The 57671-nt window shown below is 52.5% G+C and carries 46 protein-coding genes (2 of these 46 running past the window's edge); 28 read left to right on the top strand and 18 right to left on the bottom strand.

What is annotated here, in order from left to right; translation table 11 throughout:
• Positions 1-609: the 3' end of a hypothetical protein gene (locus ACZ5TN_RS09090; RefSeq protein WP_464916564.1), read on the top strand. 840 nt of this gene lie to the left of the window's left edge; 609 of the gene's 1449 nt are visible here — the last part of the coding sequence; the start codon falls outside the window, past its left edge; its stop codon occupies positions 607-609.
• A gap of 43 nt (positions 610-652) precedes the next feature.
• Complete coding sequence (locus tag ACZ5TN_RS09085; protein WP_464916563.1) at positions 653-2020, top strand: ArnT family glycosyltransferase; 1368 nt, start codon at positions 653-655, stop codon at positions 2018-2020.
• On the opposite strand, the gene ACZ5TN_RS09080 is transcribed toward ACZ5TN_RS09085, so the two are convergent.
• The 3 genes from ACZ5TN_RS09080 to ACZ5TN_RS09070 are packed head-to-tail and all read right to left on the bottom strand — an operon-like array spanning position 2010 to position 5288.
• On the bottom strand, positions 2010-3071 hold the full coding sequence (locus tag ACZ5TN_RS09080; protein WP_011250682.1) for a glycosyltransferase family 4 protein: 1062 nt from the start codon (positions 3069-3071) through the stop codon (positions 2010-2012). The two genes, ACZ5TN_RS09085 and ACZ5TN_RS09080, sit on opposite strands and share 11 nt — an antisense overlap.
• Positions 3068-4189 carry a glycosyltransferase family 2 protein gene (locus ACZ5TN_RS09075; RefSeq protein ID WP_011250683.1) on the bottom strand — a complete coding sequence of 374 codons (1122 nt, stop codon included), beginning with the start codon at positions 4187-4189 and terminating at the stop codon, positions 3068-3070. Before ACZ5TN_RS09075 ends, ACZ5TN_RS09080 begins: the two co-directional genes overlap by 4 nt.
• Complete coding sequence (locus tag ACZ5TN_RS09070; RefSeq protein ID WP_011250684.1) at positions 4179-5288, bottom strand: glycosyltransferase family 4 protein; 1110 nt, start codon at positions 5286-5288, stop codon at positions 4179-4181. Before ACZ5TN_RS09070 ends, ACZ5TN_RS09075 begins: the two co-directional genes overlap by 11 nt.
• 144 nt (positions 5289-5432) lie before the next feature.
• Here ACZ5TN_RS09070 and ACZ5TN_RS09065 point away from each other — a divergent pair, with 144 nt between their 5' ends.
• The 9 genes from ACZ5TN_RS09065 (at position 5433) to cca (ending at position 17656) form a co-directional block, all read left to right on the top strand.
• On the top strand, positions 5433-6239 hold the full coding sequence (locus tag ACZ5TN_RS09065; protein ID WP_464916562.1) for an HAD-IIA family hydrolase: 807 nt from the start codon (positions 5433-5435) through the stop codon (positions 6237-6239).
• Entirely contained in the window at positions 6240-6677 is a 438-nt protein-coding gene (locus ACZ5TN_RS09060) for a ferritin family protein (protein WP_464916561.1), read from the top strand.
• A 190-nt stretch (positions 6678-6867) separates the two neighbouring features.
• Complete coding sequence (locus tag ACZ5TN_RS09055; RefSeq protein WP_464916560.1) at positions 6868-12108, top strand: vitamin B12-dependent ribonucleotide reductase; 5241 nt, start codon at positions 6868-6870, stop codon at positions 12106-12108.
• Between the two features lie 142 nt (positions 12109-12250).
• Positions 12251-12715, top strand: a complete 465-nt coding sequence (locus ACZ5TN_RS09050; RefSeq protein WP_011250688.1) for a phosphoribosyltransferase — start codon at positions 12251-12253, stop codon at positions 12713-12715.
• Positions 12716-12754: 39 nt separating this feature from the next.
• Complete coding sequence (thpR, locus tag ACZ5TN_RS09045; RefSeq protein WP_464916559.1) at positions 12755-13309, top strand: RNA 2',3'-cyclic phosphodiesterase; 555 nt, start codon at positions 12755-12757, stop codon at positions 13307-13309.
• 276 nt (positions 13310-13585) lie between these two features.
• Positions 13586-14512: a hypothetical protein gene (locus ACZ5TN_RS09040; RefSeq protein WP_464916558.1), complete on the top strand. Its 927-nt coding sequence runs from the start codon at positions 13586-13588 to the stop codon at positions 14510-14512.
• Positions 14475-14978, top strand: a complete 504-nt coding sequence (locus ACZ5TN_RS09035) for a hypothetical protein (protein WP_464916557.1) — start codon at positions 14475-14477, stop codon at positions 14976-14978. Before ACZ5TN_RS09040 ends, ACZ5TN_RS09035 begins: the two co-directional genes overlap by 38 nt.
• A 141-nt stretch (positions 14979-15119) precedes the next feature.
• Positions 15120-16211 (top strand): hypothetical protein, encoded by a 1092-nt coding sequence (locus ACZ5TN_RS09030; RefSeq protein WP_464916556.1) that lies wholly within the window; start codon positions 15120-15122, stop codon positions 16209-16211.
• Between the two features lie 74 nt (positions 16212-16285).
• On the top strand, positions 16286-17656 hold the full coding sequence (gene cca / locus ACZ5TN_RS09025; protein WP_464916555.1) for a CCA tRNA nucleotidyltransferase: 1371 nt from the start codon (positions 16286-16288) through the stop codon (positions 17654-17656).
• A gap of 198 nt (positions 17657-17854) precedes the next feature.
• On the opposite strand, the gene ACZ5TN_RS09020 is transcribed toward cca, so the two are convergent.
• Positions 17855-19591, bottom strand: coding sequence for a glycoside hydrolase (locus tag ACZ5TN_RS09020; RefSeq protein WP_464916554.1), 1737 nt, complete (start codon positions 19589-19591; stop codon positions 17855-17857).
• 116 nt (positions 19592-19707) lie between these two features.
• On the opposite strand from ACZ5TN_RS09020, the gene ACZ5TN_RS09015 reads away from it, so the two are divergent.
• Genes ACZ5TN_RS09015 through ACZ5TN_RS09005 form a run of 3 tightly spaced genes read left to right on the top strand, consistent with a single transcriptional unit; the run spans position 19708 to position 21301 of the window.
• On the top strand, positions 19708-20016 hold the full coding sequence (locus tag ACZ5TN_RS09015; protein WP_054840333.1) for a hypothetical protein: 309 nt from the start codon (positions 19708-19710) through the stop codon (positions 20014-20016).
• Positions 20017-20046: 30 nt separating this feature from the next.
• Positions 20047-20874, top strand: coding sequence for a DMT family transporter (locus ACZ5TN_RS09010; protein ID WP_464916553.1), 828 nt, complete (start codon positions 20047-20049; stop codon positions 20872-20874).
• A gap of 49 nt (positions 20875-20923) precedes the next feature.
• A complete protein-coding gene (locus tag ACZ5TN_RS09005) occupies positions 20924-21301 on the top strand; it encodes a hypothetical protein (RefSeq protein ID WP_011250697.1) in 378 nt (125 codons plus the stop codon).
• Positions 21302-21385: 84 nt separating this feature from the next.
• Here ACZ5TN_RS09005 and yjjX read toward each other — a convergent pair whose 3' ends face one another.
• Positions 21386-21922 carry an inosine/xanthosine triphosphatase gene (yjjX, locus tag ACZ5TN_RS09000; protein ID WP_011250698.1) on the bottom strand — a complete coding sequence of 179 codons (537 nt, stop codon included), beginning with the start codon at positions 21920-21922 and terminating at the stop codon, positions 21386-21388.
• 194 nt (positions 21923-22116) lie between these two features.
• Here yjjX and ileS point away from each other — a divergent pair, with 194 nt between their 5' ends.
• Complete coding sequence (gene ileS / locus ACZ5TN_RS08995) at positions 22117-25314, top strand: isoleucine--tRNA ligase (protein ID WP_464916552.1); 3198 nt, start codon at positions 22117-22119, stop codon at positions 25312-25314.
• Positions 25315-25322: 8 nt separating this feature from the next.
• Here the strand turns inward: ileS and ACZ5TN_RS08990 are convergent, their stop codons facing one another.
• Positions 25323-25694, bottom strand: coding sequence for a type II toxin-antitoxin system VapC family toxin (locus ACZ5TN_RS08990; RefSeq protein ID WP_011250702.1), 372 nt, complete (start codon positions 25692-25694; stop codon positions 25323-25325).
• Positions 25661-25894, bottom strand: coding sequence for an antitoxin VapB family protein (locus ACZ5TN_RS08985; RefSeq protein ID WP_011250703.1), 234 nt, complete (start codon positions 25892-25894; stop codon positions 25661-25663). The genes ACZ5TN_RS08990 and ACZ5TN_RS08985 overlap by 34 nt, the downstream gene beginning before the upstream one ends.
• A gap of 121 nt (positions 25895-26015) precedes the next feature.
• Between ACZ5TN_RS08985 and ACZ5TN_RS08980 the strand changes: the two genes are divergently transcribed.
• The gene (locus tag ACZ5TN_RS08980; RefSeq protein WP_464916551.1) at positions 26016-26765 is read left to right on the top strand and encodes a DUF835 domain-containing protein; all 750 of its coding nucleotides are present in this window, start codon (positions 26016-26018) and stop codon (positions 26763-26765) included.
• Between the two features lie 27 nt (positions 26766-26792).
• On the opposite strand, the gene glmA is transcribed toward ACZ5TN_RS08980, so the two are convergent.
• Genes glmA through ACZ5TN_RS08945 form a run of 7 tightly spaced genes read right to left on the bottom strand, consistent with a single transcriptional unit; the run spans position 26793 to position 35948 of the window.
• On the bottom strand, positions 26793-29153 hold the full coding sequence (gene glmA, locus ACZ5TN_RS08975; RefSeq protein WP_464917598.1) for an exo-beta-D-glucosaminidase: 2361 nt from the start codon (positions 29151-29153) through the stop codon (positions 26793-26795).
• A gap of 5 nt (positions 29154-29158) precedes the next feature.
• On the bottom strand, positions 29159-30139 hold the full coding sequence (glmD, locus tag ACZ5TN_RS08970) for a glucosamine-6-phosphate deaminase (protein ID WP_464916550.1): 981 nt from the start codon (positions 30137-30139) through the stop codon (positions 29159-29161).
• The gene (locus ACZ5TN_RS08965; RefSeq protein ID WP_464916549.1) at positions 30140-31108 is read right to left on the bottom strand and encodes an ABC transporter ATP-binding protein; all 969 of its coding nucleotides are present in this window, start codon (positions 31106-31108) and stop codon (positions 30140-30142) included.
• Positions 31101-32078, bottom strand: a complete 978-nt coding sequence (locus ACZ5TN_RS08960; protein ID WP_464916548.1) for an ABC transporter ATP-binding protein — start codon at positions 32076-32078, stop codon at positions 31101-31103. The genes ACZ5TN_RS08965 and ACZ5TN_RS08960 overlap by 8 nt, the downstream gene beginning before the upstream one ends.
• The gene (locus tag ACZ5TN_RS08955; RefSeq protein WP_464916547.1) at positions 32075-33019 is read right to left on the bottom strand and encodes an ABC transporter permease; all 945 of its coding nucleotides are present in this window, start codon (positions 33017-33019) and stop codon (positions 32075-32077) included. Before ACZ5TN_RS08955 ends, ACZ5TN_RS08960 begins: the two co-directional genes overlap by 4 nt.
• A gap of 2 nt (positions 33020-33021) precedes the next feature.
• The gene (locus ACZ5TN_RS08950; RefSeq protein ID WP_464916546.1) at positions 33022-34020 is read right to left on the bottom strand and encodes an ABC transporter permease; all 999 of its coding nucleotides are present in this window, start codon (positions 34018-34020) and stop codon (positions 33022-33024) included.
• 47 nt (positions 34021-34067) lie between these two features.
• Positions 34068-35948, bottom strand: coding sequence for an ABC transporter substrate-binding protein (locus tag ACZ5TN_RS08945; RefSeq protein WP_464917597.1), 1881 nt, complete (start codon positions 35946-35948; stop codon positions 34068-34070).
• A 234-nt stretch (positions 35949-36182) separates the two neighbouring features.
• Between ACZ5TN_RS08945 and bgaS the strand changes: the two genes are divergently transcribed.
• From bgaS to ACZ5TN_RS08930, 3 genes are read left to right on the top strand one after another with little or no spacing between them, the layout of a single operon-like run.
• Positions 36183-37637, top strand: coding sequence for a beta-galactosidase BgaS (gene bgaS, locus ACZ5TN_RS08940; protein WP_464916545.1), 1455 nt, complete (start codon positions 36183-36185; stop codon positions 37635-37637).
• Positions 37634-37843, top strand: a complete 210-nt coding sequence (locus ACZ5TN_RS08935; protein WP_011250713.1) for a hypothetical protein — start codon at positions 37634-37636, stop codon at positions 37841-37843. Before bgaS ends, ACZ5TN_RS08935 begins: the two co-directional genes overlap by 4 nt.
• On the top strand, positions 37840-38289 hold the full coding sequence (locus tag ACZ5TN_RS08930) for a type II toxin-antitoxin system VapC family toxin (protein WP_011250714.1): 450 nt from the start codon (positions 37840-37842) through the stop codon (positions 38287-38289). The genes ACZ5TN_RS08935 and ACZ5TN_RS08930 overlap by 4 nt, the downstream gene beginning before the upstream one ends.
• A 21-nt stretch (positions 38290-38310) precedes the next feature.
• Here ACZ5TN_RS08930 and ACZ5TN_RS08925 read toward each other — a convergent pair whose 3' ends face one another.
• A complete protein-coding gene (locus tag ACZ5TN_RS08925; protein WP_464917596.1) occupies positions 38311-39114 on the bottom strand; it encodes a PIG-L deacetylase family protein in 804 nt (267 codons plus the stop codon).
• A 242-nt stretch (positions 39115-39356) separates the two neighbouring features.
• On the opposite strand from ACZ5TN_RS08925, the gene ACZ5TN_RS08920 reads away from it, so the two are divergent.
• Positions 39357-43100 carry a glycosyl hydrolase family 18 protein gene (locus ACZ5TN_RS08920; protein WP_464916544.1) on the top strand — a complete coding sequence of 1248 codons (3744 nt, stop codon included), beginning with the start codon at positions 39357-39359 and terminating at the stop codon, positions 43098-43100.
• Positions 43101-43145: 45 nt separating this feature from the next.
• On the opposite strand, the gene ACZ5TN_RS08915 is transcribed toward ACZ5TN_RS08920, so the two are convergent.
• Positions 43146-44231 carry a radical SAM protein gene (locus ACZ5TN_RS08915; protein WP_464917595.1) on the bottom strand — a complete coding sequence of 362 codons (1086 nt, stop codon included), beginning with the start codon at positions 44229-44231 and terminating at the stop codon, positions 43146-43148.
• A 73-nt stretch (positions 44232-44304) separates the two neighbouring features.
• Between ACZ5TN_RS08915 and ACZ5TN_RS08910 the strand changes: the two genes are divergently transcribed.
• Positions 44305-44667, top strand: coding sequence for a ribonuclease P protein component 2 (locus ACZ5TN_RS08910; protein ID WP_464916543.1), 363 nt, complete (start codon positions 44305-44307; stop codon positions 44665-44667).
• On the opposite strand, the gene ACZ5TN_RS08905 is transcribed toward ACZ5TN_RS08910, so the two are convergent.
• Complete coding sequence (locus ACZ5TN_RS08905; RefSeq protein WP_464916542.1) at positions 44664-46010, bottom strand: glycogen/starch synthase; 1347 nt, start codon at positions 46008-46010, stop codon at positions 44664-44666. The two genes, ACZ5TN_RS08910 and ACZ5TN_RS08905, sit on opposite strands and share 4 nt — an antisense overlap.
• A gap of 48 nt (positions 46011-46058) precedes the next feature.
• Positions 46059-47084, bottom strand: coding sequence for an HTH-type sugar sensing transcriptional regulator TrmBL1 (gene trmBL1, locus ACZ5TN_RS08900; RefSeq protein ID WP_011250720.1), 1026 nt, complete (start codon positions 47082-47084; stop codon positions 46059-46061).
• 72 nt (positions 47085-47156) lie between these two features.
• On the opposite strand from trmBL1, the gene ACZ5TN_RS08895 reads away from it, so the two are divergent.
• From ACZ5TN_RS08895 to ACZ5TN_RS08865, 7 genes are all read left to right on the top strand, one after another.
• Positions 47157-49127 carry an alpha amylase N-terminal ig-like domain-containing protein gene (locus ACZ5TN_RS08895; RefSeq protein WP_464916541.1) on the top strand — a complete coding sequence of 657 codons (1971 nt, stop codon included), beginning with the start codon at positions 47157-47159 and terminating at the stop codon, positions 49125-49127.
• 72 nt (positions 49128-49199) lie between these two features.
• Positions 49200-50546 (top strand): extracellular solute-binding protein, encoded by a 1347-nt coding sequence (locus tag ACZ5TN_RS08890; protein WP_464916540.1) that lies wholly within the window; start codon positions 49200-49202, stop codon positions 50544-50546.
• Between the two features lie 38 nt (positions 50547-50584).
• Complete coding sequence (locus tag ACZ5TN_RS08885) at positions 50585-51487, top strand: carbohydrate ABC transporter permease (RefSeq protein WP_464916539.1); 903 nt, start codon at positions 50585-50587, stop codon at positions 51485-51487.
• Positions 51484-52731 (top strand): ABC transporter permease subunit, encoded by a 1248-nt coding sequence (locus tag ACZ5TN_RS08880; RefSeq protein WP_464916538.1) that lies wholly within the window; start codon positions 51484-51486, stop codon positions 52729-52731. The genes ACZ5TN_RS08885 and ACZ5TN_RS08880 overlap by 4 nt, the downstream gene beginning before the upstream one ends.
• A 9-nt stretch (positions 52732-52740) precedes the next feature.
• Positions 52741-56121, top strand: a complete 3381-nt coding sequence (locus ACZ5TN_RS08875) for a glucodextranase DOMON-like domain-containing protein (protein WP_464916537.1) — start codon at positions 52741-52743, stop codon at positions 56119-56121.
• Between the two features lie 31 nt (positions 56122-56152).
• The gene (locus tag ACZ5TN_RS08870) at positions 56153-57271 is read left to right on the top strand and encodes an ABC transporter ATP-binding protein (protein ID WP_011250726.1); all 1119 of its coding nucleotides are present in this window, start codon (positions 56153-56155) and stop codon (positions 57269-57271) included.
• 32 nt (positions 57272-57303) lie between these two features.
• On the top strand, positions 57304-57671 hold the 5' portion of the coding sequence (locus ACZ5TN_RS08865) for a UPF0146 family protein (protein ID WP_464916536.1). The gene runs 34 nt beyond the window's last position; the window shows 368 of its 402 coding nt (coding positions 1-368); its start codon is at positions 57304-57306; its stop codon lies off the right edge, out of view.

Raw genomic sequence — 57671 nt, 5'->3', positions numbered from 1 at the left:
GGCAGGGAGACGAAAGAGCTGAATGGAAAAATAACGGTAAAGCCAAACCTCGAATGGATTTTGCTAGTTGTGTTCTCAGCGTTTTCACTCCTCGGGATTATCCTCCTGATCAGAAGATACTGGAGGTTGCTGGTTAAAACATACAGGGAGTTTTCAATCGGACAGAGATTCGTGTTCTTCGCAGTGGTGGGACTGATAATAGCGGCGGTCATACTAGCGCTTGGGGCCGAGAACTACGCCAACGATGTTGCAATCGTGGTGTATTATCTCCTCCTCGTCGGTGTTCTAAACGAGTGGGTCGAGTACCTGGAGCCCAAGTGGGACAGGGAAAGTATAAGAGAGGTCTCCAGCGTCTACCTGCTCGCATTGTTGATGTACCTATCAAAGGACACGTTCACCGTTTATCCGGCGATAGCAATTTTTGCCCTAGGGACCGTTGTCGGCTTGCTGAGGTTACACTCAAAGAACGGTGAAACTTCACCTGGGGCTAAAGCAACAGTCCCCAAGGGTAAAGTGAGCATCGAAGAGATTGAGATAGTTGGGGAAACCGAGGAAGGATTCATAATCTACGAAATAAAGAGTAAAAGCAAAAAAGAAAAGAGCGGGTAGGAGCATCAAGCCTTAAAAACAAAAATAATGAGGGAATCAACAGATGGAAGAGAGAACTAAACTAGTCCTAATCTGGGTTGTGATGATCTTTATCCCCTTATTCACGCTGAGGCTTTTCCAGGATGAGATGTTATACTTGAACATCTCAATGAAAGTACTCCACTTCGAATTTCTGCCCAGATCTTCGCTCGTTTTCATTCTAACGTCGCCCCTGATGGCATTTGATAGTGTCGACCTCAGGGTGTTTCTACCCAGGGCCGCAACAGCCTTCGCAACGCTAATAGACACAATCCTGATCTATGAAATTGCCAAAAGATATCATGGAAAAAAAGCCGGATTCCTGAGTTCTCTAATGTTCCTTTTTTCGTTTGTAGCTTTAAGATACGGGGCAAGATACACCCTGGAGCCATGGGGGACGCTCTTCATACTCTTGGCGATCTATTATTTCGAGGAAAAGCCCCTTACAGCATCTCTTTCAATGGGCTTGGCCTTTTGTGCGAGGGAAACTTGGCTCACAACGTATCCTTTCTTTTTGGTGTACGCGTGGAGAAAAAGGAGAAAAGAGTTCTTGAAAATTCTGATGATCTCGGCATTTCCCATAGTATTGAATCTCCTGTTTATAGCATCGATCAGTGTATACCAAAGTCCCATAGGCTACAATGCGCGAGATACATTAAAATGGGGAGCCCGCTACATTGTGCTGAGACTAGCGCGGAGCTGGCTTGAATTTTCAGTTGCTTATGTCCTGATAGTTGTTGGGTTTATATACGGGACAAAACACGACAAAACACATAGGGACATCCTGTTAATGATACTGCCATCAGTGATAACGCTGAACGGAGTTAATGGATTCATCCTTAACGGCCCGTTCGAGCGCTACACCTTTGGACCATTGGCGTTAATGAGCATCTTCTCTGGGTATGGCATAATCGAGCTCTACAACAACTTTAAATCGAAAATTAAGCCCCTGAATATTCTAACTGTCGAGAAATGGATAGCGCTGTTTCTGATTGTACAGCTCATTCTCCTCAACGCCGCCGTCCTAAAGCTCAGCGACATAGGGGCAAAGGGAATTCAAGACTACGGCTACTGGTACGATAGGAAGGTGTTCAACATCCTAAAAGAGAGGGCAGCCCCGGAAGAGTTTTTCGTTGGAACCCCCCATCCCGCACTCATTGGTTTTAAAAATTGGACCTGGGCAGACAGGAACATAAAGAAGGCCGTAGAGCTCGATCCAGACTGGTTGATAACGTTCAAGAGCTGGGTTAATTTTAGGGAGAATCCCCAAGAAATCCGTGAGCTTGAAATCTATTCCGTGGGCCCATACCTGCTAATTCATGCTGAGGAGAAAGGTGCTATAAAGAAATACGTCGTTTCAAGTGATTTAAAGCTCTGGAAATTCAGGAAATAAAGCGTTTAATCGCTTTTCTCCCCGTTACTGCCATTTTTCTCCTCATCTTCTCATCCTCAAGCAAAAAAAGGATCTTTTCTGCTATATCCCGCTCATCCAGTCTAGCCAGGAGCCCGCTCTTTTTATCATCAACGATTACCGGAAATTCCCCAACTCTGCTGACTATGGCGGGAGTCCCCAAAGCGAGGGCCTCCACGACAACCATCCCAAAGGCCTCGCTCTTGGATGACGGCAAAACCAGGAGTTTAGCCGATTTATAACTGCTGATAAGCCTCTCCCTGCTCACCCGTCCAAGAAATTCAACGTTGCCTTCCAGGCCCAAATCCTCGGCTAATTTCGTGTAATAGCCTATTAGGTCTCCTCCGCCGATCACAACAAGCTTAACATCGGGGATTTCCCGCTTGACCAAAACCAAAGCCCTTAACAATAAATCGAGGTTTTTCCATCTATGGAACCTGCCAAGTTGGCCAACAAAGAGAACAGTATTCCCATCACCTCTGAAATCGGGTCTTTCAAGAATGAACGCCTCATCAATCTTCGGGTATTCCACTTTTGAATGAAACCCCTTCCTCCCCAAAATCCTCTGGACATATCGGGAAACTGATATGATTTTAGTATTCCGCAAAGTCATCTTTTCAACCGTTCTCTCATAAAACCCTGCCAGGACATCAGTCCAGGAACCCTTCTTCAGCTCGCCGGTGTGATAAACAATTGTTATAGGCTTTCCCATAAGCTTCGCAGCAAAAGAGGCAACATCCGCAAAAAACGGTACCGGTGTGTGGGCAATTATAACGTCAAAATTCTGTCTCTTAATCATCCGTATAAGCTCGAACGGCAGGAGAACCCTAACAGGTGTGTTCGAGATAATGAGGTTGGGTTTTTTTCGTATCACTTTAATATTGCCAATTTTTTCAGTTCTTTCATATAGTTTTGTTGCGCATACGACAACCACCTCATTTTCCTCGCTCAGCTCCTTTGCCATCTTATAGGCGTATCTCTCCAGCCCGCCGCCTTCTGGATAAAAATAGGGAGCAACGAGCAGAACCCTCATTCAAACTCCTCCTTCAACATTAGGGAGCTAACGAAAAACGAGAAGAATATCAGCTGGATGCTCATGGCTATCAAGGTCAGCACTATTATGGCTGACCTAATTTCAAACAGTTCCCCATAACCTAAGGCCCTCCACTTCAAGAATATTCTAATTCCCAATGTTAAACCGGCGATGAACAATATTCCCCCAAACATAAGGCCTTCTTCCAATATCGAATATCTCATGAAAAATTTCGTGATTTTATCTGGTTTATCGAGTCCTTCCCTAACGGCGTAGACCTTTCCAGAGATTCCAAAGTTTATCACCTGGAACCCAACTATGGTCAAAAGGCTTCCCAGAATCATAGTATGTACCCTGAGCGGGTCCGTATTGGAAGCGTAGGCCAGGAGAACTATCCCAGTAATCATCAAAAACAACCCCGGAAGAAGGAACAAGTGGGATGGCGAATAAAGTAGCATCAGCCTCAGATGCCTCCACCCATCCCTAAACGAACTCAGTTTGGATTCCCCAATCCTTGGGCGATAAGTTATGGGCACCTCCCTAATCTTTAAACCTGCTTTTGCCGCCTCTATGACCATCTCGCTTGCGAATTCCATTCCACGGCATTTCAGAGGAAGCCTCTGCAATGCCTCTTTTTTTATCGCCCTGAAGCCGCAGTGGGCATCGGAGACTCCAGCTTTAAAAAACAGATTGAGGACCTTGGTCAGAAGAGGATTTCCTATGTACCGATGAAGCCACGGCATTGCACCGGGTTCGATCATTCCCTTAAGTCTGGTCCCAATGACAAAATCTGCCTCATCCTTCAGTAGAGGTTCCAGCAACTTCGGAATCTCGCGGGGATCATAGCTCCCATCCGGATCCAGCATCACGATGTACTTTCCCCGAGCAACTTTGAACCCCTCAATGTATGCGTCTCCATAGCCTCTTCTTTTCTGACGGATTACCCTCGCACCCAATTCAGCCGCGATTTTGGGTGTTGCATCCGTACTTTTATCCACCACAATTATCTCATAGGAAACGCCCAACCTTTCCAGAGTCTCCTTTATTTGAGGGATTATTATTTTCACTGCATCTTCCTCGTTCATTGTGGGCAAAATCACGGAGACTTCAACTGTCATCTGCGACCCTCTCGTAGAAGTTTTCGATCAACCTCGTTATGTTATCCCAATCGTAGTTCCTGGCATACCTAACGCAATTTCTTTTAAGCTTTTTACCGTGATCCAGCGCCACTAGAATACTCTCCGCGAGAGAACCAGGATTTGGAAACGCCAGAAATCCATTGTATTCATGAACTATCAACTCAGCAGCGGCATTCAAGGGATGAACAACAGTAACAACAGGAATGCCGGATGCATTGGCCTCCAGCGCCGTTATCCCGAAACCCTCACGGATAGAAGGTAGCACAAAGACTCTTGAGGCCTTCATGTGGGAAATAACCGCTTCATATTCATCTAGAAATCCCTTAAAATCAACGTTTTCAACCAAATTGAGCTCCTCTGAAAGTCGCTCCAAACGCCTCCTCTCGGGACCATCCCCAATTATTAGCACCTTTATGTCTGGTATCTCAGTTTTGAGAATCTGGACAGCACGTACAAGCAGCTCTACATTTTTTTCACGTATCAAACGTCCAACAAAGAGTACATCATAGTCAACTCCCTCTAAACGGGGGACAGACCTTATTTTTTCAAAGTCGATCCCATTTGGTATAACCCTACTAGGAACACCAAACCTCAACAGCCGTTTTTGAGTAAATCTTGAAACCGCAATATTATGGGGGGTTAATCTAGTGGTCAGTCTCTCAACTCTCCTTCCAATACCCCCCAGTTTTCCCAGGTACTCATACCAATGCCCATCCCAGACTTCATGCCACGTGAGTACCAGGGGAGTTCTCTTTAGTATGCTGTGGAGTTTAGTCGAAAAACACGAGAAATACGGGAACTCCTGACAGTCAACTATGTCGTACTCTCCCCCAAATTTTAGAAGGAGCTTTTGGGCAAAGTACAGAGCCTCTCCAATGGATCTCCGATCTCCATGATAAAAACGCTTCCAGTTGCCAACTCTGTGTACCAATATGTCGTCCAGCTCCCCATCCCAATTCAGAGAAAACCAGTGAACTTCATGTTTTCTTGCCAGCCTTCTACCTATCTCATATACTCTTTTTTCAACTCCACCCTTTACAAAGGGATAAACCGCATCGTACACATAAGCGATTTTCATGACATTGATTGGTCACGTGCAGGCATTTAAAAAGCTGACTTTTCCCTTTAAAACAAGCCTCGTCCTTTAGGGCGGGGAGGAGGTCAGTAGCAACAACTGGTCATAAACAGTGAACTTTTAAACTCCCTCTTCCTCTTTTCCCTCATGACGAGAAAAATCGGCATTATCTTCGACATGGACGGCGTCATCTACAGAGGCAGCGAGCCGATAAATGGTGCAAAAGAGGTCATCGAGTTCCTGAAAGAAAGGAAAATACCCTTCCTGTTCCTCACGAACAACTCCACGAGAGACCCCGCAATGTACAGGGAAAAGCTCCTCTCGATGGGCATAGACGTGCCGGAAGATGTTATAGTCACCTCGGGCCTGGCCACGAGGCTCTATATGGAGAGACACTTCGAACCGGGGGAGGTCTTCGTTATCGGTGGAAAGGGGCTTCTCAGAGAGATGGAGCGCCTCGGCTGGGGAGTTGTTAGCCTTGAAGATGCTAGGAAAGGCGCCTGGAAGAGGATCAAGCACGTCGTTGTGGGCCTTGACCCCGAGTTAACCTACGAGAAGCTCAAGTACGGAACGCTCGCTATAAGGAACGGGGCAAGCTTCATAGGGACGAACCCGGACACGACATATCCAGCGGAGGAAGGGCTCTACCCCGGTGCTGGGGCAATAATAGCCGCCCTCAGGGCATCAACGGACAGAGAGCCAGTGATCATAGGCAAGCCAAACGAACCGGCCTATGAAGTCGTTAAGGACAAACTTGGAGACGTTGAAGAGCTCTGGATGGTCGGCGACAGGCTCGATACCGATATAGCGTTCGCAAAGCGCTTCGGCATGAAGGCCATAATGGTGCTCACGGGTGTAAGCACGCTCAAGGACGTTGCCGAAAGCGGGATAAAGCCGAACCTCGTTCTCCCCGATGTGGGGGAGCTGAAAAGGTATCTGGAGGCTGCCCTTTAGATGGACGCAGGAGAGCTTATAAAGAGGGTCATCTGGCAGGAAAACGAGCTCTACAACCTATACAAGCTCGGTGAGACCTTTGCACTCTTTGAGAGGCCCGACCTGAGGGACGACTTCGCCCAGCTCGCCGAGGAAGAACTCAGACACAGAAAGACCCTCGAGAACCTTCTTTCGGAGGGTACAATCGAAGGGCTCCTCCTCGATTACATGGACGAGCTTGAACTGGAGCCGATGGTGCACGACGAAAGGGCACACCCCGATAGCCTCGAGGAGCTGATAGTGGAGGCATTGATAAGGGAGAAACATGCGTACGAACTCTACACAAAGCTCTCGCACATCCTGGAGGGAAGTCTGTCGCAGATATTCCGAATGATGGCAGGAGAAGAGCTGAAACACGCCTACAGACTGAGGCTTATATACGAAAAGATCGATGGATAATTCGTCCAGCATTGTGATGCCCCCTTTTTTAACATGGCTGCACCGTTATGCAAACATCACAGACATTTTTTGTCAACATGCCAAGCTGAAGCAGGGTAAGGTATATGTACCTTTTCCCCCATAGCCCTACCCGCTGTCCATAATACCAATAGACACGTATGTGTTTATCAATTATGACAGGGGTGTTTATATGCCTGTTGAAAAAGTGATGAAACGAGACGGTAGAATTGTGCCCTTTGATAAGGAGCGTATAAGGTGGGCTATACAGAGGGCAATGCTTGAAGTCGGCGTCAGGGATGAGAAGCTTCTCAACAGGGTTGTCAGGCGCGTTGTGAGAAGGGTAAACGAGCTCTATGGCGGCCAGATTCCGAACATAGAGAACATACAGGACATAGTCGAGCTTGAGCTCATGCGCGCTGGTCTTTTTGATGTAGCAAAGGCATACATCCTCTACCGCAAGAAGAAGGCCGAAATCCGTGAAGAAAAGAAGAAGATACTCAACAAGGACAAGCTGGATGAGATTGACAAGCGCTTTTCCCTCAACGCACTCCGCGTTCTCGCTTCCCGCTACCTGATAAAGAACGAGAAGGGAGAGATAATCGAGAGCCCGAGGGAGCTTTTCGAGAGGGTTGCAATCCTTGCAGTCATCCCAGACATCCTCTACGACGAGAGGGTCTTTGACAAAAACGGCGGACACGAACAAGACGTTAGTGCCATTGAAAGATACCGCGAAAACCTCGATGAGTACGACGGAAAGTTCTCGATAGGCAGGTTCAGGCTCAACAAGTGGCACTTTGAGCGGCTCCTCAACCTCTACCGCGAGCTGGCCGAGAAGGGCCAGATGAAGCTCCCCATAGACAAAGTCCTGAAGATGCTCGAGAACGGCGCCTTTGACAATTACGAGGACGAGATAGAGGAGTACTTCAGGCTGATGACGGGGCAGTACTTCATGCCCAACACCCCGGCGCTCATCAACTCAGGAAGGCCCCTTGGAATGCTCTCGGCCTGCTTCGTCGTCCCGATTGAAGACGATATGGAGAGCATCATGAAAGCGGCCCACGACGTGGCGATGATACAGAAGGCCGGAGGGGGATGTATAGACGGAAACGCCAAAATAATCTTTGAAAACGACGGCGAAGAACACATCATGACGATGGCCGAGATGTACGAGAGGTACAAAGACCTCGGTGAGTTCTATGACCCGGAGTACAACCGCTGGGGGATAAACGTCGAAGAAGTTCCAGTATACGTGAAATCCTTTGACCCATCGACAAAGGAGATCACCAAAGGAAAGGTGAAAGTCATTTGGAAGTACGAGCTCGGCGAGGATGTTCCTAAGTACGAGATAAAAACTAACAAGGGCACAAGAGTTCTAACGTCGCCATGGCATCCGTTCTTTGTTCTCACACAGGACCTCAAGATTGTTGAGAAGAGGGCCGATGAGCTCAGAGAAGGGGATATGCTAGTTGGCGGAATGCCAAGTGATGATGACTATGAGTTCCTTTTGGATTACTGGCTCGCGGGATTCATAGCAGGGGACGGGAGCATAGACAAATACCGCTCTCACGTCAAAGGCCACGAGTACGTTTATGACAGGCTAAGGATATACGACTACACAACAGAAACACTCGGGATAATCAATGATCATCTTGAAAAAACCTTTGGAAAGAGGTACAGCCTTCAGAGGGACAGAAACATCCATTACATTGACATAAAAGCAAAGGGGATAACATCCCACTATATAGAGCTTCTGAGAGGTATTACAAATGGGATTCCACAACCGATACTCAAAGAAGGCAGAAATGCAGTATTATCGTTCATAACCGGCCTCTTTGACGCCGAAGGACACGTTAACAGCAAACCTGGTGTTGAACTTGGAATGGTGAACAGGAAGCTGATAGAGGACATCACATACTACCTCAATTCCCTTGGGATAAAAGCCAGGATGCGGGAGAAGCCAAGAAAGGACGGCGTTGATTACGTCATGCATGTTGAGGAGTACTCCTCACTCCTCAGGTTCTACGAACTCATAGGAAAGAACCTTCAGAACTCTGAGAAGAGAATAAAGCTTGAGGAACTTCTCAGCAAACATAATGGTGGATCATTTGGTCTTACACTCAGCTTTGAAGATTTTAAGGCATGGAGCTCAAAGTACGGCGTTGAGTTCAAGACAAACGGCAGTCAGACATTGGCTATAATAAAGAACGAAAAGGTATCTCTTGGTCAGTGGCACAGGAGAGGACGCGTTTCCAAGGCCGTTCTAGTGAAGATGCTGAGGAAACTCTACGACACTACAAAGAGCGAGGACGTCAAAAGGATGCTCCACCTCATTGAAGGCCTCGAAGTCGTTAAGGAGATCAACGTCACGAACGAGCCAAAGACCTTCTACGACCTTACGGTTGAGAGGTACCAGAATTATCTCGCTGGAGAAAACGGGATGGTCTTTGTCCACAATACCGGCCTCAACTTCTCGAAGCTCCGTCCCGAGGGAGACCTTGTCGGGACCACCACTGGAGCGGCGAGCGGTCCAGTCTCGTTCATGCACCTCATTGATGCCGTCAGCGACGTCATAAAGCAGGGTGGAGTGAGAAGAGGGGCCAACATGGGCATCCTCGAGGTCTGGCACCCTGACATAGAGAAGTTCATCCACGCAAAGGAGAAGAACACTGGAACCAACGTCCTCAGCAACTTCAACATAAGCGTCGGCCTCTGGGAGGACTTCTGGGAGGCCCTCAAAGAGGGCAAGCGCTACCCGCTCATCAACCCGCGCACCGGTGAAAAGGTCAAGGAGATCGACCCCAAGAGCCTGTTTGAAGAGCTGGCCTATATGGCCTGGGCCAAGGCCGACCCGGGTGTTGTCTTCTTCGACGTCATCAACAGGAGGAACGTCCTGGAGCCTGCAAAGGGTGAAAAAATCCGCGCCACCAACCCGTGTGTCGTCGGGGACACGAGGGTTCTCACGCCTGAAGGATACATCAAGGCAGAGGAACTGTTCAGCCTCGCGAAGGAGAGGGGTAAGAAGGAGGCCGTTGCAGTAGAGGGAATAGCGGAGGAGGGAGAGCCCTACGCCTACTCAGTGGAGGTTCTCCTGCCCGGTGAGGAGGAAGTCAAGTACGAGACCGTCCATGGAAAGGCCCTCGCAATAGCAGACCCCGTGGCCGTCCCGGCCTACGTCTGGAAGGTCGGAAAGAAGAAGGTCGCAAGGGTCAGAACAAAGCAGGGCTACGAGATAACGGCGACACTCGACCACAGGCTTATGACTTCCGAGGGCTGGAAAGAAGTTGGGGAGCTGAAGCCGGGAGACGAGATCCTCCTTCCACGCTTTGAAATAGAGGAGGACTTCGGAAGCGAGAGCATAGGAGAAGACCTCGCCTTCGTCCTCGGATGGTTCATAGGGGACGGCTACCTCAACGTTAATGACAAGAGGGCTTGGTTCTACTTCAACGCAGAGAAAGAGGAAGATATCGCGTGGAAAATCAGGGAGATATTAGCGAAGCACTTCGGCATTAAAGCCGAGCCCCACCGCTACGGCAACCAGATAAAGCTCGGCGTGAGGGGAGAAGCCTACAGGTGGCTTGAGAGCATCGTGGGAAGCAATGAGAAGAGAGTACCAGAGATAATCTACAGGCTCAAGCCGAGGGAAATAGCGGCGTTCCTCAGGGGACTCTTCAGTGCCGACGGCTACGTTGACAACGACAATGCGGTAAGGCTTACATCGAAGGACAGGGAGCTCCTCAGAGACGTCCAGGATCTTCTCCTGCTCTTTGGAATACTCTCCAAGATATACGAGAGACCTTATTCAAGCGAGTTCAAGTACACGACCAAGGATGGAGAGGAGAGAACCTACAGGGCGGAGGGCTACTACGAGCTCGTCATAGCTAACTACAGCAGGAAGCTCTTCGCCGAGAAGATAGGCTTCGAGGGCTACAAGATGGAGAAGCTGAGCCTCCAGAAGACGAAGATCGACGAGCCTGTGGCCACCGTCGAGAGTGTTGAAGTCCTTGGCGAGGAAATCGTCTACGACTTCACAGTTCCAGAGCATCACAGCTACATAAGCAACGGCTTCATGAGCCACAACTGCGGGGAAGAGCCGCTCTACGAGTACGAATCCTGTAATCTGGCCTCCATAAATCTCGCAAAGTTCGTGAAGTACGACGACGAAGGCAAGCCGTACTTCGACTGGGACGAGTACGCCTACGTCATCCAGAAGGTCGCAAAGTACCTCGACAACGCCATCGATGTCAACAAGTTCCCGCTCCCGGAGATAGACAGGAACACCAAGCTCACGAGGAGGATAGGCGTTGGCATGATGGGCCTTGCCGATGCCCTCTTCAAGCTCGGCATTCCCTACAACAGCAAAGAGGGCTTCGACTTCATGAGGAAGGCCACCGAGTACCTGACCTTCTACGCCTACAAGAGGAGCGTTGAAGCGGCAAAAGAACGCGGTCCGTTCCCGCTCTACGAGAAGACCAGGTATAAGGACGGAGAACTGCCCGTCGAGGGCTTCTACCATAGGGAAATATGGAACCTGCCCTGGGACGAACTCGTTGAGGAGATTAAAAAGTACGGCGTGAGGAACGGAATGGTGACCACCTGCCCGCCGACCGGAAGCGTCAGCATGATAGCCGACACCTCCAGCGGAATCGAGCCTATATTCGCCCTCGTCTACAAGAAGAGCGTCACCGTTGGAGAGTTCTACTACGTTGACCCCGTGTTTGAAGCAGAGCTCAAGAAGCGCGGGCTCTGGAGTGATGAGATACTCAAGAAGATAAGCGACAACTACGGTTCAGTTCAAGGCCTTGAGGAAATTCCAGAGGACATGCAGAGGGTCTTTGTAACGGCCATGGACATCCACTGGCTCGACCACATTCTAGCTCAAGCCAACATCCAGCTCTGGCTGACTGATTCCGCCAGCAAGACGATAAACATGCCGAACGATGCCACCGTCGAGGACGTGAAAGCTGCCTACCTGCTCGCCTATAAGCTCGGCTGTAAGGGAGTGACGGTTTACCGCGACGGCTCGCTGTCGGTTCAGGTCTACAGCGTCGAGGGTGAAAAGAAGAAGAGGGTTCCCGCGAAGCCGAGCGACTACGCCGTCGAGAAGCTGAAGACGATAGTAGAGGCCGAGCCGTGGCTATCGCGCTTCATCAACGTCGAGGCCATCCTTAACGGGACGAACGGAAAGGAGAAGAGCGCCCAGGCTGGAGGGCTGACATTCTCGGTTTCCCACGTCTCCGCCGTAAAACCCGCCCACGAGCACTCGCACCACGCCAAGAGGCCGGATATCCCAGAGGAGAAGATAAGGGAGCTCCTCGGAGTTGCCTACTGCCCGGTCTGCTACGAGAAGGACGGCGAGCTCGTTGAGCTCAGGATGGAGAGCGGCTGCGCAACCTGCCCGCGCTGCGGCTGGAGCAAGTGCGTCATAAGCTGAACTCTCTCCTTTTCTCCAATTTCGGCATTTTTACAAATTCCTGTCAAAGTATCATTTTTAAGGGGGAAGTTTTAACTTCTGCCACTCATTGGGAAAGTTTAAGTTTGAGAAGACGAACCGGACTTATTAAGGGGTGATGCTCATGGACAAGGTTTACCTCACCTGGTGGCAGGTTGACAGGGCCATATTCGCCCTGGCGGACGAGCTGAGGAAGAACTTCATGCCGGATGTGATCGTTGGAGTCGCGAGGGGCGGGCTTATCCCAGCTGTGAGGCTCAGCCACATCCTCGGCGACCTTGAAGTGAAGGTCATAGACGTCAAGTTCTACAAGGACATAGATGAGAGAATGGAGAAGCCGGTCATAAACATCCCGCTCCACGGCTCGCTTGAAAGAAAGAAGGTCGTTATTGTGGACGACGTAAGCGACACCGGAAAGACCCTCGAAGTTGTCATCGAGGAGGTAAAGAAAGCTGGAGCCGAGGAGGTTAAGGTCGCCTGCCTCAGCATGAAGCCCTGGACGAAGGTCGTCCCGGACTTCTACGTCTTCAGGACGGACAAGTGGATAGTCTTCCCGTGGGAGGAGTTTCCGGTAGTTGTTAGGGAGTGAGGTTTTTATTCTTCCGCTCCCACTCTTCTCGGTGATAGCATGAGGGCGTTCATAGCGATAGACGTCAGCGACGAAGTTAGGGACAACCTTCTCAAGGCCCAGGAAAGGATAGGGAACAAGGCGGCCAAGATAAAGTTCGTCGAGAGGGAGAACTTTCACGTGACTCTTAAGTTCCTCGGAGAGATAGACGAGACGACCGCCGAGGAAGTCAAGAGGGCACTTGCGGAGATAGCAAAGAAACACAAGAAACACCGCGTCAGGGTGAAGGGGATAGGCGTCTTCCCGAACCCGAACTACGTGAGGGTCATCTGGGCGAGGATAGAGAACGACGAGGGGATAAAGGCGATAGCTGAAGATGTGGAGAAGGCCATGAGGAAGCTCGGCTTCAAGAAGGAAAAGGACTTCGTCGCCCACATCACTATTGGCAGGGTGAAGTTCGTCAGGGACAAGCTTGAGCTTGCCATGGCCCTTAAAGACCTCGCCAACGAGGACTTTGGGGAGTTCGAGGTCGAGGCGATAGAGCTGAAGAAGAGCACGCTAACGCCAAAGGGCCCGATATACGAGACGGTTGCCAGGTTTGAGCTGGCCGATTGAAGCTGTAAGGGGCCTGTGGACATTTCTGGAGAACTTCGGTATCCTTATTGACTGATACAAATCTTTTTCTTTCGATTGCATGCCTATGCCCCCCATTATTCAGATTTTTTCTTTTGAGATATCATAAAAGTAGACCACATCCAAGAACAATTTTTTTCATTTCAAGTTAACATAAAAAATTTAGAGAAAATGACAAAAATATTTATAAGGACAAAGATACTATAATGAATTGAAGATAAGTTATGGAGGATAAACCTAATGCAGTGGAAAATTATAGTGATAGTCATGTTAGGAATGATTGTCTTGGGGGCCTCCCTCGAATTGAGCGCAGTAAATCTTGACTTCAACAATCCTCCAGCTCAGGTAATATCCCTACCTCAAGACAACGAGACCAATACAAGGGTATGCGCAAATTTTGACCCAGATACTGCATTACGAGAAATAAATATGACAATTCAAAAGCTCACATTAGATATCACTCAAAAAGAAAACAGATTGAAAGAGATCTCTAAAGAGATAAAGACAACACGGGATTCCAAGTTACTGAAGGAAATAGTTGAACTCCACAGGGATATTGAAGTGTCAAAAAGCAAAAGAGCATTCTATCAAAGAAAAGCAGGAAGCATACAGATATATAGACAATACCTAAACGGCGAAAACATTGGAGTAACAAGTGCTGAATTAAACAAATATAAGAAGACCATGCCTAACTTCAAAGACGTAAGGAACCCTGAGGACGCTATAATAAAGCTTTCAATTATGGGTGAAATGACCTTTGATAAAATAGTATTAATTGACAACAAAATAAACAGCATACTTGAAAACATCTCTTCAGGAACTGCCATGGGAGATGACGTCATCAGCAAAGTCTTTTCATTAATGAACAATCAATCAATATTATGGAATCAGCTAAGAGCGTATGCTGCATTAAGAGATAACTTACGAGTTAGATCTTTTCTCTCAAAAAATAGCAATAGCTTAGCCATCAGTGCTAATAGCGATCACAATTGTCAGTTAAAAAGTAACGGAAAAATAAACTGTAGAGAAATTCAAAAAGGCTACGACGAAGACTTTGACTGTTGTTTGAGCTTTTATAGACTCTTGCCTGCGCTTAAAAGCTATCAGACTTACACCTTCATCAACCTCAGACCCGTAGCTGTGTGGGTTGGGATGTACAGTTCAGAATTCCCTAATAAGGATTAATAAGGATTACCACGTTGGAGATTGGTGCACTTACACTTTTCCCCCAGATAATAAAGAATCAACAATTATTAACATCTATTGGGAGACTGCCCAAGAAATAAGCAGAAACTGGGAGCTTAAAGTAAGTTCTGTTCAGATAAAGTTTTTTTACTCTGCTTTGGTATACCGGCAGGAAACACAGCGATATGAAGAGACAAACTTGATATTCCAATACGATTGTTATTTCAGCAAGGGAAGAGTCAGATGTCTACCTTCCTCGTCTTACGGAAAATATTTATTTACAAATCCTAGGACTCCTCCATACAAATACACCACTAAAATAGTTACTAATCCATATTGGTTAGTATGCAAGTACGGAGGAAACTGCAATGGATACGGCTGTCAATATTCAAAATGGGCAAACGCACACTGTGGAGGATGCTTTGCACCAGATAAATCCGCCAGTCAGTACTTTGCAAAATCCTGAGGGGGTACTATAAAAATGGATCGGCGTATTCTTTTTCCCCTCATTTCCATGTTTTTGGCTTTTCTTCTGTGTTCTGACATTATATCTGCCCAAAACTGGATTTTCAAGGGAGTTGCAGTCTCGGACGAAGGTATATATGCTATGACCGAAAACAATACCCTCGTTAAGCTTACTGAAAGCCTGGAACCTCTATGGGTGGTTGAGATTCAAAAGAATGCCCATATCAAACGCCTAATTCCAGCCGACAACGGCGTTCTCCTCATCGGTGATGTTTTAGCCAAGCTCGACGGTAACGGAACCCTGCTCTGGGCAAAGAACGTGAGCGTCCGCGACGCAAGAGTTTTGCCCGATGGAGGTATTGTCTTCACAGACGGGAAGGTCGTTGGAGTGATCGACAAAAATGGAAAAACCCTCTGGACAATCAAATTCGTAACAAGAGCAACTGAAGTCCCTCCCGGTGTGAGAATAAACGCCCTTGCGCCGCTGGACGGCTACATCCTTGTGGCAGGAACCTACATTTTGCCCGACGATCCAAAGTCCCACCTTTTTATAGGGGCACTCTCCCGGGATGGAACCCTTATCTGGACCAAAGTTCTCAACACGGGATACTATGACTATCCAGATGTCGCCATCTCCCTTGGAAACAATGGGCTCGTTGCAGGGGTTTACGGCGGCGGGAGCGACGCTCCGTGGATAGCTGACTACTTTGCCTTAAGGGTGTCTCCCGACGGAAAAATTGAGTGGTTCAACTCCTACGCCTGCCCAAGAGAAGAGGACTGGGACAGGTTTTGGAGCATGAAAGTCCTCGGAGCGGCCTGTAACGATGACACCTGCGCTCTCGGAACAACGACCGGGACGTTTGTTATCAACGCCGAGGGAAAACTTCTAACGGGGCTTAACTTTTCCGGAAAAGCCCTGAGAGTGGAGAACAATTCAATTCTTCTCCTCTCGAACGGGACTCTCCTAACGGTGCCGCTGAAGGGCGCTGAGTGCCGCGCGTACTCATCCAGTGTCCAGTTCAAGGAGATCACTCCAGACGTGAAGGTCGTCCCGGCGGAGTTGAAAGTGGGGGAAGCTCATCTGCAGGTGACAAAAATAAAGGAAGCCACACGGCCAGATCGCGGAATTCAGAATACTGGAGATGGAGGCCAGGCTAAAGGAGCATACTTTGGAGTTATCTTAGCTGTGGTCTTAATCGTCGGGATGGCTCTGGTAGCTAAGCTCAGAAAGTAACTCCTACTTTTCTCTCTAACTCCACCAACAAAAGCAATAAAATACCTCAATGCGAACTCCAATCAGGTGTGAGCATGGAGATGGAAGAAGTAATCGCTGAAGTCCTCCAGAAAATCGTACCAACCGAGGAAGAGAGGGCCTTCGTTAAGGAACTGATAGGGGAGCTTGAGGGTATAGCGAGAGAAAAGGCGCAAGAGCTTGGCCTCGAGGTTAAGCCATACTTCGTCGGCTCCCTCGCCAAGGATACCTATCTCGCTGGAGACCACGACGTTGATCTCTTCTTGGCTTTTCCGCTCGACACACCTCTTGAAGAAGTGAGGGAGAGGGGACTGGAGCTTGGGAAGGAGATAGGAAAAACACTTGGAGAATACGAGATAGCCTACGCGGAGCACCCATACGTGAGGGCTAGATACAGGGACGTTAAAGTCGACCTGGTTCCCTGCTACGACGTGAGGGACTGGAGGGACGTTAGGACCGCCGTTGACCGCTCAATTCTCCACACAAAGTGGGTGAACGAGAACCTCAACGGAAAGAACAACGAGGTTAGACTGCTCAAGCGCTTCCTCAAGGGGATAAAAGCCTACGGGAGCGAGATATACGTCAGGGGCTTTTCGGGATACCTCTCGGAGATACTCGTGATAAAGTACGGCTCTTTTGCTGAAGTCCTCGAAAAGGCCGACTTCATACTGAGGCAAAAGGTTATTGACCCGGCAGGCTGGCTGAGAAGGGAACCCGAAATAGCGATGAAGACCGTAAAGAGGGAAGTTGAAGAGGACAAGCCCCTCGTTGTCATAGACCCCGTTGATCCCAGAAGGAACGTGGCCGCTAACCTGAGCTGGGAGAAGTACGGGAGGCTTTACTTCAAGGCAGACGAGTTCCTCCAAAGGCCATCGCTTGAGTTCTTCTTCCCTACGGGAAAAACTGGAGGGGACTATCTGGCAGAGCTGAGGAGAAAGGGGACTCATCTAATAACGCTTCTCTTTGACGTTCCGGAGATGGTGGACGACCTGCTCTTCCCACAGTTGGAAAGGAGCTCAAGGGGGTTTGAGAAGGCCCTTTCGAGGGAGGGCTTTGGAGTATTAGGGTGGAACGCTGGACGGTATGGTACCGGAAAGGCCTTCGTAATGCTCGAACTCGACAGGGTTGAGAGGCCGAGGGTAAAAATCCACCCCGGCCCGGAGTTCTTCACGGAGAGAGGCAGGGACTTCTACAGAAAGAACGAGAGGGTATGGCTCGTTGGCAAGAGGCTCTACGCGGAGAAGAGGGTAAAGGAAAATATCATTGACGTCATCAAAGAACTGCTTGAGAAGAACCAGGTGGCCCTCGGAAAGAATCTGCGGGAAACTGTAAAAGGAGCAGAGATACTCGTGGACTACGTGCCGAAGCCTTTAGAGAACGAGGCCTACCTCTTCCTGAGCAGAGAGAAGGAAGGCCTTAAACATTAGGACCAAGAGGAGGTCTTTTCTTTTCGTTTCACGTTTTAGCTTCTCAAGACGGTTGAGGGCGTCCTCCAATTTTGAGCAGAACTCCCAGCTGAATCCCCGCTGGAGGCAATCTATCAGCCCACCTTCAACTTTCTTATTCGACTTCTGTTTTTCCATGTAACCCACCGTCATAAAATTAGGAGGACAAAACTTAAAAAGCTATCCCCTGTGCTCGCACCACTCCCGGTTCTCCCAGTGACCATGCGCCTCGCCGGGTATGTGTCCAGTATCTGCGACCGCCCATTCAAGTTTATAGTTCTCTATCAGCTCCCTGAGCGACCCCCTGAGGTCGCGCTTTCCGACGAAGAGAGCCGCTCTCGTCACGACGTTGTAGCCGCTGTTTGGAACCTCTGGAGCAAGGGCGTCGGCCCAGGCTTTTTCGGTAGTTTCCCAGCCCTCAAGCGACGGAAGAGTGCCGAGGTTCCAGAGGTGGTAAAGCTCTCCAAAGTTCAGAAGCTTGAGGTAAGCCCCGATGAAGAGGCCCTGAAGCTCGCTCCCCTCAAAGTATTCCATGAGCTCTATGAGCGCCTTCGAAAGGACCGAGACGTTGCCAAAGGCCACGCGCGTGTCGAGGTTCTCCCAGAAGCGCGGACAGGAGTGGTTGGCCAGGAGCATGAGGTAGTAAATCCTGCCGAGCTTAAGGGCCTTCTCTTCTCCGTTCGCCGGCTCAAGGACGTAGTCCAGGGAGGTGTCCATGCCAAAGTAGTCATAGTAGTCCCTGAAGAAGACCCTTGCGTAGCGGACGAGGAACTCCGCCGCTCTTTCACGGTCAGCACCGATGTCTTCAAGGGCCCTGAGGACTCCGAGCCTCACAACCCTGTTCAGCTCTTCGAAGAGCCTCGTGAAGGCAACCTTCCAGAGCTGGCTTATCTTCCTTCCGTTAACCGCCCTCGCAAAGACCTTACCGTCGGCCCTGCGGTAGCCGAGCCAGCGTGAATCGCTTGTCTTGCCGTCGAGGCTCAGATCGAAGTAGTCGCTCCAGGCCGAGTAGTCCTTGACGCCCATTTCAAAGGAGCACTCCCCATCAAGGCGCTTGAACTCTCCCGAGAGCTTCCGTCTGACGAACTCCATAGCTGAAACCCTCTCGACGCCGTTCTCTTCGAGGCCTTTCATCCAGGAAATGAACCTGTCAAGCTGTGCAGGGTTTCCGAGAAGGCTCTCCAGGTCACTTGCCGTGAAGACAAGGTAGGGGATACCAACGCTCTCCTTGTATTCGTCCCGTCTCTCCAGGGTCTTGCCGATCAAACCTAGAACATCGAGGGTGTTGAAGGCAAAGGCGTCGCTCAGCTCCCACTCCCTCCCGAAGACAAAGGAGTTCAGATAGCGGTTGCAGGAGTACTTTGCCTGCGGAAAGTCGTAGAGGAGCTGCCTCTCGTCGAGGAGGAAGACAAGCTTTCTGTCAGTTGAAGATTCAACTATTGAAGCGCTCTCGCTGGTGATAACTGCTTCGGGAAGCCAGTAGCCCACGACTGGACGGTTCTCTATCAGGGGCGAGTAGAAGTCAAAGGAGACCTTAGCGAGTATTTCCTGCTCAAACCTGTCGAGGTGGGGCACTATAGGGTGGAAGGGCGTTGTCGGGACAGCGTCAAGCTCCCGCAAAAGCTCCACTGTCTCCTCGAAGGCGCGCCTGCGGTAGTGGAGGAGCATAAGGAAAGTGAACGGCTCTATGTCAACGCTCACGCCCTTCATCCTGCCGAGGACGTCGTTTATGTACTCATAGGAGTACAACATGGCCCTCGTCCAGTTCTCGCCCTTGACGTACTCGTCGCGGATTTTAATCGAGACGGGGCTCTTACGCTCTTCATACTCAATTGGGGATTTCCCATCTCCGTCCTTTACGTAGACTACGTCGCCGGGCTGGTAGGCGTGGAAGTGGTGGGCGTACTTCATCTCCATTGTCTCACCGTGAGTGATACAATTCGGAAGTTTATGGGCCTTTCGGAAGTCCATTATTACCCAGAAATGTCCGACAGATTAATAAAGGTGTACACTCAATTTCTCCCGGTGGAAGAATGAGAAGGGAGATAAGGGAGCTTCTTGGTGAGGAGCTGGCCAACTACCTCGAACTGTTGAGGGCAAAGCTCGCCTTCGCCGAAGAGCTGTACGGAGTCAAGATGAACTACGTTCCTCTAATCACTGAGGGAGAAGTTATTGTCCTCGATAAGAACGACGGAGATGTAAAATGGCTCAGGGATAAGAGGCCTCTCACGACGGAGGAGTTCCTGAGGCTGCTCCCGAAGATAAAGGAGAACCTTGAAAGCGGCTTCGTCGAGATGCTCCTGGCTATGAACATGGGCTGCATCAACGGGCCGGGGGAGTAAATTTTTAAGCTCCCCATCGGACGACTTCCGATGAAAAAAGCCGAACTCGCACTCCTCGGTGTCACTGTCTTCTGGGGCTTCACCTTTCCCGCCATGAAGGTTAGTCTCAACTATTTTCCGCCGATACTCTTTCTCGCCTACCGCTTCGGTCTGGCTTCACTCCTCATGCTTCTTATCTTCGGGAGGAGGGCCCTAAAGCGTGAGACGTTTAAGGAAGGCTTCATCCTCGGCCTGACCCTCTTTTTTGGCCACGGCTTCCAGATAGTCGGCCTCAAGTACACGACGGCCTCGAACTCGGCGTTCATAACATCCCTCTACGTTGTATTCACGCCGTTCATAGCCTACTTCATGCTCGGGGAGAAAGTGACCGGAAGGGACTTAACTTCGCTAGTTTTGGCTGTCATCGGCCTCTACCTGATATCCGGGGCGGGAACGTCCATAAACTACGGGGACTTCCTCACACTGCTCTGCGCGGTGAGCTTCGCCTTCCAGATAGTCCTCGTCCACAAGTTCGGCGAGAAGGATTATTTAAGCCTGACCTTCTGGCAGCTGTTCTGGAACTTCGTCTTTTCGGCGCTCTTCGCCCTGGCCTTTGAAGAGCCTGCTTTTCCGAGGGAAGTGCTCCCGTGGGTGGGCGTCATCTACACGGCGGTCTTCGCCACGGTGATAGCCTTCACGGTCCAGCTCAAGTATCAGAGGTACACGACGGCCCAGAGGGCGGCCCTTATCTATTCTTCCGAGCCAGTGTTCGGCTCGCTCGCTGCTTACATAGCTCTGGGCGAGACGCTCTCCCTTAGGGGCTACCTGGGTGCGGCGCTGATCATGAGTGGAATTCTGAACGAGGTCAGGAAAAATTAACGAAAGGTTAATAAATTTTGAATCCAACCTTCTCTGGAGGTGAGGCCGAATGGTCCACGAGTACGTTAAGGAGAGGATTAAGGAGTTCACGAAGGAGGAGAAGGAAAAGCGCTACAAGTACCTTGGCAAGGAGGTCATCGACGTTGGAGACCCAGGCCTCGACAGCATCCCCGAGTTCTACGGCATAGCCAACGCCATCTGGAGGGACTGGAAGAACGGGGAGATAAGCACGAAGACGGCCCTCGGAAGGCTCGCGCTCCTCAAGCTCCTGACCTACAAGACCAAGAACAAGAAGATAGCAGACATACCTGAGGAAGACCTCGAGGAAGTCAGGAAGTTCATAGACTACGTCATCCAGGTCATCAAGAACGAGAGCAGGAGGAAGGGAGAACCCGAGGAAGAGAGGCAGATCGAGGAGAACGCTTAAATTCTCAAACGCTGAACTCCCAGTGCCCTCCCCTCTCACACCCCCGGGAGCGGTGACCGGGGGGCGGTCGGGGAGGGCACACCTTCACAGTCCGTACCATTCAGGGTTCAGCCTCGGAACCAGGGCCATTAGGACAGCCAGCTTGTTCAATTCTTTTCTCACGAGCATTCCATGGGTCAGAACGCCTATCGCACCGATTTTTCTCTTCAGCTCGGGGTCGTTAACCAGCTCACCCATCGCAATTCCGACCTCAACACCTTCCTCAAACACCCGCCTGATTACTCCTGGAGGGTACTCAAAGCCCGGCCCGTGGCCGAGGGTTATTCTGCCCTCCCGGTCAACAACAGCACAGAACTGGACGTCCATGTAGCCGGTAATCGTTTCCGGAACCCGGTAAAGGCCGGCCTCGATGCCCACTCCAAAGTCTGCATCAGTTTTCTCAATGGCCTGTTTGGCCCTGTTGATGGCTCCCTTAACAGTCTCCTCTAGCCCGACAGGCTGGTCAGGAACTCCGCTGTCCACCTCGATGGGGACTACCTCAACGTCTCCATAAATCCCCAGGAAAACCTCTCTAACGGCCTCAACTTTGGCTGGGTTTGTTGAGCCGACGGCCACCTTCATTCTACCACCAATTCAAAGGAGGGGACGCAGCTTAAAGGGATTACCAAGGAACCATCCAAAAACCTTATAAGCAGACTTCCCAACTTTGCCCGATACCCATGAGGGGGGAGTGTTTTATCCTCCGCTTCGCCCGTTTCGAGGCTTGAGACCCTCTTCTGGGTTAGCATTGACTATCATTTCTGGAGGGATTTTCCATGATCAGGGAGCCAGAGTTTAGGGAGTACAACCCAGGTCAGCTTGAGGAGAAGATAGAGGCCTTCTGGAAGGAGAACAACACCTACGAGAAGGTGAAAAAGCTCAGGGAGAACGGCCCGAAGTACTACTTCCTCGACGGGCCGCCGTACGTCAGCGGTGCAATCCACCTCGGTACGGCCTGGAACAAGATAATCAAGGACATGATAATCCGCTTCAGGAGCATGCAGGGCTACAACGTCAGGAGACAGCCCGGTTTCGACATGCACGGCCTTCCCATAGAGGTCAAGGTCGAGCAGGCCCTCAAGCTGAAGAACAAGCGCGAGATAGAGACCAAGATAGGCGTTGACAACTTCATAAAGAAGTGCAAGGAGTTCGCCCTCAACAACCTCAAGATCATGACGGAGCAGTTCAAACAGCTCGGCGTCTGGATGGACTGGGACAACCCGTACATGACGATAAAGAACGAGTACATCGAGTCGGGATGGTTCACGCTCAAGAGGGCCTGGGAGAAGGGCCTTCTCGAAAAGGACAAGCGCGTCCTCCACTGGTGTCCGAGGTGTCAGACGGCCCTTGCTGAGCACGAGGTCCGCGGCGAGTACAAGATGAGGAAGGACCCGAGCATCTACGTCAAGTTCCCGATTGAGTGGAAGGAGAAAGAGTACCTCCTCATCTGGACGACAACGCCCTGGACACTGCCGGCCAACCTCGCCGTTGCCGCCCACCCGGAGTACGAGTACGCGAAGGTTAAGGTCGAGACCGAGAACGGCGAGGAGTACTGGATAATGGCAAAAGCCCTCGTGGAGAGGGTTCTCAGCGAGGTAGGCGTCAAGGGTGAAATTGTTGAGACGTTCAAGGGCGAGGAGCTTGAGGGGATACGCTACACCCATGTCCTCCTTGAAGAGTACCCAGCTCAGAAGGAGTTCCGCGAGAAGTACGAGTGGGCGCACCGCGTAATCCTCGGCGAGCACGTCACGCTTGAGGACGGTACTGGACTGGTTCACACCGCCCCCGGCCACGGTGAGGAGGACTTCGAGGTCGGCCAGCGCTACGGTCTGCCGGTTTACAGCCCGGTTGACGACGCGGGAAGGTACACGGAGGGCAGGTGGAAGGGTGTCTATGTTAAGGATGCCGACCCGGAGATAATCGAGTACCTTAAGGAGAAGGGCTACCTCGTGAAGGCTGGAGAGATAGAGCACAAGTACCCGCACTGCTGGCGCTGTAAGACCCCGCTCATATTCCGCGCCACCGACCAGTGGTTCCTCAAGGTCAGTAAGGTCAAGGACCAGATAATCAAGGAGAACGACGAGAAGGTGACCTGGTACCCTGAGTGGGTGAAAGTTAGGTACGACAACGGCGTCATGAACTCCGGCGACTGGGTCATAAGCAGGCAGAGGTACTGGGGAATCCCGCTCCCGATATGGGAGAGCGAGGACGGAGAATACTACGTCGTTGGAAGCTTTGAGGAGCTCGTTAAGCTCGCTGTCGCGATAGAGGTCAACGGTGAGAGGATAGACCTCCCGGAGAGCTATGAGGAGAAGCTGAAGGTGATAGAGGAGAAGCTCGGCCCAGAAGACCTTCACAGGCCCTACGTTGATGCCTTCATCATAAAGGTGAACGGCAAGGAGATGAAGCGCGTTAAAGACGTCGTTGATGTCTGGTTCGACAGCGGAATAGCGAGCTGGGCTTCCCTGGATTATCCAAGGAACAAGGAGCTATTCGAGAAGCTCTGGCCGGCGGACTTCATAGTTGAGGGCGAAGATCAAGTTACCAAGTGGTTCTACTCCCAGCAGGCGGCTTCAGTCATAGCCTTCGACACCGTCCCGTACAGGGCCGTTGCAATGCACGGCTACGTCCTCGATGAGAAGGGCGACAAGATGAGCAAGAGCCTCGGCAACATCATAAGGCCGGAAGAGGTTGTCCAGAAGGAAGGAAGGGACCCGTTCAGGTTCTATATGCTCTGGGCAACGAACCCGTGGGAGAACCTCCGCTTCAGCTGGAAGGGCCTTGAGCAGGTCAAGAGGATGCTCAACATCCTCTGGAACGTCTACGTGCTTTCGACAACATACATGAGCCTCGATAACTTCAACCCAACCAAGGTCAATCCAGAGGAACTTCCCTTCAGGGAGGAGGACAGGTGGATACTCAGCAGGGTCAACAGCCTCATCGGAGAGGTCACCGACGGAATAGAGACCTTCAGGCTGACAAGAGCTACAAGGGGCATCTACAACTTCGTTGTCGAAGACCTGAGCAGGTGGTACATAAGGCTCATCAGGAAGAGAATGTGGGTTGAGGGCGACGACCCGGACAAGCTGGCGGCCTACTACACCGTCTGGAAGGTCTTTGACGTCCTTCTAAGGCTCATGGCGCCGTTCACGCCATACATAGCCGAGGAGATATACCAGAACCTCATAAGGCCCTTCGTCGGTGTGGAGAGCGTCCACATGCTCGACTGGCCGGAGGCGGACGAGAAGGCCATTGACGAGGAGCTTGAAAAAGAGATGGAGTACGCCAGGAAGATAGTCGAGGCAGGCTCAAGCGCCAGACAGAAGGCCAGGATAAAGCTCCGCTACCCTGTCAGAAGGATAATCATCGAGACCGAGGACGAGACAGTTAAGAAGGCCGTCGAGAGGATCAACAGGATACTCAGGGATCAGCTCAACGCCAAAGAAGTCGTCGTTGGAAAGGTCGAGCGCGAGCTTATCATAAAGCCGAACTTCGCGAAGGTTGGGCCCGAGTTCAAGGGCGACGCCAAGAAGGTAATAGCCTGGATAAGCGAGCACGGCAGGGAGCTATACGAGAAGGGCGAGATGGACGTCGAGATAGAGGGCAAGACCTTCCACATCACGAGGGAGCACGTAACCATCGAGGAGAAGCTCCCGGACTTCTTCGTTGCTGAGGAGTTCGATGGAGGAAGGGTCTTCGTGGACAAGACCCTCACCAGGGAGCTCCTGGCTGAGGGACTGGCGAGGGAGTTCGTGAGAAGGATACAGGAGATGCGCAAGAGGCTCGACCTCGACGTGAACGACAGAATCGTCGTTACAATCGAGACGACCGACGAGAACCGCGAGCTCCTCCAGGAGAACCTCGACTACATAATGCGCGAAACGAGGGCTGTGGAAGTTCGCTTTGAGGAAGCCAAGGGCTACGTCGTCGAGTGGCCAGAGGTGCAGGCGAGGATAGGGATTGAGAAGGTCTAATCCTTCCCTCATTTTTCCAAAATTTTCACCTTCAGTCCGTACTCCTTAAAGCGCTCGAAGCCCTTATCGCAGGTGAAAAGGACTGAATTGTGGGCTATTGCAGTTGCGGCGATGAGTAAGTCTTTAAATGGCGGCCGCTGACCTTTCTTCGTCAGATCTCTGAAGATTGCACCCGCGATCTTTGCGGCCTCTTCGTTGAATTCGACTTTCGGTATCATTTCAAGCATTAACTCTTCCCTCTCCTTCAAGCTTCCACAGTAGAGTTCAAAGAGGACTATAGCGGGGAGCGCGTAAGTTTCACCTGGGGAAAGACCCTCTATGACTTTTCTGTTTCCCCCGAAGAGCTCTATAACGACGCTGGTGTCCAGGAGTCCATCCATTCTTCGACCTCCTTGAGCTCTTTTTTAAGCTCCTCAACCTCTTCAGGTGTTCTCGTTCCAAAGGCGATCATGAGCACATCCAGGTTTCCCTTCTTTTTCTTGCCGATCAGCTCCCTTAGAAGTTCCGAGAAGCTCTTCTTTCCCTTCATCTTTACCAGCTCGTAGTAGACGTCGTCCGCTATGGTTATCGTCTTTCCCAAGGGCACCACCTATAAGTGCATGCATGCACGAAACATATAAATCTTGTGGACTCCTAGTGGCTTTAATGGAGAGGAAGGAAAATTTTTTAGGACAATGTGTCATAATTAGTATCGTGAGAGCATGGTGAAATTTACCCTAAAACTCGACATTGAGATATTCAAGCTAATCATCGTTACGTTAGCCCTCTTTATCCTTTACAGATATCACAGGATTTTTGAGACGACTCTACCCCCAAGCCTCCTGAGAAGGGGCACATACGTCACGGTGATTTTCTGGCTCGGCTTTCTTGCCGATGTTATGAACGACATGTACCCAACACCCTTCACTAAGATCCTCGACGACATAATAATCTCCTTCGCCCTCGTTCTCGGGAGTTACTACCTGATTGACTACATGCGAAAGGTAAGGGTTAACGTTACCCCGTCAAAGGCTCTAAGCGGAGACTCAAATCTGCCAAATGGGGCACACATTATCACCGACCCAAACATCCCAGCAGTCCTCGAGCTTATAAGGGGCAAGAAGGCCATCGCACTCTCCAGAAATCCAGACCCCTTCAAGAAAATGGGTGTTCCTTACCTCTGGCTCAGCAAGGTGCCCGGTGAAAACACCATAGACCCCCTCCGCCTTCCTGCGATACTCCACAAGCTCGTTGAAAGCGCCGATAGGGACACGGTCGTCATAGTGGATGGGCTCGAATACCTGATCCTAGAAAACGGTTTTAACAGCGTGATAAAGTTTCTGACCACCCTGAAGGACAACCTCCTGCTGAAGGGTGCAACCCTCATCGTGGTTGCAGATCCAAAGGCACTGGAGCCGTCCCAGATGGCAATATTGAGAAGGGAGTTCAGGGAGATTCCAAAAGAAGGCTGAAAAAGTAGAAGAGCAGAACAGAGATAGTTAAAGAAGCTCAACCTCAAAGTACTCTCCAGGGTGCTCTATCACTATCCTAAGTACTTCTCCATCGCTTCCGTCAACTATTTTGCCCCCACTGACCTTGACGGATTCAACCCCCTTCAGGGCAATTTCACTGTGGCCTGAAAGATGGTTCCTGAACGTCAGCACATCACCTTCCCACATGACCAAAGTGGCCGTGGCGTAGGCAACCTCCACGTCCCCTTTTCTAACGCCGAACGGCAGGTAGAGGGTGCCCCTCCTCTTCAATTCAATGCCATCGAGGAGGACTGGGACTTCCAGCCCCCTGTAGCTTATCCTGCCCTTTATAGGGTGCCCCCGCGGGTTTGTAACCGCAAGGTAGGCGTAGCCCTTACCCTCCATGGGAAGGACTATCATGTCCGGGTTCGTGACCTCGAAGTCCTCCCTTACTCCCTGGAGCTCCTTGAGCTTCCAGACGAACTTTCTGTGGAGGTCGTGGTGGCTCGTGTAGTACTGGAGCCTGAAGCCGAGGACTACGGCGCTCCCCCCGCCCTTCCTGACGAACGCCCCGACGGGCTTCTCCCCCAGGAAAGCTATGGGTTCTCCGCCCCTTACACCGCGCACCGTGTTCCTGACGAGCATTCTGTCTATCCCCTCCGCTGAAACGCTGAGGAACTGGATGAGGCGCGGGTTCCTCCTGGCTTTCTCCCTCTCAACTTCAACGCCGAGGAAGTCTTTAAGAGAGCTGTATGGCTCCAGGTTCTCGTCGTAGCGCGGGAGCATCGGGAGTATAACGAGGTTTCCACCCCTCGCGACGAACTCGACGAGCTTGTCCTGAACTTCCCTGGACATGAAGTCGAGGCTGTAGACCCAGAGCTGATCGTAGCTCAGGAGCTCGTCGAGAGTGACATCTTCGAGGTCAACGGCATCGAAGGGAGTATTGCTCATGGCCAAAAGCGTGAAAAGGCCCCTCTCTCCAAGGAGGTACTCGTTCAGGTCTGTGCTCTCCTCAAGGCCCTCGTAGCCCCAGAGGTTCAAAGCTTCGTAGGGCTCGTAGAGACCGACCGCAACTTTTGGCCTAAGCTCGGCATCGGCGAGTCCCTCGGCGGAGGTCATGGTCTCTGAGAGAGCCTTTATGACCCCGAAGTGAGGCCTCTCGGATCCATCAAGGCCAACCGGTGAGTAAACGTCCCAGGTTATCCCGTTGTGTGATTCGTATCCCTCTGGATTTTCCCCGCCAACGAAGAGGTAGTAGTTGATGTTCGGTATGCCCAGAGGGGGCAGTATTGAGTACAGGAGCTCGGCCTCCGTCGGGTCTATGGTGTGCGCCAGCGAGCTCTGGGTCTCGATGCTTAGCGGCGGCGTTCCGGCTTTTTTAATGTGGTAGCGGTAGATTCCCGTCTTATAGTAGATGTGGCCGAGCTTGTCCTCCTTGAAGTCTGAGGACCGGTAGAACGAGTACCAGAACTCTGTCCAGACATGAATTTTGAGGTTGTGTTCCCTCATGTAAGTGAAGAAGTGCCTCCAGGCGACTTGGAGAAGGTAGGGGTCGAGAATGCTGATGGGGACGTCGAACTCCCTCGCCATCCTCTCGTATATCCAGCGGACGTACTCGTTGATCATCCAGAGCTTGAAGTGGTGCCAGTCGATGAGCTTTGGTAGGGGCTCAGAGAAACTCGTTGGAACCTTTATCTCGGAGTAATCCCTAAAGTCACCCTTGTAGCGCCTCCTGAGGTCTTCGATGGTGTAGTTTTCCTCAAGCCACCTCTCCCACAGTCCCCCTGGCTTTGTTATTATCTCGTTGTAGTCGGTCAGGAAGGGCTGGAAGATTGTTTCCCAGTAGGAGGGCTCGTCGTCGATTGAGACGCTTATTATTGGCCCCCCGTTCGTGTATAGGTACTTCCTGATCACTGGAAAGACGGCGTTGTACCACTCCCCCACGGCCTCCAGATAAGTAGGGTGGAGATACGTTATCGGCGGGTAGTAGATGTCCCTAGGAAGCGGCCCGTTCGGCCCCTTGGCCAGTATCTCTGGGTGTCCATCTATCAGCCAGTCTGGAATGCCGCCGTTCCGCCACTCGCCGCAGATATAGGGGCCCGGGCGGATTATAACGTAAAAACCAAGCTCGTCTGCCAGTTCCAGGAACCCGACTAGATTTCTCTGTGGGTGAGTTTCACCTCTGAAATCAAAGCTTCCCTTCTCAGGTTCGTGCCAGTTCCAGGCTACGTAGGTATCAACCGTGTTGAGGCCCGCTTCCCTCATCTTGAGGAGCCTGTCTTTCCACGCATCGGCGGGGACCCTGAAGAACTGGAGTGTGCCTCCAGCTATCGTAACGGGTTCGCCGTCGATGACGTACCTCTTGCCGCTAAACTCAACCTTTCCCATTCCCATCACCACTTTACGACCTTACTGAGAAAGCGGGGCTGATCAGGGTTCAGGCCCCTCTTGATGGCTTTATAGTACGAGAGAAGCTGAATAATCGGAAGATGGAGGATTGGGGTGAGCAGTTCATCGACTTTGGGAAGATCGATGAAGTAGTCCGCTCCAGTATCTCCGTTGCCTATCGTCAGAACCCTAGCTCCCTGCCCCTGGAATTCCTTCGTAAGCTTCTCGTGCCAGTCGAAGGGTTCGTTAACCAGAAGGACAACTAGGGTTCCCTCGTCGGCAACCGACTTGAAGCCGTGCCTGACCTCGAAGGTCTGGTAAGCCTCGCTCCAGAAGAGTGCCATTTCCTTCATCTTAAGCATCGCTTCGAGGGCTATTGGGTAAAGGATACCCGATCCGAGGAATATGACGTTCCTGAAGTCAAACTCCCCAGTTATCTCCCGTATATAGCCCTCGTTCTTCAGGGCTTCCCTCGTCAGTTCTGAAGTCATTTCAGCATCGTAGGTTTCCAGACCGAAGGAGGCGTTGAGAAGCTGGAGGAAGGCAAAGTAGAAGGCCGTAAAAGAGTGGGTCATGACGACGCTCTCCTCGTGGGTGGGGACTATGAGGGCGTAGTCCGCTTTCCTCGACAGCGTGCTCTCGTAGGCTGTCAGGGCAAATTTCGGAACGTCCAAGGATTCAAGGGCCTTTACGGCCTCGGTCGTCTCTCCTGAGCGCGATATTGAAACCAAAAGCTCGGGCTTCCCAACAGGGTAGTACTCCCTCGAATAAAGAAGTTCGGAGCAGGGGAGGGCCACTCCCCTGCCCCCAAGGCGGGTGGTTGCCATGGCCAGCGGCTGCGACAGGAAGTGGGAACTGCCACAACCAGTGTAGACCACTTCTCTCGGTAACAGGAAGCCGCTATTGGTTACGAACTCCTCAAAGGCCCTCTGGGCTGTTTTTATCCCCTCGGGAGTTCTCTTAATTTCTCTAAGCGTTGCGTGCATTCACTCACCCCCGTGAAGGTGGCAGGCAACCCAGTGGTTCTTCTCAACTTCAACGACCTGGGGCCTAACTTTCCAGCACTTCTCGGTTGCAAAAGGGCAGCGGGGAGCGTAGTTACATCCCCCTATCTCGTAGACGCTCCTCTCCTCTTCCTCAGGCCGAATTTCACCCTTGAATTCCCATTTTACGTTGAGGTCGGGAACGCTTTCCAGAAGCATTCTGGTGTACGGGTGAAGCGGATTCTTGAAGACCCTCTCAGTGTCCCCAAACTCCACTAAACGCCCCCTATACATTATCAGGGTCGTATCGCTAATGTAGTAACCGAGGGCTAAATCGTGGGTTACAAAGAGAACTGAAGTGCCAAGTCTGTCCCTGACATCCCCCAGGAGGTTCAGAACGTCTATTCTCGTGCTCGCGTCGAGCATTGAAACGGCTTCATCCGCGACCAGAAGGGAAGGCTCGACTAGAAGGGCGCGGGCTATTAAAATGCGTTGGAGCTGACCGCCGCTGAACTGGTGGGGATACTTGCCAAGAACCTCATCGGGGTTGAGACCAACGTCCTCCAGAGCCTTTGCGATCAGCTCCTCCCTCTCCCCGTGACTTAGGTCCGGAAAGAACGAGTCAAAAATCATGTCAAAGGCTCTGTCAACTGGATAGACCGGGTTGAAACTCGCAAAGGGATCTTGGAATACAGCTTGTACCTGCTTGTAGTAGGACTTAAGCTGTTTCTTGTTAAATTTCATGATGTCCTCTCCTTTGAACAGAATCCTTCCAGATGTCGGGGGAAGGAGGCGAAGTATTATTCTTCCGATCGTGGTTTTTCCGCTGCCGCTTTCCCCCACGAGGGATATTATTTCACCCTCCCGGATGTTGAAGCTAACATCGTCAACGGCCTTGATCTGAAAACCACCGATGAATCCCGATGTAAACACCCGAGTTAAGTGTTCAACCCTGACGAGAGGCTCACTCATTTTTCTCACCTCCATAGAGATGGCAGGCCACTATGTGGTCATCACCAACACTGAATACCCCCGGTTCGACCCTTTGGCAGACCTCCATGGCGTAGGGACACCTCGGATAGAAGCGGCAGCCCTTTGGCGGGTTGAGGAGACTGATTGGCGTGCCCGGAATGCCCTTCAGCTTGGTCTGCTTGTAGTGCACGCCTATCTTTGGAAGGGCTTCAATGAGCATTGAAGTGTACGGGTGCGCTGGGGAATTGATGACTTCCTCCGTTGGACCGATTTCGGCCACCTTACCGGCGTAGAGGATCATGACCCTGTCAGCAATCTTATCCAGCAAAGCCAGGTCGTGGGTGACGAAGATTATGGATTTGACGATGCCCTCTTTCATAAAGTAGTGGAGGAGTTCGAGAACGACCCTCTGAGTTGTAACGTCAAGCGCTGAAGTAATCTCGTCGGCGATGAGCAAGTCGGGATTCATGAGGGTTGAGACTACCATAGTTGCCCTTTGCCTCATTCCACCGGACAGCTCCACTGGGTACATGTCCGCAACCTTATCACTGAGTTTGACCATCCTAAGCCTCTCCCTGAGGAGTTTCTCGACCTCCTCCCTGTCCTCTGCCCCGTGTTCCCTCGCGAGGTCCCAAACGATGTCCTTGATTTTTTTCGTCGGGTTTAGAGCGTTCATAGCATACTGCGGGATTATCGAGAGCTCAGTGTACTTTATTTTCCGTTCTTCTTCCTTGCTCAGCTTCATGAGGTCTCTTCCCTTGAAGATCGCCTCTCCTCCCATATGGATCATGGGGGGTTTTCTGAGGATAAGGGAGTGAACGAGGGTGGATTTGCCACACCCGCTCTCTCCAGCTATTCCAAAAACCTCGCCCTCCCTAACATCAAAGGAAACCCCATCAACGGCCTTGACGAAGCCCATTGGAGTCCTGTAGTAGATTTTAAGGTTCCTAACGTCAAGAATTGCCGTCATTCGCCACCCCTCCTGAGCCTTGGGTTGAACACTTCCTCCATTCCAAGGTTGATGAAGAACAGCGCCGTTATGATCAGGGTTATGATGAGTCCAGGAGGTATGAACCACCACCACTGGCCGAACTGAAGGGCGTTGTAGGCTATCGCCTTCTGGAGTATCGTTCCGAGGGATACCGTTGTCGTCGGTCCGAGGCCGATGAAGTCGAGGGTCGCACTGGCCAGTATGGCACCGCTGAACTGCAGTATCCCGGCCATGAAGACGTAGGATACCATGTTGGGCATTATCTCGCCGAAGATTATCCTGAGATCACCCTGGGCGCTCAGCTTCGCGAGGCTGACGAACTCCCTCTCCTTGAGCGAGAGGGTCTGCGCCCTAACGGCCCTGGCAACCCACGGCCATCCCGTTATTCCTATTATCAAGGCCTGGACCTCTGGACTTCTGGCGGAGAGGTAGGCGGCGATTAGGACGAGCAGGACTATAGAGGGTATAACGAGCATTATGTTGGTGAACATCATGAGCGTCTCATCGACCCAGCCACCCTTGTATCCCGCTATGAACCCGATGGTTATCCCAAGGATCGTTCCTATTATAGCCGCCAGGAAGGCCACCCAGAGGCTCGTTCTAAGGCCCGTGACCAGCTGGGCGTAAACGTCCTTCCCAAGGGCATCCGTACCTAGGAGGTGAGTGACTTCTACCCTGTTGCCGAGGTAAGTGATCAGCGTCTCGTTGCTCATGGGCGGGAGGACCTTGGTGGAGTACGTTGCCACTTTGATGCTCGTGTTCGGTACCCTTTCGTAGTACAGACCGTCGCCGCTGAAGGGCGTGAACAGACCCCCGACCAGCGAGAAAACGATGAAGAACATCAACACGCTGAAGCCGAACACGAACTTCTTGTTCCTGAACGCTATTTTAACCGTGTCAAGCCTGCCCCTTCTCGCCATTTTCAACCCTCCGTGTAGCTGGCCCTGACGCGCGGATCTATGAAGGCGTAGATTATGTCTATCAGAAAGTTAGCCAGGAGAACCGCTATGACCACCATTAGAAACGCCCCTTGGAGGAGGAAGTAGTCCTGGCTCAGGGCCGCGTTCATTATGAGAACGCCTATCCCAGGGTAGTTGAAGACTATCTCTGTCGCTATAGCTCCAGCAACCATGAGGCCCAGCTGGAGGGCCAGTCCGGTCACCTGGGGGAGTATTGCGTTCCTGTATGCGTGCTTAGTTAGGAGCCTCTCACTGCCGCCGAGGGCCTCAAGATAGCGGACGTAGTCGGCCTCAAGCTCGTAGATTATCATGTTCCTCATTCCTATGGCCCAGCTTCCGATCATGACCGTGAAGAGGCTGAGGAACGGCAGTATCCAGTGCTTCAAAAAGTCGCCAACAAAGCTCAGGGAAATCGAGGGTACGAGGCTTGGATCGTAGGCCCCCTGGTAGGGAAGCCATCCGAGCTCAACCCCCACAACGTACACCAGCAGCATGGCAAACCAGAAGTAGGGCATGCTCGCGAGGAAATAGAAAACGGGCATGGCGTACCTGTCATACATCTTATTTTTACCCGCAAGCGCACCAAGCCAGTTTCCGACCAGCCAGCTCAAAACGATCGCTGGCAGGAGGATTACAACATCATAGGGGAGGGCGTGCTTTATTATATCCGCGACTGGGGCACGGTAGAGTATGCTATAGCCCAGATCCCCGTGGAAGAGGCTCGACCAGAAGTTTAGGAACTGCTTCCAGAGAGGCTGATCGAGCCCGTAAAGCCTCTCATAGAACCGCACCAGAGCATCGTTAACACTGCCCCCGGTGCCTGCCTGGGCCATCATGCCCTCTATCGGGTTGCCGGGCATTAACCTGGGGAGCAGCCAGTTAAGCGTAACCGCAAACAGGAAGGTTATCAGGTACACGAAGGTTTTGCGCATGAGGTACTTCCTGAATCCACCAGAGGCCATGCAACTTCCCTCCATCGGTCGAGAGACAATAAAAAATGAGGAAAGACTCAGCGGCGTCTCCTCAGCAGCAACGGAATCACGGCCAGTCCCACCACGACCGCTGGGCCGCAGATTCCGCCGCCGTTGCTTGAGGATGTGGTGGAGCCCGAACCGGTGTTGGTCTTTTCGGATGTTGGGGTTTTGCTGGTGGTTGTCTCACTGGTCGTGGTTGTAGTTGTCGAAACCTCCTGAGCATTGGCGGGCTTGACGCCGAGGAGCGCAAGGGCGGTACCCCATGTGCCGTAGTTAGTCCAGAAGATCGGAACGCCATAGGGGTTCTTCTCGTTCGGCCAGTTGGTCCAGTACTCGGTGTTGGCCTCGTAGAAGAGCGTTGCCATGTAAACGGGAACCGCAGGAACGTCCTGGAGCCATATCTGGCAGAGCTGCTTTATGTACTGGGCCTCCTTGTTCTCATCCACGGTCTTTCCGAACTCCGCTAGAATCTGATCGACCTGTGGGTTCTCGTACTTTCCGTAGTTTGCACCGCCGTCCTTTGAGAGGAGCATGTTGAACACGGCGTAGGCGCTCGGCTGGAAGGTGCCTGACCAGTGGAGCGCAAGGTCGAAGTCACCGTTCTGGAGGCTCTTAACGAAGAAGTTAGTCCAGTCTCCCTTCTCTATCTCGACTTCAATTCCCACGGCCTTGAGCTGGTTGGCTATTATCTCACCCGCCTGGAGCCAGTCGTTACAACCTGCACAGGTGACAAATTTGAGCTTGAGCGGCTTGCCGTTGTACTCCCTTATTCCATCGCCGTCGGTGTCCTTGACACCAGCCTCATCGAGGAGCTTTATCGCCCCGGCAACATCACCGTACTTCCATCCGTACTGGCTGATGAGACCGTCGATACCAACCTTATCGCCCCATTTCTTGAGGAGACCTGGGCCGAAGGGAACCTCCTTCGGAAGGTCGCTTATCGGACCCTGGTTGACGATCTGATATGGGTTGATGGCCATCGCTATTGCCCTTCTAACCTTCGGGTTGTCGAGCGGAGCGTGCTTGGTGTTGAAGTACAGGAGAACGGGGGCAACGGGCGGGAAGTAGGGGTACTTGTCGAGCCAGCTCACGAGCTTGGGGTTCTTCTGCTTGGCCGAGACTATGTCGATGTAGTATGTACCGACGTCGAGGTCGCCCTTGATGAACATGTTCGCTGCCTGGTTGTTGTCGGTGACGTAGAGCTGGACGATGTACTTAGGTCCAGGCTTTCCAAATACCTTAACACCCCACCAGTCGTCGTTCCTCTCGAGGATGGCCTTCTCCTGGCCGACTACCTCCTTGAGCTTGTAGGCACCAGAACCGACGAGGTACTTCATCTCATCGCCGGTGAAGGTCATCTTGGGTATGTCCTCGGGGTTAATGTTCTCGAAAACGTGCTTCGGGACTATGAGCGCACCCTGTCCCCAGCCGAAGAACATCTGAAGCTGCCAGAGCTGGTAGTTGGGAGTTCCGTCGAAGATGAACTGAACCGTCCTGTCATCAACGACCTTTATCTCCTTGAGGCCAAGGTCGCCCCAGTTCCTAAGGCCGATCTTCTCATAGTATTCATAGGAGAACTTGACGTCTTCAGCAGTTAGGGGTTCGCCGTCCTGCCACTTCAGACCCGACCTAAGTTTAACCTCAAAGACGTTGTCGCCAACCCACTTGCCGCTTTCGGCAAGCCACGGCTTGAGCTCGCCGGTCATGAAGTTGAACATGAAAAGTGGCTCAAAGACGAGGCCGTCTATTCCAAGAACCGAACCTCCAGTGAAGGGGTTGGCGTTCGTTGGGGGTGCACTGTTGGCAGTGTAGAGGGTCTCGTTCCTCGGCAGGCTCTCTGCGGCCAGACCGTACCCAGCCTCGAAGAGGCCGAGAATGAAAATCGCCACGAGGGCAACCGCGGTAGCTTTCTTCATGGACACCACCACTTATAAGGTTGGTCAATTTTATATTTTTGGACATCTATATAAACTTATCTATTTTTGGGCATCTTAGCAATTATGTGGACAAAGCGCCAAGAAGTGGAGGGACGCCCACTATGAGCATTGCAATACTGATCCGTCCAGAAATACCAAGAGCTGTCAGATCCTACATATTGCGGTTACGAAAATTATAAAAGATGCCATGATTATAACCATCCAGGTGGAAGTATGAGGGAGTTTGCATGGGGCGTTGTCCAGTCGGCGTTTCAGTTTGAGATGGGAGATCCATTGAGGAGGTTTATAGACACTCGGACGGACTGGTGGCACTGGGTCCGCGATCCGCTCAACATAAAGAACGACCTCGTGAGCGGGCACCTGCCCGAGGACGGCATAAACAACTACGGCCTCTATGAGATAGACCATCAGCTTGCAAAGGATATGGGACTGAACGCCTATCAGATAACGGTTGAGTGGAGCAGAATCTTTCCGTGTCCGACTTATGGAGTTGAAGTGGACTTCGAGAGGGACTCGTACGGACTCATAAAAAGAGTGAAGATCACAAAGGAAACCCTCCACGAGCTTGAGGAAATCGCGAACGCAAAGGAAGTCGAGCACTACAGAGAGGTTCTCAAAAACCTAAAGGAACTCGGCTTTTCAACTTTCGTAACCCTAAACCACCAGACGCAGCCGATATGGCTCCACGATCCAATCCATGTGAGGGAAAACTTTGAAAAAGCAAGGGCTAAGGGATGGGTCGACGAGAGGGCCATCCTTGAGTTCGCCAAGTTCGCCGCTTTTGTTGCCTGGAAGCTTGGGGATCTAGTCGACTTCTGGGCAACCTTCGACGAGCCAATGGTTACGGTTGAGCTTGGCTACCTCGCTCCCTACGTCGGATGGCCGCCGGGGATACTTAACCCGAAGGCAGCTAAAGCAGTTATCATCAACCAGCTCGTTGGACACGCAAGGGCCTACGAGGCAGTTAAAACATTCTCAGACAAGCCCGTCGGAATAATACTCAACATAATCCCCGCTTACCCCCGCGACCCCAACGACCCCAAGGACGTGAAGGCCACAGAGAACTACGATCTCTTCCACAACAGGATATTCCTCGATGGAGTCAACGAAGGGAAGGTTGATCTTGATTTCGATGGGAACTATGTCAAAATCGATCACTTGAAGAGAAACGACTGGATCGGCAACAACTACTACACCAGGGAGGTCATTAGGTACACGGAACCCAAATACGAGGAGCTCCCGATAATAAACTTCGTGGGGACCGAAGGGTACGGTTACTCCTCGGAGCCTAACAGCGTCTCGAAGGACAACAACCCCACGAGCGACTTTGGCTGGGAGTGCTTCCCGCAAGGAATGTACGATTCGATAATGATAGGAAACGAATACGGGAAGCCGATATACATAACGGAGAACGGCATAGCCGATTCGAGAGATCTCCTAAGGCCGAGATATATAAAGGAGCATGTGGAGAAGATGTTCGAAGCAATTCAGGCTGGGGCCGATGTGAGGGGATACTTCCACTGGGCCCTGACCGACAACTACGAGTGGGCAATGGGTTTTAAAATCAAGTTCGGCCTCTATGAGGTTGATCCAATAAGCAAGCAGAGAATACCCCGCCCCAGAAGCGTGGAAACATACAAAAAGATAGTGCGGGAGGGATTACCTTGAAGACCATCGCCGTTGACGAGAACACCTGGAAGAAGATAAAGCTCCTGAAGGACAAGCTCGACGCCAAGTCCTACGACGAGGTTCTCCAAAGGCTCATAGAGACCTGGCATCTAGTTGAGCTCGACAAAAAGGTCGAGAAGATCATAGTTGAAGACGACGAGGCAGATGTACTCTTGAGGGTCATCAAGGAGAGGGATAAGAAATGACCCTGCCCGACAGCATACTCTTCGATGCGACGGCACTGATAAAAATGCATACAGCTAGCAGGAGGCGGCTTTTGGAGGTCACGCTGGCAAAGTTCAACGTCTTCGTTCCGATAATCTCAGTTTACAAGTACTTAGTCTCCAAAGCCTACATAAACCGCAACGTTGAGGACGAGTTCAGAATCCTCAACGAAATATACACAATCCTCCCCCTCACGGAGGAGATAGTACTCCACGGGGCAAAGATCGAGGCAAAGCTCCTCAAAAAGGGTCTAAGGCTGGACGTTGACGACATCCTCACAGGGACGTTTGCCATAAAGCACAGGATGCTGTTAGTGACGGCGGATCCAGAGAGGTACAGGGCGTTGACCGAGTTTGGACTGGACGTTATGGAGCTCGACCACTTCCTAAGAGAGGTGGAGAGGATAGTGGCCTCCAGCCTGTCTTAGGACCGAAGGCCGCCAGAAACATCAGATAACGTGCGCAAACGGACATATGTGCAGGAAGATGCCAGGAACGAACCTTATTCCTTCTGCATACCTGTGTCCACTCATTTTTCCATAGTACAAAGCTATCGTTCTCAAGTAGGGCTCCCAAAGCTCCCACACATCCTCCGGGAACTGGCTCTCGTGTGTCCTAACGGCCCTGAGCTTAACCTCCATGACATCACTTATATCAACGAAGTAGTTGGGTTTGTGGGTGTAGTAGAAGCCAACGGCCTGTATGCTGTGGGGGTCAAGACCCGCGATTAAGTCGGAGCGGTTGAAGTTCGGAAGGCCCGCGAAGCTGACAGCTTCAATTCCGAGAAAACCTGCATGCCTGTGATCAGGGTGGCCCTCGTAGGGAAGCCACGGGTCTGGCATCAAAACGATCCCGGGCCTTTCCTTTCTTATCACGGTAACTATCTCCTTTCTGACCTCCCGCGTGTAGGGAAGCTCCGTGTCGCCAAAGTCAAGGGCATGTATCTTCTTAACTCCAAGGATCTCGGCGCTCTTCTTCTCTTCCTCAAGTCTCCTAAGGGCCAGCTCGTGCCCGGAGACTTCTCCATCGGTTGTTCCCATTGAGCCGTCTGTGAGGAGGAGATAGACGACATCTATTCCCGAATCGGTGAGCTTCTTTATCGTGCCTCCGAGCCCGATGGCACAGTCGTCCGGATGCGGCTCTATGCAGAGGACTTTTTTCACGTCATTAAAGGGCTCGTTGATCTTGAAGTCGAGTTTGCTCAGCAGAGCAGAGAAAGCTTCGTCAAAATTGTTGAACTCCTCAAACACCATAACCGACACCCCACACTCCAGAGCCTCGGGTTTTATATAATTTCATGATTTTATAACCTTTTTGGAGTGTTAAATATGCCGCTGTTTGGCCCCAATTCTGACGCCATAAAGGCTATCTAAGCCGGGATATCGATAATATATAAAACGCCATAAATGTAATTTTGAAAACATTTATAAGCATGGAAGTTCATGTAAAATATGCAACATCTCCCAAAACATTCAAAGCTCAAGGGGTGTTGTGTGTGAAGAAGATTTGGACTTCAATAGTTTTGACCGCAGTGCTCCTGCTGTCCCTGGTCCAGGTGGGCACTTTCCCCTGGGCTTCAGCGGCGGAGAGCGTAAGCCTGAGCGGGAGCGCTATAGCATGGGACGTTGTGAACCTGACTTGGAGCCCGTACAGCAGCGCCAAGGCGTACGAGGTGTACAGGAGCACGGATCCCTCCAACCTGTTCTCACCGAACAACCTGCTGGTGGTCGTTAACTGGAGCAGCTATCCGAAATATGAGCCAGGGAAGACATACAACCAGGGCGATGTCGTTGAGTACAACGGGAAGATATGGCGCGTTAAGTACTGGACCCAGAGCGTTCCAGGAAGCGACGACTCCTGGGAGCTCGTAGGGGATGTTGTCCCAACCACAAGCTACCTCGACCAGTATCACCTGAAGGCAAACACAACCTACTACTACGGGGTCGTCCCGGTTCTCGCCGATGGAAGCAGGGGAAGTCCCTCGAACGTTCTAGCTGTAACGACTCCCCTCGAACCTTACAGGGTCATAGTCTACTACATCTCCTGGGGAAGGTACGCGAGGAAGTTCTACGTGAGCGACATCCCCTGGGAGAAGGTTACCCACGTCAACTACGCCTTCCTCGACCTCAAGGAGGATGGAACCGTTGCCTTCTACGATACCTACGCTGATCCTCTCAACCTCGAGGCCATGAAGGAGTACAAGAGGAAGTATCCAGCCATCAAGGTTCTCATCTCAGTCGGCGGATGGACTCTCAGCAAGTACTTCTCGGTGGTCGCCGCAGACCCGGCCAAGAGACAGCGCTTCGCCGAGACTGCCATAGAGATCCTCAGAAAGTACAACCTCGACGGAATTGATATCGACTGGGAGTACCCGGGCGGCGGAGGTATGGAGGGCAACTACGAGAGTCCCGACGACGGTAAGAACTTCGTTCTTCTCCTCAAGGATTTGAGGGAGGCCCTCGACAAGGCCGCAAAAGAGGACCACAAGGACTACCTCCTAACGGCCGCAACGCCGGCCGACCCGGTTAAGGCTGGCAGGATAGATTGGGTGGAGGCGAGCAAGTACCTCGATTCAATCAACATCATGACCTACGACTACCACGGCGCCTGGGAGAGCATAACCGGCCACCTTGCCCCACTCTACTGCGATCCAAACGCGCCATACACCGATGAGAACGTCAAGTACCACTTCTGCGTCAACTACACCGTCCAGTGGTACATCCAGCACGTTCCCGATAAGACCAAGATAACCGTCGGCCTGCCCTTCTACAGCAGGAGCTTTGCCAACGTCCCGCCCGAGAACAACGGCCTCTACCAGCCCTTCAGCGGCACTCCAGCTGGAACTTGGGGGCCGGCCTACGAGACCTACGGAGTTATGGACTACTGGGACGTTGCCGAGAAGAACCAGAGCAGCGAGTACGAGTACCACTGGGATCCGATAGCCCAGGTGGCCTGGCTCTACTCCCCGAGCAAGAGGATATTCATAACCTTCGACGATCCCAAGGCGATAGGAATAAAGGTCGACTACATGCTGAAGAACGGCCTCGGCGGAGTGATGATATGGGAGATTACAGCCGACAGGAAGCCCGGAACCAACGACCACCCGCTTCTCGATACTGTTCTCCAGCACCTCGGCGAGAAGCCGCCGGCGTGGATTCCAGACACCTACTACATCGGCTCGAACATCCCGAGCAACCTAACCGTTCCAGAGCCGACGCCACTGCCGCCGAGCAACGAGACAACCCCTGGGGACAATCAGACCAATCCAAACCCATCCCCTGGTAACGAAACCTCTCCGGGCAATGAAACCACCCCATCCGACAACCAGACCACGCCAAATCCAAGCCCCGGAAACGAAACCACGCCCTCGGACAACCAGACGACCCCATCCACCGGAGATCTGGTCAACCCAGGTTCGTTGAGCGTCAAAGTGACCGACTGGGGCAACACTGAATACGATGTCACCCTCAACCTCGGTGGAACCTACGACTGGGTGGTCACGGTCAAACTCAAGGAGGGTTCAACGGTTTCAAGCGTCTGGAGTGCAAACAAGGCCGAGGAAGGTGGTTACGTTGTCTTCACGCCCTCAGCGGACTGGAACAAGGGGCCAACCGCAACCTTTGGCTTTATCGCTACTGGCAGTGAACCCGCTGAAGTGATCTACCTCTATGTCAACGGCCAGCTCTGGGATGCCTGGCCCTCAAACGCCCACCAACCAGAGGAAAACCAAACGGCTCCGAGCCCATCAACGGGTAACGAAACCACGCCATCAGAGAACCAGACCACACCAAATCCAAGCCCCAGCAACGAGACGACTCCCACACCCTCCCCCGGAAACGAGACCGCACCCTCAGAGAACCAGACAACTCCGTCCACGGGAGATCTAGTCAAGCCGGATGCATTCAGCGTTAAAATCCAGGACTGGGGAAGCACGGAGTACGATGTGACTTTAAACCTCGGTGGAACTTACGACTGGGTCGTTAAAGTCAAGCTCAAGGACGGATCAGCCGTCTCAAGCGTCTGGAGCGCTAACAAGGCCGAGGAAGGTGGTTACGTCGTATTCACACCGGCAAGCTGGAACAAGGGGCCGACGGCAACCTTCGGCTTCATCGCCACTGGCAGCGAGCCCGTTGAGGCCATGTACCTCTACGTAAACGATCAGCTCTGGGACGTCTGGCCAGAAACCGCATCAGCCCCGGGCAACGAGAGTACTCCATCCGACAACCAGACCAACCCGAATCCATCACCGGGCAACGAAACCAATCCAAATCCCAGCCCAGGAAACGAGACGGGCCCGTACGTTCCAGCAGGCCCAGGTCTTCCCGAGCACTTCTTCGCCCCATACATCGACATGAGCCTCGGCATACACAAGCCGCTCGTTGAGTACTACAACCTCACGGGAACACCGTACTTCACACTCGCCTTCGTCCTCTACAGTTCAGTCTACAACGGGCCGGCCTGGGCTGGAAGCATTCCCCTGGATGCCTTCGTTGATGAGGTAAAAGAGCTCAGGGAAGCCGGGGGAGACGTTATTATAGCCTTCGGAGGCGCAGTTGGTCCCTACCTCTGCCAGCAGGCAAAAACTCCAGAGCAGCTCGCTCAGTGGTACATTCAGGTCATAGATACCTACAACGCCACATACCTCGATTTTGACATCGAGGCAGGTGTAGACGCCGACAAACTGGCGGATGCTCTCCTGATTCTCCAGAAGGAGAGACCCAGCGTTAGGATAAGCTTTACCCTCCCAAGCGACCCTGGTGCAGGCTTAGTCGGATCAGGATACTCCATAATTCAGACGATGGTGCAGAAGGGAGTTGTAATAGACCGGGTCAACCCGATGACGATGGACTACTACTGGACGCCAGCGAACGCTGACAACGCCATAAGCGTGGCCGAGCACGTTTTTAAACAGCTCAAGCAGATCTATCCTGACAAGAGCGACGACGAGATATGGGGCATGATCGGCCTGACCCCAATGATAGGAACCAACGATGACAAGAGCGTCTTCTCGCTCCAGGATGCAGAAAAGCTCGTCGACTGGGCTATACAGTACAGAATACGCTCACTTGCCTTCTGGAGCGTTGACAGAGATCACCCAGGGCCGACAGGAGAGGTCTCACCAATCCACAGGGGAACCAGCGACCCCGATTGGGCCTTCAGCCACGCCTTCCTGAGGTTCATGAAGGCATTCCAGCCGGTTGCCAGCACGGCTCAGGTGGCAGTTGCAGTTCCAGTTTGACCCCTCTCTTCTCCTCTTTTGTCCATAATGAAATTGGAGAAACAGCTAAGGAAGCGGAATCCTTTCCACCTCAAGTCTGTCCCACGTCGGGTATTCTTCCACGATGAAGAACTTCACATCGCCTTCTACCGCATCGGCAAGCTCAACGGCGACCTCTTCAGGCATCTCTATCCTGCCCTTCTCGCGGTTGATGTGGAGCCACTCACTTGGAACCTCCGCTTCCTCAACGAGGAACTCGTAGAGCTCGTCAAGGTCGTCGTATTCCGCTATGCCGAAGCGGAGCGTTCCCTCTTCCGTTACCTCCATGTAGGGCCTTGCCACGTTCCTCGCCATCCTCCTCAGCCTGTTCTTCAGCTGGACTGCATCCTTCAGCTTCGCCGTGCAGAGGTGGTAGCTCAGGGAGGTGTTCTCCTCACCCCACTCCAGGAATTCAAGGCCAAGCTCGAGCGAGCCCTTTATGGCGGAGCTCTCGTCGCTGACTGGCTGGAAGCCCATGTCAAGGAGCGTTTTAAGCGTCATCTCGCTGAACTCGAGCTCGTTCACGTTCAGGAACTTAGCGCCGTGCTTGTCTAAAAACTTCGCGTACCACTTCATTCTGTCAAGCTGTCCTGGAATCGAGGGAATCTCCCCTCCAACGTCCCAGTCGAAGTCGAAGGCCTTCCGTATGTTCTCTATCTCGATTTTGAAGAGCTTTGAGTTTGGGTTGAATAAATCTGGGTGGAACCTTATTTCGTCCAGTCCGGCATCGTAGAGCTTCGAGAGGGCCTTTTCGGTTGCGAGCGCTCCAGTGGTGTAGAGGTGGATGTGGAAGTCCTTCCCAAAGTTCTCCTTCAGCGTTCTTATGTACTCGACCGCCCTCTCAAGCCTCGCCAGAGGGTCTCCTCCCGTAATTCCAGCACCTTTGGCTTCCTGAATTCTCGCTTCCTCAATGACGTCATCAACATTCTTAACAGGTCTCTCGTTGGCGTAGACAACGTCCCCCCTTCTCCAGGGGCTCAGAGGGCAGTAGAAGCAGTCCCTCGGACAGGCACCTGTGGTGAAGAGGACTAACTTTTCACCCCTAACGCAGAGCTGACAGCCCTTGGGGAGCTCTCTCACAGCGTATGAAAAGTAAGGCGTCTCCCTGACCAACCATCTCACCTCGCAAGCCCAGGTAGGAGGAGGGCTTAAAAAGGTTGGTGAACAAATCCGTGAAGGTGTTGGGATGAGGGAGAAGCCGAAGTACCTGCCGCCGACGCTCAGGGACAAGAACAGATACATAGCGTTCCAGGTTATTGGGGAGAGGCCCTTCAAGAAGGACGAAATAAAGAAAGCGGTCTGGGAGGCCAGCCTCTCCGCCCTGGGGTACCTCGGCTCGGCGAGGGCAAAGCCATGGTTCATCAAGTTCGACGAGAAAAGCCAGACTGGAATAGTTAGGGTTGACAGGAAGCACGTTGAAGAGCTCCACTTTGCACTGACCATGCTCACAGAGATAAACGGCTCAAAGGTCATCTTCAGAACTTTAGGCGTTTCGGGGACGATAAAAAGATTAAAGAGGAAGTTCTTAGCCGAGTACGGGTGGCGCTAGCGGAGGAAGGGAATAGCCTTGTCCACAGCGTTCTGATATACCCTCAAGTACCTCCTGCAGGCCTTCTCCCACGTGAAGTCCTCTCTTGCCCTCCTCTTCCCGTTCTCCCTGAGCCTCTTCAGGGTTTCCTCATCGAGTTCAGATGCACGGATTATCGTTCTCGCGAGGGCAAATGCATCCCTCGGCGGAACGAGAAGCCCCGTCGCCCTCTCTGGGTCGGCGTCGAGGTCAATGACTGTGTCTTTGATGCCCCCCACTGCACTGCCTATCGGAATTGCACCCAGACACATTGCCTCGAGCTGGACGAGACCAAAGGGCTCAAAGTAGGACGGGATTACCACGAAGTCAACCGAACCGTAGAGCTCCCTAACAGTCTCCCTCGACAGGAGCTCGGTTATCACTTTCACGTTCTCCGGGAAGCGCCGCTCGGTTTCTCTGGCCCAGCTTTCAAGCCCTGGATCGCCTTTGCCCACTATCAAGAAGCGAAGGCTTTTAAATGCTGGGTCGGTTGATAGAAGCTCGATTGTCCGAAGGAGAGTGTCAACTCCCTTCTGGGCCCTGTCGAAGCGCCCTATGAACATGAACGCCTTTCCATCAGAGAGTCCGAAGCGCTGGAGGATTCTCTTCCTTCTCTCCTCCCTCGGCAAATCCTTGCCCTCAAGGAACTCCTCGTCCCAGTAGGAGCAGTCAATACCGTTGAAGACGTGGGTTACCTTGCCGTCGAAGTTCCTGAAAAAGCCCCACTCCTCCCACAGGTAGCTCCTGCTGACGGTAGTTACCGCATCCGCTATGTAGCCAGCTGTGTGTTCGGGGTCGAGGTCGGGGAACGGCGCCAGCTCGCCGAGGTTGGCCTCGTGGAAGTAGCTTGCGGGGACTTTTGCCCTGTTGAGCCTGTGGACTGTGAAAACCGCCCTAACCCCGAAGTACTTCTTCAGAAGGCCCAGGGCAAAGACGGTGTGCCAGTCGTGGGCATGGACTACATCGGGCTTGAACTCGCCGATGAGGATGTTCATGAGCCCTGCGCTGGCCTTCCCGAAGAGGACGGCCTTCTTGAGCAGATCTTCCCAGCCCGGATAAACATCCAAATCCAGGTAACTCCCACCGAGGGAATAAACGATTACGCCGTTCTGTTCCCGCTTTCTGACTTTCACTTCAACTTCCCTACCCTCAAGGAGAACCCTGAAAGAAGCAAGCTCTTCGCCGAGCTTCCTTCCGTGGTCTGGCGTGAATACCACGACCTCGTTTCCAAGCCCAGCGAGGCCCTCCCCAATGCTCGTTAGGGCCTCAGCGAGACCACCGACCTTTACGGGGAGGTATTCAAAGCCGAGCATTAGAATTCTCATTTTTCTTCACCAGCCATAGGTTGAAGTTTAGAAATTAAAAATGATGGGTCACTCAAGGAGGATGAACTTCTCCCCCTCGACGTCCTCAAAGTAGCTGCCGATGCCGCCGACCTTCAGCTGCTTGCCGTTGTACTTGAAGGTAACGTTTGCCGTAAGGGGCGTGTACTCGTAGTCAACGATTTCTCCATCCAGGGTCACGGGCTCCTTGGTGTCTATGAGCTTTCCGACTATCTCGGCTTTTCTCGGGAGGCCTGCAAACTTGAGAACGGTTATCAGGGTTCTGATGTTTACCAGCGAGACCGGCTTCTGGAGCCTCTCGTAGGCGAGTGGTTTTATGACCTCGCTGTTGTCGAAGTATATCGTGTAGAACCAGTGCATATAGTTCTGGATTATCCTCGGGCTTTTTGCCCAGAAGGAGTAGAACTTCTCCCTCCTCCTGTCCTTGGGCAGGGCACCGAAGAAGAGGGCGTAGTCGATGTCGCCGATTATCCAGCTCGCCATGAGCCAGGGTGCTCCGCCGCTTCTGGCGAGGATTATGTTGTCGCCCTTGAGCCAGTTCGGTATCTCGTCTCCGAAGTTGCTTATGATTACGAAGATTACGTCCTTGCGGTTCTTTATCTCGCCCTGGAGGAGCTTCAGAAACTCGAAGGGCGTGTTTATCAGAACCTCGTGCTTTGCAGTCCTTATGACGTGCTCGGCCCTCTCAAGCGTGTTGTCAAAGCCCTGTATCGTCCAAATCTCCGGGAGTTCCTCACCGTGAGCCTCACGGTAGAGGTCGAGGAAAGCCTTTTTGAGAGCCTCAATGTCCTCGATGAGTTCCTCCTTAATCCTTTCAAGCACGACTTCGGGGTTCACTGGCTTATAGAGCCTCGGAGTGCCCTGCATGACATCAACGAAGCCCTTCCTGTGGAGGGAGCTTAGAACGTCATAAACTCTCGTGTGCGGAATCCCGCTCTCCTTCGTTATGTCAGTTGCCTTGCTTGGCCCGAGCTTGAGGAGAGTTATGTAGGCAAGGCTCTCGTACTTGGTGAGGCCGAGCCTCTGGAGCTTTTCAATTATCTCGTCTTCCCTCATGGCTTAACCCCCAAAGACATTTAAGTTCACTGGCATCAGTTTAATCATCACCAGTGATACAAGGTGGTATGAGTGTATAAGGTTTTCGGGTTTGAAGAAAACTTCATCCACGGCAGAGTGGCGAGGGTCGAGTTCTCCCTTCCAGACGCCGGAAGGTGGGACTACGCATACCTTCTGGGTAACTTTAACGCCTTCAACGAGGGCTCCTTCAGGATGAAGCACGAGGATAAGAGGTGGAGAATCGAAATCAAGCTCCCGGAGGGCCTCTGGAGGTACGCCTTCTCCGCTGGCGGGGAGTTCCTTCTTGACCCCGAGAATCCAGAGAAGGAGCTCTATCGGAGGCCTTCATACAAGTTCGAGAGGGAAGTGAGCTTGGCTAAAATAGCGGGCAATGATATGGTTTTTCACAGGCCCGCCCTTCTCTATCTCTATTCCTTTGGGGACAGGACTCACGTCCTCTTGAGGAGTAAAAAGGGCAAAGTGGATGCAGCTTATTTGGTGACAGACGATACGCACGTTAAAATGCGGAAGAAGGCAGATGGGGAAGTTTTTGAGTACTACGAGGCGGTTTTACAGAAAACCGAAAAACTGAGATACTCCTTCGAGGTCTTCCTCAAAGAGGGAAAAAGCCTAACCCTCGGCCCATTTGAGGCGGCACCATTCAGGCTTGACGCTCCCTCGTGGGTTCTCGATAGAGTCTTTTACCAGATAATGCCCGACAGGTTTGCCAAAGGCAGGGATCATGAACCCCCTTTTCTCAGCTGGGAATACTACGGTGGCGATCTCTGGGGCATCGTTGAAAAGATCGACCACCTTGAGGAACTCGGCGTCAACGCCCTCTATTTAACGCCAATCTTCGAATCCATGACGTACCACGGCTATGACATAACCGACTACCTCAGAGTCGCGGAGAGGCTTGGTGGGGAAGAAGCGTTTCGGGAGCTCGTGAAGGCCCTCAAAAGCAGGGACATCAAGCTTGTACTCGACGGCGTTTTCCACCACACCAGCTTTTTCCACCCCTTCTTCAGGGACGTTGTGGAGAGAGGAGAAGAAAGCGAATACGCCGACTTCTACCGCGTTAAGGGGTTCCCTGTCGTTTCAGAGGAGTTCATAAGAGTTCTCAAATCGGACCTTCCGCCGATGGAAAAGTATCAGACGCTCAAGAAGATGGGCTGGAACTACGAGTCCTTCTTTTCCGTCTGGGTAATGCCGAGGCTCAACCACGACAGCCCGAAAGTCAGGGAGTTCGTTGCAAGGGTTATGAACTACTGGCTTGAGAAGGGGGCGGACGGCTGGAGGCTCGACGTTGCCCACGGCGTTCCACCAGGGTTCTGGAGGGAAGTTCGAGAAGGGCTTCCGGACGATGCATACCTGTTCGGTGAAGTTATGGACGACCCGAGGCTCTACCTCTTCGACGTCTTCCACGGCGTTATGAACTATCCCCTATACGACCTCCTTCTAAGGTTCTTTGCCTTTGGAGAAATCGGCGCTACCGAGTTCATCAACGGGCTTGAGCTACTAAGTGCGCACCTCGGCCCGGCGGAGTACTTCACCTACAACTTCCTCGACAACCACGACACGGAGAGGTTCATAGACCTGGCCGGCAAGGAGAGGTATCTCTGTGCCCTCACGTTTTTGATGACGTACAAGGGCATTCCGGCTATCTTTTACGGCGACGAAATCGGCCTGAGGGGTTCAGGCGAAGGTATGTCGGCAGGGAGGACACCGATGTCCTGGGATGAGGAAAAGTGGGATTTCCAGATACTCCGGCAGACCATGAAGCTGATAGAACTGAGGCGCTCTCTGAAGTCGCTTCAGGTGGGGAGCTTCAGGGTCATCGGGGCTGGAGAGAAATGGTTCGTGTATGAAAGAAAAGCTGGATCTGAGCGGGTTTTGGTCGGAATAAACTGTTCCTGGAACGATGTAGAGACCCCAGTGCCTTCTAACGGGAGCAACGAACAGATAAAAATCCCCGCTTTCTCTTCAATCATCAGAGTGAAAGACAGCATGAATGTACACATCGGTTCAGACCTGCAGGAATGAGCCAGGAAGCGCAAGGTATATATATCACCCACGATGATACTCAAATGCAACGAGATAACTAGGTGATAAACAATGAGAAAAGGCATCTTTGCCCTCCTCCTTGTGGGGGTTCTGTTCCTGGGTGTCGTGGCCAGCGGCTGCATAGGCGGTGGGGAAACGACGACTACCCCAAGCACCAGCCAGAGTCAGACGACCTCGTCTCCAACAGAGACCACTTCCCCGACCGAGACCACTACTACCTCACCCACCGAGACCACCACCGCTCCTACTGTTGAGTGCGGAAGCGGCAAGGTTGTTATCTGGCACAATATGCAGCCGAACGAGCTTGAGGTCTTCCAGAGCATAGCAGAAGAGTACATGGCCGAATGCCCGAACGTTGAAATAACCTTCGAGCAGAAGCCTAACCTCGAAGACGCCCTCAAGGCAGCCATCCCAAGCGGACAAGGCCCAGACCTCTTCATCTGGGCCCATGACTGGATTGGAAAGTTCGCCGACGCAGGCCTTCTCGAGCCGATTGATGATTACGTAACCGATGACATCCTGAAGGACTTCGCCCCGATGGCGGTCGATGCCATGCAGTACAAGGGGCACTACTACGCAATGCCCTTCGCGGCTGAGACCGTGGCAATAATCTACAACAAGAAGATGGCCCAGGACCCACCAAAGACCTTCGACGAAATGAAAGCCATAATGGAGAAGTACTACGACCCAGACAACGAAAAGTACGGAATCGCCTGGCCAATCAACGCCTACTTCATCTCAGGTATCGCCCAAGCCTTCGGAGGATACTACTTCGACGATGCCACAGAACAGCCCGGCCTTGACAAGCCCGAGACCATAGAGGGTTTCAAGTTCTTCTTCACCCAGATATGGCCGTACATGGCCCCGACTGCCGACTACAACACCCAGCAGAGCATCTTCCTTGAGGGCAGGGCGCCGATGATGGTTAACGGCCCATGGAGCATTAACGACGTTAAAAAGGCTGGAATCGACTTCGGTGTTGTTCCACTCCCGCCGATCACCAAGGACGGCAAGGAGTACTGGCCGAGGCCCTACGGTGGTGTAAAGGACATCTACTTTGCGGCAGGCCTGAAGAACAAGGACGCCGCCTGGAAGTTCGTCAAGTGGTTCACCACCAGCCCAGAAGTCATCAAGGAGCTCTCACTCCAGCTCGGTTACATTCCAGTCCTCAAGCCAGTCCTTGAAGACCCGGACATCAAGGCTGATCCGGTCATCTACGGCTTCGGTCAGGCGGTTCAGCACGCTTACCTGATGCCCAAGAGCCCGAAGATGGGCGCAGTCTGGGGCGGCGTTGACGGTGCAATAACCGAGATACTCCAGGACCCGGCCAACGCCGACTTCGAGGCCATCCTCAAGAAGTACCAGGAGAAAATACTCCAGGACATGGGCTCAAGCTGAGCCGCTTTCTCTTTTTATTACCTTATGGAGGTGCTGAAATGAAGAAGACGACCGCTGCTGCACTGATGCTCATACTGCCCGGAATGGCCGCGTTCCTGTTCTTCAACCTCTGGCCGATAGTCTACTCGATTTATTTAGCTTTCACGAACGCCCAGCTTGGAAACTTCCCCATCTACAACCCCCAGAGCGCAGTTGAACCCATGCATTTCGTAGGCCTAGAAAACTTCAAGTGGGCGCTCTCGGACGACAAGTTCATCAACGCCTTCAAGTGGACGTGGATATTCGTATTCACGAGCGTCACACTGAAGGCCCTCGCAGGCCTATTCCTCAGCCTGCTCTACAACAGCAAGTACGTAAAGGGCAAGGCCATCTACAGGTCGCTCCTCATAATCCCCTGGGCGCTGCCGCTCCTCTTCTCGGTAACCGTGTGGAAGTTCATGTTTGATCCCGTTTTTGGCCCGATTAACCTTGTGCTCAAATCAATCGGCATTACCGGGCCCGACTGGGTGAACAACCCAACCTGGGGCTTCGTGGCCCTCAACATAATCGAGGTCTGGCTGGCCTATCCGTTTATGATGACCGTAATAACCGCCGCACTCCAGTCAGTTCCAGACACGTTAATCGAGGCGGCCATCATAGACGGAGCAAACTACTGGCAGAGAATTTGGAACGTCGTCGTCCCAATAGTTGGAAAGCCGATAGCCTTCGCGACCATACTCACGAGCGCCGCGAGCTTCCAGTACTTCATGGTGCCGTACATCTACAACGCGGGCCTCTTCGAGGACAGGTTCCTTCTGCTCTACGGCTTCAGGAAGGCATTCGGCGCCAGTCCGCACTACGGCAGGGCCGCGGCGATAATGGTGATAGCCACGCTAATCCTGGCGGTCTACATGTACGTGAACGTTAGGATAACCAGACTCCAGGAGGGTGCCAAGGGATGATGGGCCGTAAGAGATCCGAGATGCTCAAAAGCTTCGTCCTGACGTTGCTGGCTATCTTCATAATGTTCATAATCCTCTTCCCAGTGTACTACATCTTCACAGTCTCAATAAGCCCAAAATCAACGCTCGCAACGACCGAGCTGGAGCTCATACCAAAGCAGGTCACCCTGGATTCGTACAGAGAAGTCCTCTTTGGATTCTCCGGCGACAGGTTGATGGAGGACTTTGAAGGAAGGATAACCGGAAAGGGAACAATTCAGAACGGCAAGCTCTACGTAACAGACGGCACCTTAATCGGAACTGTAAAATACGGGCCTTTCACGGGCTTGAAGTTTGAGATTCCAGTTTCCAGGGCAACTTTCACCGTCAACAGCGGCTCCGGCAGTGGGGACTTCAGTGGAAATGTTAAAGGCACGATAATCCTGACGAGGATCAACGACGACGGAACTATAGGCTTTGGAATAGTCAGGAACGTCACACTCACAGAGGGGACGATTAACGGAGTAAAGGTCAGCGGACAGATGGACGGGTACATTAGAGCGAGGGACACCGGAAAAGCAGAATTCACTGCCCTGGGCAAGTTCGTGAACTCCAACTTCTTCAAGTACCTGAAGAACAGCCTCATCCTGGCGACCCTTACGGTAGTACTGGCACTGATCTTCGTCGTCCCGGCGGCCTACGCCTTTTCAAGGCTCCAGTTCTTCGGCAGGGAGCACATACTCTACTTCTACCTGATGTTCACGCAGGTCTCGGGCGGTCTCGGGATAGCGGGACTTATAGCCCTCTACGGAATGCTCGTCAAGCTCGGCCTCTACGGCAAGCTTCCGGTGCTGGCCTTCATCTACGCCGCAGGAAGCGTACCCTTCAATACATGGCTCCTCAAGGGATACATAGACTCGATAAGCCCTGACTTCGATGAAGCAGCACTCGTTGACGGTGCAAACTACTTCCAGATAATCAGGCACGTGCTCCTTCCAATGGCGCTCCCGGGAATAGCGACGGTGGCAGTCTTTGCGTTCATCGGCGGATGGACGGAGTTCATCCTCGCAAGCCTCCTCCTGGGTCAGGAAAGCCAGCCGCTGGCGGTGTGGATATACTCACTCCTGGGTGGAATCGGCAGGGGAATTGACTGGAGCTACTTCGCTGCTGCGGCGCTGCTGTTCGCCCTGCCCGTGTTCGTGATGTTTATCCTCGCCCAGAACTACATAAGGAGCGGCCTCACGGTTGGAGGCCTTAAAGAGTGAGGTGATAAGATGAAGAAGCTGGTTTCCCTTTTCCTTACCATTTTGGTGCTTGGAAGTATAATAGGAGCGAACGCCAAGTTCGCGCTGGCGGAAGAACCAAAGCCGCTGAACGTCATAATAGTCTGGCACCAGCACCAGCCCTACTACTACGACCCGATCCAAGATGTCTACACGAGGCCATGGGTCAGGCTCCACGCTGCCAACAACTACTGGAAGATGGCCCACTACCTAAGCGAATATCCCGATGTGCACGTTGCAATCGACCTTTCGGGTTCACTCATAGCCCAGCTCGCTGATTATATGAACGGGAAGAAAGACACACACCAGATAATCACCGAGAAAATAGCCAACGGGGAGCCCCTGACCGTCGAAGACAAGTGGTTCATGCTCCAGGCTCCTGGAGGGTTCTTCGACCACACTATACCCTGGAACGGTGAACCCGTAACTGACCAGAACGGGAACCCGATAAGGGACTTCTGGGACAGGTACACAGAGCTGAAGAACAAGATGATGAACGCTAAGGCCAAGTACGCCAACCTTCCGCTGGAGGAGCAGAAGGTTGCTGTAACAAACGAGTTCACCGAGCAGGACTACATCGACCTGGCCGTCCTCTTCAACCTCGCCTGGATAGACTACGACTACATAATGAACACTCCCGAGCTCAAGGCCCTCTACGAGAAGGTTGACGAAGGTGGCTACACGAGGGACGACGTTAAGACCGTCCTCAACGCTCAGCTCTGGCTTCTCAACCACACATTCGAGGAGCACGAGAAGATCAACTACCTCCTCGGCAACGGGAACGTTGAGGTCACCGTCGTCCCCTACGCCCACCCGATAGGGCCGATACTCAACGACTTCGGATGGGAGAGCGACTTTGACGCTCACGTCAAGAAGTCCCATGAGCTCTACAAGAAGTACCTCGGAGACGGAAGGGTTACTCCCCAGGGAGGCTGGGCGGCCGAGTCAGCCCTCAACGACAAGACCCTTGAAATCCTAGCGGAGAACGGCTGGCAGTGGGTTATGACCGACCAGCTCGTCCTCGACAGGCTTGGCGTCGAGAAGACGATTGAGAACTACCACAAGCCCTGGGTGGCCGAGTTCAACGGAAAGAAGATCTACCTGTTCCCCCGTGACCACGCCCTCAGCGACCGCGTTGGCTTTACCTACAGTGGAATGAACCAGTACCAGGCGGTTCAGGACTTCGTGAACGAGCTGCTAAAGCTCCAGAAGCAGAACTACGACGGCTCTCTCGTCTACGTTGTCACTCTCGACGGTGAGAACCCCTGGGAGCACTATCCGTACGACGGCAAGCTATTCCTCGAGGAGCTCTACAAGAAGCTCACCGAGCTCCAGAACGCTGGACTGATAAAGACGCTCACCCCAAGCGAGTACATCAAGCTCTACGGCGACAAGGCGAAGGAGCTCACTCCGAAGATGATGGAGCGCCTCGACTTCACTACTGAGGACAAGGTGAATGCACTTCTCAAGGCCAAGAGCCTCGGAGAGCTCTACGACATGGTTGGAGTCCAGGAAGAGATGCAGTGGCCCGAGTCAAGCTGGATTGACGGAACGCTCTCCACCTGGATAGGTGAGCCCCAGGAGAACTACGGCTGGTACTGGCTCTATCAGGCAAGAAAGGCCCTCATGGAAAACAAAGATAAGATGAGCCAGGACGCCTGGAACAAGGCCTACGAGTACCTCCTCAGGGCAGAGGCGAGCGACTGGTTCTGGTGGTACGGCAACGACCAGGACAGCGGCCAAGACTACACCTTCGACCGCTACCTGAAGACTTATCTCTATGAGATTTACAAGCTGGCCGGAGTCGAGCCCCCGAGCTACCTCTACGGAAACTACTTCCCCGACGGCCAGCCATACATTACGAGGGCGCTCGACGGCCTTGGAGAGGGAGATAAGAAGGAGTACTCAAGCGAGTCAGCCCTCGCTAAGGGAGTTGAGGTCTATTTCGAGGGCGACGGCATCCACTTCCTTGTTAAAGGCGATCTGAACGAGTTCGAGGTCAGCCTCTCCAGCCCGGACGAGAGGATCGGCAACACGTTCACAATCCTCCAGAAGAGGCCGACCGAGCTGAGGTACTCGCTCTTCCCACTCTCAAAGGACAGCGTTGGCATGCTGATAACGACCCACGTGGTCTATAAGGACGGGAAGGCCGAAGTTTACAAGGCCAAGGACTACGAGACAAGCGAGAAAGTTGGAGACGTTACCGCCAAGAAGACCGACGCCGGGGTTGAGGTCGTCGTTCCATTCGACTACCTCTCCAATCCGAGCGACTTCTACTTCGCGGTATCAACCGTAAACGAGAACGGTGAGCTGGAGGTAATAAGCTCACCGGTCGAGCTCAAGCTCCCCGTCCAGGTCAAGGGTGCAGTCATTGCTGACATCGCTGACCCTGAAGGAGATGACCACGGGCCTGGAACCTACACCTACCCAACTGACTCGGTCTTCAAGCCAGGTGTCTTCGACCTCCTCCGCTTCAGGATGCTCGAACAGGCCGACAGCTACGTCATGGAGTTCTACTTCAAGGATCTCGGCGGCAACCCGTGGAACGGTCCAAACGGCTTCAGCCTCCAGATAATCGAGGTTTACCTTGACTTCAAGGAGGGAGGAAACAGCAGCGCAATAAAGATGTTCCCTGACGGGCCAGGAGCCAACGTCAACCTCGATCCAGACCACCCGTGGGACGTGGCATTCAGGATTGCTGGCTGGGACTACGGCAACTTGATCGTCCTCCCGAACGGCACTACCATACAGGGCGAGATGCAGATTTCAGCCGATCCAACCAAGAACGCAATAGTTGTGAAGCTCCCGAAGAAGTACCTCCCAGGAGTCTCTGACTACGGACTCTACGCCAGCGTCCTCGTAGGTTCGCAGGACGGCTATGGTCCGGACAAGTGGAGACCAGTTGCCGTTGAGGCGGAGCAGTGGAAGGGCGGTGGCGCCGACCCACAGGCAGTCATTGCCGGCGTTGCACCGAGGGTTTACGACATGCTCGTCCCAGAGGGCTTCAAGCCAACTCAGGAAGAACAGCTCAAGAGCTACGACACAGAAAACGGAAAACTAGCGACCGTAGTTATGATACCTCTCGTCGAGGGCACCGGCGGAGAGAAGCCCACCGAGACCGAGACCCCCACAAAGACGACCACAACGACGACGAGCAGCACCGAGACCACCACTACAAGCACCACCGAGACAGCCACAACCACCACGACTACTACAACCACATCCCCAGGAGGAGGCGGAAGTGGCAGCGGATCCACCACTACCAGCACCTCCCCAGGCACCGGCGGTGGTGAAGAGGGTGGCGGAATCTGCGGCCCGGCGTTCCTCGTCGGTCTCGCAGTAGTACCGCTCCTCCTCAGGAGGAGGCGCTGATCCCTTTCCAATTTTATTTGGGGGTGATAAAATGGCGGAAGTAAAGCTCATCAACGTCTGGAAGCAGTTTGGCGACTTCACGGCCGTTAAGGATATGAACCTCCACATAAAGGACGGCGAGTTCATGATACTCTTGGGTCCAAGCGGCTGTGGAAAAACCACTACTCTGAGAATGATAGCTGGCTTGGAAGAGCCGACAAAGGGCCAGATATACATAGGAGACAAGCTCGTCGCCGACCCCGAGAAAGGTATCTTTGTCCCGCCCAAGGACAGGGACATTGCCATGGTCTTCCAGAGCTACGCTCTCTATCCGCACATGACCGTCTACGACAACATAGCATTCCCACTCAAGCTGAGGAAGGTTCCAAAGGACGAGATCGACAGACGCGTCAGGGAAGTCGCTGAGATGCTCGGCCTCACGGAGCTCCTCAACAGAAAGCCAAGGGAGCTTTCAGGTGGACAGAGACAGCGTGTCGCCCTTGGAAGGGCCATCGTGAGAAAGCCGCAGGTCTTCCTCATGGACGAGCCGCTCTCGAACCTCGACGCCAAGCTGAGGGTGAAGATGCGTGCCGAACTCAAGAGGCTCCAGAGGCAGCTCGGCGTCACCACCATCTACGTCACACACGACCAGGTCGAGGCAATGACGATGGGGGACAGGGTCGCCGTCATCAACCAGGGCCAGCTCCAGCAGGTAGGAACGCCTGAGGAGGTCTACGACAGGCCTGCGAACACATTCGTTGCAGGCTTCATTGGAAGCCCGCCGATGAACTTCATGGACGCCACCGTTACAGAGGACGGCTTTGCAGACTTCGGCGAGTTCAGGCTGAAATTCCTCCCAGATCAGTTCGAAGTGCTCCGGGAGAAGAACCTCGTCGGCAGGGAGGTCATCTTCGGCATAAGGCCCGAGGACATCTACGACGCCCTCTTCGCCCAGGTCAAGATCCCAGGGGAAAACATGGCCAGAGCACTCGTGGAGATCATTGAGAACCTCGGTGGAGAGAAGATAGTACACCTGAGCATTGGTGACGTTACCTTCCTCGGCAAGTTCCCTGCCGAGTCAAGGGTTCAGGAAGGCCAGGAAGTTGACGTCGTCTTCGACATGAGGAAGGCCCACGTCTTCGAGAAGGGAAGCGGGAAGGCCGTTTTCTGAAGGTTTTTAAGTCCTTTTCTTAATTTTATCTTATGTCGCTCGAGGACTTTGCGGATTTTATAGCATCCATGGTTCCGAAGGGAAAAGTCGTAGAGCTCGGAATAGGCTTTCAGTTCAAAGTGGCTCTAAGGTTAAAGGAGCTTGGCTACGACGTTCTTGCCGTTGACTGGAATCCCGCCTCGGTTGAGAAGGCCGGGGAGCTCGGGATCAACGCCGTTCGGGACGACCTCTTCAGCCCGAACCTAGAACTCTACCGCGGGGTTAAAGCCCTATACTCAATCCGACCCACTCCTGAGATAGTGAGGCCCATCCTGGAACTTGGAAAAAAGATGGGTGTTCCCGTCTATATTCTCCCGCTCGCCGGGGACGTCATGCCGAGAACCATGCGGCTCATCAACAA

This window comes from Thermococcus sp. JCM 11816, from assembly GCF_055396515.1.
This window is presented reverse-complemented; position numbering and strand designations above follow the sequence as displayed.

Excerpts from the sequence above, each read along its gene's own strand:
- ACZ5TN_RS09070 (WP_011250684.1), bottom strand. The coding sequence starts at position 5,288 with ATGAAAATCGCTTATGTGTACGATGCGGTTTATCCCTTTGTAAAGGGT.
- ACZ5TN_RS08945 (WP_464917597.1), bottom strand. The coding sequence starts at position 35,948 with ATGAAGAAAGCTACCGCGGTTGCCCTCGTGGCGATTTTCATTCTCGGC.
- ACZ5TN_RS08950 (WP_464916546.1), bottom strand. The coding sequence starts at position 34,020 with ATGGCCTCTGGTGGATTCAGGAAGTACCTCATGCGCAAAACCTTCGTG.
- ACZ5TN_RS09085 (WP_464916563.1), top strand. The coding sequence starts at position 653 with ATGGAAGAGAGAACTAAACTAGTCCTAATCTGGGTTGTGATGATCTTT.
- ACZ5TN_RS08960 (WP_464916548.1), bottom strand. The coding sequence starts at position 32,078 with ATGACGGCAATTCTTGACGTTAGGAACCTTAAAATCTACTACAGGACT.
- ACZ5TN_RS08880 (WP_464916538.1), top strand. The coding sequence starts at position 51,484 with ATGATGGGCCGTAAGAGATCCGAGATGCTCAAAAGCTTCGTCCTGACG.
- cca (WP_464916555.1), top strand. The coding sequence starts at position 16,286 with ATGGAGATGGAAGAAGTAATCGCTGAAGTCCTCCAGAAAATCGTACCA.
- ACZ5TN_RS08955 (WP_464916547.1), bottom strand. The coding sequence starts at position 33,019 with ATGGCGAGAAGGGGCAGGCTTGACACGGTTAAAATAGCGTTCAGGAAC.
- ACZ5TN_RS08910 (WP_464916543.1), top strand. The coding sequence starts at position 44,305 with ATGAGGGAGAAGCCGAAGTACCTGCCGCCGACGCTCAGGGACAAGAAC.
- ACZ5TN_RS08870 (WP_011250726.1), top strand. The coding sequence starts at position 56,153 with ATGGCGGAAGTAAAGCTCATCAACGTCTGGAAGCAGTTTGGCGACTTC.
- ACZ5TN_RS08925 (WP_464917596.1), bottom strand. The coding sequence starts at position 39,114 with ATGGTGTTTGAGGAGTTCAACAATTTTGACGAAGCTTTCTCTGCTCTG.
- ACZ5TN_RS09030 (WP_464916556.1), top strand. The coding sequence starts at position 15,120 with ATGACCGAAAACAATACCCTCGTTAAGCTTACTGAAAGCCTGGAACCT.
- ACZ5TN_RS08980 (WP_464916551.1), top strand. The coding sequence starts at position 26,016 with ATGGTGAAATTTACCCTAAAACTCGACATTGAGATATTCAAGCTAATC.
- glmA (WP_464917598.1), bottom strand. The coding sequence starts at position 29,153 with ATGGGAAAGGTTGAGTTTAGCGGCAAGAGGTACGTCATCGACGGCGAA.
- yjjX (WP_011250698.1), bottom strand. The coding sequence starts at position 21,922 with ATGAAGGTGGCCGTCGGCTCAACAAACCCAGCCAAAGTTGAGGCCGTT.
- ACZ5TN_RS09010 (WP_464916553.1), top strand. The coding sequence starts at position 20,047 with ATGAAAAAAGCCGAACTCGCACTCCTCGGTGTCACTGTCTTCTGGGGC.
- ACZ5TN_RS08905 (WP_464916542.1), bottom strand. The coding sequence starts at position 46,010 with ATGAGAATTCTAATGCTCGGCTTTGAATACCTCCCCGTAAAGGTCGGT.
- ACZ5TN_RS09075 (WP_011250683.1), bottom strand. The coding sequence starts at position 4,189 with ATGACAGTTGAAGTCTCCGTGATTTTGCCCACAATGAACGAGGAAGAT.
- ACZ5TN_RS09060 (WP_464916561.1), top strand. The coding sequence starts at position 6,240 with ATGGACGCAGGAGAGCTTATAAAGAGGGTCATCTGGCAGGAAAACGAG.
- ACZ5TN_RS09015 (WP_054840333.1), top strand. The coding sequence starts at position 19,708 with ATGAGAAGGGAGATAAGGGAGCTTCTTGGTGAGGAGCTGGCCAACTAC.
- ACZ5TN_RS09065 (WP_464916562.1), top strand. The coding sequence starts at position 5,433 with ATGACGAGAAAAATCGGCATTATCTTCGACATGGACGGCGTCATCTAC.
- ACZ5TN_RS09050 (WP_011250688.1), top strand. The coding sequence starts at position 12,251 with ATGGACAAGGTTTACCTCACCTGGTGGCAGGTTGACAGGGCCATATTC.
- ACZ5TN_RS08990 (WP_011250702.1), bottom strand. The coding sequence starts at position 25,694 with ATGGATGGACTCCTGGACACCAGCGTCGTTATAGAGCTCTTCGGGGGA.
- bgaS (WP_464916545.1), top strand. The coding sequence starts at position 36,183 with ATGAGGGAGTTTGCATGGGGCGTTGTCCAGTCGGCGTTTCAGTTTGAG.
- ACZ5TN_RS08890 (WP_464916540.1), top strand. The coding sequence starts at position 49,200 with ATGAGAAAAGGCATCTTTGCCCTCCTCCTTGTGGGGGTTCTGTTCCTG.
- ACZ5TN_RS09005 (WP_011250697.1), top strand. The coding sequence starts at position 20,924 with ATGGTCCACGAGTACGTTAAGGAGAGGATTAAGGAGTTCACGAAGGAG.
- ACZ5TN_RS08965 (WP_464916549.1), bottom strand. The coding sequence starts at position 31,108 with ATGAGTGAGCCTCTCGTCAGGGTTGAACACTTAACTCGGGTGTTTACA.
- ileS (WP_464916552.1), top strand. The coding sequence starts at position 22,117 with ATGATCAGGGAGCCAGAGTTTAGGGAGTACAACCCAGGTCAGCTTGAG.
- ACZ5TN_RS08885 (WP_464916539.1), top strand. The coding sequence starts at position 50,585 with ATGAAGAAGACGACCGCTGCTGCACTGATGCTCATACTGCCCGGAATG.
- glmD (WP_464916550.1), bottom strand. The coding sequence starts at position 30,139 with ATGCACGCAACGCTTAGAGAAATTAAGAGAACTCCCGAGGGGATAAAA.
- ACZ5TN_RS09020 (WP_464916554.1), bottom strand. The coding sequence starts at position 19,591 with ATGGAGATGAAGTACGCCCACCACTTCCACGCCTACCAGCCCGGCGAC.
- ACZ5TN_RS08930 (WP_011250714.1), top strand. The coding sequence starts at position 37,840 with ATGACCCTGCCCGACAGCATACTCTTCGATGCGACGGCACTGATAAAA.
- ACZ5TN_RS09080 (WP_011250682.1), bottom strand. The coding sequence starts at position 3,071 with ATGAGGGTTCTGCTCGTTGCTCCCTATTTTTATCCAGAAGGCGGCGGG.
- ACZ5TN_RS08875 (WP_464916537.1), top strand. The coding sequence starts at position 52,741 with ATGAAGAAGCTGGTTTCCCTTTTCCTTACCATTTTGGTGCTTGGAAGT.
- thpR (WP_464916559.1), top strand. The coding sequence starts at position 12,755 with ATGAGGGCGTTCATAGCGATAGACGTCAGCGACGAAGTTAGGGACAAC.
- ACZ5TN_RS09055 (WP_464916560.1), top strand. The coding sequence starts at position 6,868 with ATGCCTGTTGAAAAAGTGATGAAACGAGACGGTAGAATTGTGCCCTTT.
- trmBL1 (WP_011250720.1), bottom strand. The coding sequence starts at position 47,084 with ATGAGGGAAGACGAGATAATTGAAAAGCTCCAGAGGCTCGGCCTCACC.